Raw genomic sequence first — 51,936 nt, 5'->3', positions numbered from 1 at the left:
CGCCGGCCCTATCGGGCTCGGCGGCTGAATGTCTAAAGTTGAGTTAATTCGACCAAATTGGACGGACTTCAATTGATTCAGGGCTGTGCAGGGTGGAAGGCAAAAGCTATGCGGAAATCGCCGCCGAATTGGCTATCTCGCTTCGCACGGTGGAATTCGGAACAAGCTGAATTTCGGAATGGTGTTCGTGATCATATCCTTATGTTTCCAGAAGTTCTTTCAGGCGCCGATAATCCAGTTTGCCGTTGGGTAGTCGCGGTAGGGCATCCAGCGCCAGGTAACGGCTGGGTTGCATGTAGGGCGGTAACTGGCGCAGCAGGACCTTGCGGATTTCGCCGATGTCCATTTCGGGCTTCAGCACCACGGCCAAGGCGGGCCGTTGACCGGCCGTCGGATCGTCCACCCCTTGTACCGCGCAGTCGCGCACGCCGTCGATGGCATTAACCACCGCCTCGATTTCCGCCGGCTCGACCCGGTAACCGGAACATTTCAACATGCGCCCCAAGCGGCCGTGGAAAAGGTATTCGCCTTGCTCGAGGCTGACGCGGTCACCGGTGGCATACCAGCCTTGCGGATTTAAAAATGTCCGTAAAATTCCCGCCCGCCAATAACCGCTGGCCAAGCTTGGCCCGCGCACCCACAGCTCGCCGCTGTCGGCGTCAATATGCGTTTCGCAGCCGGCGGCGGGTCGGCCTATCGGGATGTTTTGATCGGCTTGCAAGCGTTCGCGGCGTACCGGCCAATAACAGCAAACGTTGGTTTCGGTGGGGCCGAAGAAATTATACAAGGCCGCGCGCGGCAAGGCGGCCGCCAGATCGATCAGGGCTGGAGTCGGAAACACTTCGCCGGCGAAAATCAGAAAACGCAAGGACGCCAGCGGCGTTTGGGCCAGATTGCCTTTGTAAGCCAGGAAGGCCAGCAAGGAAGGTACGGTATACCAGCCGCTGATGGCCTTTTCGCCGAGCCAGGCGCTAAGGCGGGCGGGGGCCAAGGTCAGTCTGGCGGGCACGAAATGCAGGCAGGCGCCGGCTCCCAGTACCGCGTATAGATCGAAGGTGGACAAGTCGAAGAACAGCGGGGAACTGCTGGCGATATGGTCTTGCGGTGTCAAGGCCAGCAGATCGGCGGCCCAGCCGGCAAAGGCCGCAATTGCGGTATGGCTCAAGGCCACGCCGCGCGGCTGCCCGGTGGAGCCGGAGGTGTACAGAATGGCCGCCAAGCCGGCGGTTGAAATCTCGACCGCCTCGGGCTGATTGTCGGGGCAGTCGGCAATGTCGAGCCATAAATCGGTATCCAGCCAGATTGGTGCCTCGCCCAGGCCCAATACCGCCTTGGCGTGGGCGTCGCCGACGATAAACAGCAGGCGCGAACTGGGGTTTTTCAAGTCCAGCGGAACATAACAGGCGCCGGCAAGCAGGGTGCCGAATACGGCAATGACCGCATCCATGCTCCTATCGATATGAATCGCCACCGGCTGTGCGGGCTGAATGCCGCGAGCCAACAAAGCCGCCGCCACCGCTTGCGCTCGCCGCAACAACTCGGCATAAGCGATCATCCTGTCGTCTTCCGCCAGCGCGGGCGCATCGGGCCTTAGCCGGCATTGCCGCATGAAGCCGTCCAGCAACATGCTTTATTCCGTTTCGCTTTCCAGCAATTCGTTGTCCATTTTCGCCATCAGGGCGTCCAGCCAGACTTTATCGACGGCCGGGGACAAATAATTGTAAGACAGGGTCAGGCTGCCGTTGACCTGTCCAACCAGCAAGGCCAGACCGGGCGGCAGCGTCATCCAGCACATCATGGACATATCGGTAACCGGAACGCCGAGAAAGCCGTTTTTTGCCCAGGCCAAATCGCCGACATCGGAAAACCACAGCGAACTCAACTCGCCGCCGCTGTGCTGTTTGCGCAGAAATTTGGCGTACTTGGCCGGTGGCAGCCATTGCCCCAGCCACATCAGCGGCAGGTAGGCGAAATCAAGCTCGTCCCGCACCACCCGTATATGCTGGGCCAGCAGGTGTTCGAACAGGGCTTTGCGGTCCCTGACCTTTTCCCGGGTGGCCTGGGCGAACAGACAGCCGACATGATTGCCGAAAACCGGCGTCGGCGCATTCTGCCGCCGCAGGTTGAAGGCGTAAGGTATGCAGTAACCGGCCTTGGCGGCGGGCGGTCCCAGGCTTTCCATGGCCCGCATTAAACAACCCAGATAATATAATGTACGGCCGGCCATGCCGGTGTGCTGTTGCGCCAGCTTGGCGATGCGTCGGGATTGTTCGGTATCGTAACGGCGTACTTGCAATGCCAGGGTTTGCGGGCCTTGTTCGGCCAGCGTGGGCAGACAACTATCCAGGCTGTTGGCTTGGTTGTTGTGGCGCTTGGCTTTCATCAGCAGCCAAAACTTTCTCCACGGGCTCCACTGCGCCAGCTTGGCTTCTATCAGCGAGGCCGACTCCTTGAAACTGTCCGGCCGTTCCGAACCCAAAAAATCCAGCAAAATTTTCGCGCCCCGCGCATCCAGCAAGGGATGGTTCCAGTTCAGCAGCAAAATACCGCCGCTGGCGCGGGCTATCCAATGCAGCGTCAAGGCACGGGTTTCCGGCCGATTGAAAATCCGCAACAGGATGCCTTGGGCCTCTGTGTCGTCATCGCCGGCGGATTCGCAGCGATGAAGCTCCAGCGGAATGGATTGGCCGGTCGGCTGCCAGGCGTGGCGCTTGCCCAGGCGCTCGATGCGGGCCGAGGCTATCGGGAAGCGTTCCACCAATAAGTCCAGGCGCTGTTGCAAGCGGTCACGGTCGGGTTCGGCGGATAAGTGCAGGGCAAAACCGCAGTAGCCGCCGGGCATGCCGGCGGCGCGGATTTCCTGGTCCAGAACGTAGGTGAAGTAGTCGGCCGGATTGAAAAAAATCGGTGCGAACCGGCTCATGCGTTTTGCGGTGCCTGTTTGATCCAGTTTTCCAGCGCATTCAGGCTCTGCACATTGTCGGGTTCGATTTCGGTGTCCGGCAGAATTACGCCGAATTCCTTCTCGGCGAACATGATCAAACGCATGATGCCCATGCTGTCCAGGCCGGCTTCCAGCAAGTCGTCGTCGTCGCCGAATGCAGCCGGATCCTCGTGATAAATCAGTTCGGAGAAAATAAACGCTTTGAGTTGTTCCTTCATGGGCTTGAATAGTCGATATGTAAAAGACGAGGAAGCCCGGGCCAAGGCCGGGGCGGATCGACGGGCGCGGGCAATTTTGGCACTCATTGCCCGCCAATCCAAGTGATTTTGCGCGCTAATCCGAATTTTGTGTAGAATCTCGGCTTTATAAAAGGAATGTAGAACGCTATGTCAGACGACTTGATCGGTCAATTGAAAACTCTGCTCATCGAAGGCTTGCGTCTGGAAGACATCGTTCCCGACGATCTTTCCGCCGATACGGCCTTGTTCGGCGGCGGCCTGGGTCTGGATTCCATTGATGCCCTGGAAATAGGCGTGATGCTGGACAGGCAATACGGTGTCAAAATCACTTCCGGCGACGAACGCAACACTCAAATTTTTGCTTCCCTGCGCGCACTGGCGGACTTCGTGGCTGAAAATCGCACCCGTTAAGCATGGGAACAGCACTCAAGGCGACGGGCATTACCGGTTTAATTCTCGGCTATCCCTTCCTCAGCGCTTATCTGGCCCGCCATGGCTTCGCCGGACTTATTTTGCTGCTGTTTGCCGCCCTGACCGTCTGGCGCGGCGTGCATATTCAAAAAGCCGGCTGGCGCTTTGCCGTTCTGGCCTTCGCCGCCGTGTTATTGGCGGGCGCCTATTTGTCCAATGTTTACGCGATCTGGCTGATTCCCGCCTTCGTCTACGCCTGGCTGGCCGCTTTATTTGGCCATACCTTGCGTTGCCCGCCCTCGATTTGCGAACGGCTGGTTCGGCTGCAGTTTCCGGAATTCAAACCCGGTATTGCCGAGTATTTGCGTGAAGTGACCTGGATCTGGACGCTGTTTTTTGCCGTCAATGTGCCGGTATGCGCCTTGCTGCCCTGGCTGGCCGGTCCGCAAATATGGTCGCTGTATACCGGTTTGCTGGTTTACCTGCTGATGGGGTTGCTGGTCACCGGCGAATGGCTGTACCGCCACCGGCGCTTCCCCGACCTGGAAATTCCACCCATGCTGGAAACCGCCCGCTATTTTGCGCTGCACGGCCACAAGGCCTTCAAGGACATCTGGTCGTGAAACGCTTTTGGGCCGTGTTACTGTTATGCCTCGCCTTGCCCTGCCCGGCCGACGATGGCGCGCTATCCGAAGTGCTGGGCAAACTGCGCCAAGTCGGACAGGCCAGCTTTCAGTACCACGAAATCCAAACGCTGGAGCTGGCCGCATCGCCCTGGCGTGCCAGCGGCATCATGCTGACCGATGAGGCCGGCAGTCTGGTCAAGCTGCAATTGCAACCCAGCCGCGTCATCATGGCGATCAGCGGCGACAGTTTGTACTACTGGGATGCCGCGCAAAACCGGCGCCACAGCATGCCTATCGCTTATGCCGACGAGACGGCGGCGCAAATCCTGATCTTTCGCGGCATTCTGCTAGGCCGCGCCGAAGAGCTGACGGCCGGCTACGATCTGGCGGCGGATGTCCGCAATCCCGACTGGTCCTTGCACATGCAACCCAAAAATGCCCAGGCCGGGGATAATACGCCGACTATCGACATCTCGGGCGACGCCGACCCGGACAAGAGACGGATTTTGCTCCGTCGGGCCGACGGCGAAACCACCGAATACCGCATCGAAAAAGTCGCCGCGCCACACGCCGAAAATTACAGCATCCCGCAATTGTTGCGGGAAGCCGGCGGAGAATAATGCGTGCGTTTCGCCTGGAGGAAACGCTGCTTTTTGCTGTTGCTGCCCGTGTTGCTGGCCGTTACGCTTTGGCAAATCCGCGTCGAGTCCGACCTTAACGCCTTTTTCACCCATACCAACGATGCCGATGCCGAACTGCTGTCCGGCCTGTTGCAATCCGGCGAACTGTCGCGCCGCTACCTGCTGGTGGTGGAAGAATCCGCCGCCAACGCCAGGGATGCGCCCAGCTTGGCGGCATTCAGCGCCAAGCTGATCCAACAGCTGGCGCAACTGGACCAGGTTGAGCAAGTCTGGCCGGCGGCACGGCCGCCGCGCGACTGGCTGGACGCCACCCAATTTTACGCCCCCTATCACGCCCGCATCTACAGCCTGAATCCCGCTCGGGACGCCGCCAGTTTATTCGATCCGCAAGCGTTGCCGGGCCGGGCCGATGGCTTGAGGCAGGCTCTGCTGTCGCCCCAGGGCGGCTTCGTCAAATCCATCGCCAAGCAGGACCCCTTGCTGCTGTCTCTGAACGGTTTCAAGACCCTGCAAGCCGGGTTTCAACAAACCAGGGACGATGGCGCCTTGATATTGCAAAGCCGACCGCCGGCGCTGGATTCCGCCGCCCATGCAAAACTGCGGGCCGCCATCGACGCCCGCTTCGACGACTTGAACCAAGCCGCCGGCCGGGCGTTCCGTTTGTCCATAGCCGGGGTGCCGGTGTTCAGCGTGGCGGCGCGCGACGAAATCAGCCGCGACGTCACGCTGGTTTCGACGGCCTCCAGCCTGTGCGTGGTGCTGGTGTTCTTGCTGTTGTTTCGCTCTTTCTCCGCCCTGCATTGGCTGCTGCTGCTGCAGGGCTGCGCCTTTTTGATCGGCATACTGGCCACCCAGCTGATTTTTGGGCAGGTACACAGCCTGACGCTGGCCCTGGGCGCCAGCCTGATCGGCATCTGCGTCGATTACCCCATACACGTCATGGCGCACAGCGCCAAACACCGCAGCAGTCCTTTGCACAATGCGCGCCTGTTATGGCCCAGCCTGTGGCTGGGCGGCCTGACCACGGTGATCGGTTATGCCGCCATGGGCTTTAGCGGTTTTCCGGGTTTCGAACAGATTGCCGTGTTCGCCTTGTTCAGCATCGCCGCTTCCTTGGGCTTGACCCGTTGGTTGCTGCCCGCCCTGTTGCGGCATGGGTCCTTGCACATTGCGGATTTGCCCGGCATTGCCGGCTGGGTGGCTTTTTGCGGCCGGCGCCGTAAAGCGTTGCTGAGCCTGATAGCCTGCGCCGCCGTGCTGGCGGTTTTTTCCCTGCCGCGACTGGGCTGGATGGACGACATGCAAAAACTGACCATGAACATGGATGCCATCAAACAACAGGACGCCACGGTGCGCGCGCATTTTTCCAGCATGGAACCGGGGCGCTTCGTGTTGATCCGGGCCGACGATTTCGAAACCGCCCTGCAACGCGCCGAAGCCGCCGAGCGGCGTTTGCAAGACTTGCAACGGGCCGGCGTCGTCAAAAGCTATCACGGCCTGTTTCCCTGGCTGGCATCCCAAGCTCTGCAAGCCGAAAATGCCCGCGTTTACAATGCCGCGCTGACAGCCGAATTTCAGGACGCCTGGCGCGCCGCTCTCGATCTGGCCGGACTGTCGGCGGACAAACTCGGTCGCTTGACGCCGGCCGGCAGCGGGGAACTGGCGCCCGAAGCGGTGCTGGAAACGCCGGTGCGCCATGTATTGTCCGGCCAGTTGCTGGCGGAACGACAAGGCGTGGCGCTGGCCCTGTGGTTGGGGGATCACGATCCGGCCGGACTGGCCGCCGGTTTGCAAGGCTTGGCCGGCACCCGCTACTTCAGCCAGCGCGAGCAGTTGAATCAGCTGGCCGGCCAATACCGGGACCGCTCGTTGCGGATGCTGGCAATCGGTATCGCCGTGATGGGTTTTTTGATCTGGCTGCAAATCCGGGGGCTGCGAAATACGCTGCTGACCCTGCTGCCGTCGCTGGCGGCGGTGCTTTTCATTTTCGCCAGTTGGGCCTTATTGGGCGAGGAATTGAGTTTCGTGCATGTCATCGGGCTTTTGTTGTCCATCTCCTTGTGCGTGGATTACGGCATCTTTTTCATCGAAAATCGCGGCGGGGATAGCGAGGTCACCTATCATGCCATCGCCGCATCGACGCTGACTACCCTGGCGTCTTTCGGCGCCCTGGGGCTGGGTAAAACCCCGACTCTGCCGATTCTATCCCTGTCGGTCAGTCTGGGCGTGGTGCTGGGGTTTTTGCTGTGTCCCCTGTTGATTCCCAAAACCGACCCCGCATGAAGCAACTGCCCTGCATCGCCCCCGCAAGTATCACCGGCTATCAATGCGTCAGCACGGCCGGAGACAGCTTGCATGAGTTACTCGCCGCCTTGCTCGCCAACCGCGCTTGCTTACGGCCATTGAGTTTATTTCCGCCGCCCTTTGCGACGGTAGTGGGCGAAGTGGTCTCCCGCCTGCCGGACATCGGGCCCAATCTGCAAAGTTATGCCTGCCGCAACGCCGGCTTGGCCTTGCATGCCTTGGGGCAAGACGGCATGCGCGCCGCCGTGGATGCCGCCACGGCCCGTTACGGCGCCGGGCGGGTGGGCGTGGTGCTTGGCACCAGCACCTCGGGTATTTACGAAACCGAAAATGCCTATCGCGTTCTGGCGGGCGCGGGCGCCATGCCGGACGATTTCAGTTTTCTCCACACCCACACCGCGCAGGCCAGCGCCGAATTTTTATGGCGGGAACTGGCCTTGCAAGGCCCCTGTTACGGCATTTCCACCGCCTGTTCCTCCAGCGCCAAGGCGCTGGGCGCGGCGCAACGCCTGCTGGCGGCCGATATCTGCGACGCGGTGCTGGTGGCCGGCGTGGACAGTCTGTGCCGCTTGACCTTGTTCGGCTTTAACAGTCTGCAACTGATCTCGCCGGAAGCTTGCCGACCGATGGATAGCGGCCGCCGCGGCATTAACATTGGCGAGGCTGCCGCCCTGTTGTTGTTGGAACGCCCCGATCCGGGCAATGCCGCATGCCCGCGTCTGCTGGCGGTGGGCGAAGCCTCGGACGCCCATCACATGAGTTCGCCGCATCCGGAGGGCCTGGGCGCGGCGGCGGCAATGACGCAAGCGCTGCAACTGGCCGGCCGCCGGCCGGAGCAGGTCGATTACATCAATCTGCACGCCACCGCCAGTCAGCTGAACGATTTGTCGGAAGCCAAGGCCGTGCACCGGGTGTTTCGCCGGCCGCCGCCCTGCGCCGGGGTAAAAGGCCTGCTGGGCCATACCTTGGGCGCGGCCGGGGCGGTCGAAGCGGTCGTCAGCCTGCTGGCGCTGGAACAAGGCTTTTTGCCAGGCAATTGCGGTTTGCGGCGGGTCGATCCACTGTGCGATCTGCCTATTGTCGCCGAACCGCGCCTGAACAGCCGGCCCCGCTTGATTTTGAGCAATGCCTTCGGCTTCGGCGGCAATAACGCCAGCGTGTTATTGGAGGCGGCTTGATGGATTGCATGAGTCTGCTGGGCTTCGGCGCCTGCGCCCCGGACGCCGGTTTTCGCGCCGGCCTGCCGTTTCCGGCCGACGACATAACTCGAGAAGCCATGCCGGCCATGCTACGCCGGCGCGCCAGCCGGTCCACGCAAATGGCCTTCAGCGCCGCCCTGCGGGCCTGCTCGCAAGCCGGGCGCTCGCCGGCCGGCTTGCCGGCGGTATTCGCCAGCGCGGCCGGCGAAATACAGATCACCGATCAGCTGTGCCTGGAACTGACTCGGGCGGAGCCCATGGTTTCGCCGGCCGCTTTTCATAATTCGGTGCAAAACACCGTGGCCGGTTATTGGAGTATCGCCCAACGATGCACCCAGCCGGCCACGGCGCTGGCGGCCGGAGACGACACTTTTGCGATGGGGCTGTTGGAAGCCTGGTGCCAACTGGCCTGCCTCGGCGGCGAACTGTTGCTGGTTTGCTATGACGAACGCTGGCCTGCCTATCTGGCGCCGGGCCGCGGCCAAGTCGAGTTTGCCAGCGCGCTGCTGCTGGCGGCCGGCGGCTGGCCGGATGCAGTCATGCAGCTTGGCCGGCCAGTTTACGCGACTTCGGCCGTCGACGAATTCTCTCCGCCGGCGGGCTCCGATCCGGTACTGGCGGTCTTGCCTTTGTTGGCGCGGGCGGCCGGCGGCGCTTCGGTGCAACCGAGTTTGCCCGTCGGGCGGAATTGGCTGGTCGATGTGCATAAGCGCTGAAAAAACTTTTACAATGCACTACCTTTGATCAACCTCAATTCGCATAAAAGGCGGTAACCGATGAAACAACTGAAATTGCTGGGCATTTCCATGGCATTGATTCTGGCGGCGGGCTGCGCCTCTACGCCGAAACCGGCGGCACAGACGGCGGCGGGCTCGACCCAAGTCGCCAAAGCCAGCCGCACCTCCGAGTCGGTTATCGAGGGTGATATCCCGGCTGGCAGCCCGTTCGCCAAAATCCAGATCGGCATGACCCAGGGGCAGGTACATGAAATCCTCGGCCAGCCCACCGATACCAAGGTCTACCAAACCGGCAAGGCTTGGATCCCGTTTTATTTCGGCCCGGACACCATGCGCACCGACGAGTTTTATAAAGGTGTCGGCTCGGTCACCTATGCCGGCGCCGGCGTCGGCGGCGTGCACTGGAAAGTGTTTCGCGCCGTTTACAATCCCGCCGAAGACGGCTTTGCCAACTAATCGACAGCCCATAGGTGTTATAGATGCCCGACAGCATGCAAAACGGTTTTGACTACGACGTAGTGGTAATCGGCGGCGGCCCGGCCGGCAGTACCGCCGCAACCTTGCTGGCCCAGCACGGCCGCAAGACCTTGCTGCTGGAGCGAGACAAACACCCGCGTTTCCATATCGGCGAATCCATGCTGCCGTTCAGCGAACCGGTGGTACAGCGTTTGGGCATAGACTGGAGCGTGGGCAATCAATTCAAAAGCGGCGCGGTGTTCATAGACGAGCGCACCGACCAGCGTATGTATTTTCCGCTCAGCGTCTATCGCAAAACCTATCAATTGGAGCGGGCGCCTTTCGATCAGTTATTGTTCGAAAACGCCGCCAAGCACGGCGCGGAAACCCGTCAGGAAGAAAAGGTGCTGGAAGTGGACTGCCGGGCCGATGGCGTGAATATCGTCTCCGACAAGGGCGGCTACCGCTGCCGCTATCTGGTGGACGCCAGCGGCCGCGCCGCCTTGCTGGGCAAACAACACAAGGGCATAGACAAGATAGAAAATCTGGGCAAATTTGCCGTCTTTACCCATTACGAAGATATACAACCCGGCGCGGAAGCCGACGAACTGTTCGAATCCGGCAGCATTTATGTACCGGTGGTGGATATCGGCTGGATCTGGATCATTCCTCTATCGGGCCGGCGCTTGAGCGTGGGCTTGGTGGTGCAAAAGGAACGGCCCAAGGATTGCCCGGTGGAAGAACTGCTGCAACGTTATCTGGCCGCTTCGCCGATCCTGAACCGCTTGTTGGCCGGCGCAAGGCAATCGGCGCCGGTACGGGTGGAAGCCGATTTCAGTTACAGCAACCGGCAGCGTTACGGCCTGCGCTACGCCTGCTGCGGTGACGCCGCCGGCTTTCTGGATCCGGTATTTTCCTCCGGCGTGTTCCTGGCCTTTACCAGCGCCGCCCGCATCGCCGACCGCATCCACCAGGGCTTGAGCGAAGGCCGCGAAGCCGATCCCTTACTGCATGCCGAAGACGACGAAGCCTATCTGCTGGGTTTCAACACCATGCGCCTGTTCGTCGAGCGCTTCTACCAATCCGGCATCGTGCACAATCTGTTTTTCGAAGCCGACCGCGATCCGGACTTGAAAGGCCAGATTGCCAGACTGCTGTCCGGCGATTTGTGGGTCGACGACAATGCCTTACAAAAAAGCCTGCTGGCGGGCCGCAAAATGGCCGGTTGATTATTTCGGCATTAGGCCCGCCACATGGGGAATGAAGGTTTTAGGGAATAATGGCCGAAATGAGCAACTTCGAATTCCTCAAAGAGCATGACCCCTTATTTTTGCAGCTCGCCTCGGCTGCCGAACGTGTTTTCGCCAGTGATCCCAACACTACGCTCATCAAATTACGCCAGCTGGGCGAGGCGCTTGCTCAAGACTTGGCGGCACGTTGCGGCATTCAATTCGACGACAAAACCAGCCAAGCCGATTTATTGTTCAAATTGAATCGAGAAATCCGATTCGATTCTAAGGTTGCTGATCTATTCCACACCTTACGCATAGAAGGTAATCGCGCAACACACCAGTTCAAAACCCAACACAAGGAAGCCTTGGACGGTTTACGTATCGCTCGTGCCTTGGCCGTCTGGTTTCATCAATCTTTTAGTAAGCAAGGCAGCGGTTTCAAACCTGGCCCTTTTATTCCGCCCACCGATCCCAGCCAAGAATTGCGCGAGTTGACGATTCAAATCGAACAACTCAAAGCCCAACTGCAAGACGCCAACCAGCAAGCCGAGTCGAATCAGCAGTTAGTCGATTTGATTGCCCGTGAAAAAGAACAGTACGCGGTTCTGGCTGAACAAATGGATGCCGAAGCCCGTATCTTCGAACAAATGGCTCAAGAGCAGGAGCAACGCTTACAGCAGGAGCGGCAAGCTTTCGAAGCGCGCTTGCAGGCCATGCAATCCGAATTGGAAAACCAAACTCAAGCCAGCCAACAAATCGAAGCGACCATTAAGCAGGCTGGGAGCGTTGAACCATCACTCAATGAAGAGCTCACCCGTATCCTCATCGATCAGCAATTGATCGCAGCCGGTTGGGAAGCCGATACCGAAGAACTGACTTACCAAAAAGGCGCTAGACCCGAAAAAGGCAAAAACAAAGCCATCGCCGAATGGCCCACTCAAGGCAAACAAAGCGCCGATTACATATTGTTTGCCGGACTAATCCCGATTGCCGTGGTCGAAGCCAAGCGAGAAAACATCAATGTAGCCGGAAAAATTTCACAAGCGGAACGTTATTCTCGCGGTTTTACGCCAACTGTCACAATGTTACCTGCGTGGCAGTTGCAAGGCCGCACCATTGCTTGGCCTGATCATAAAGACGGCCATTACCAGATTCCGTTCGTCTATTCCTGTAACGGCAGGCCGTTTGTCAAACAACTCGCCGAACAATCCGGCACCTGGTTCCGCGACGTGCGCGAGCCGTCCAATTTGGCTAAACCCTTACCCGATTTTCACAGTCCCGAAGGTCTGCTGGATAAGCTGCAACGCAGCAAGACCGCAGCCGAAGAAAAACTCAAGCAAGAAGGCTTTGCCTATTTGCGTTTGCGGGATTATCAGCAAAACGCGGTGCAAGCCGTCGAGTTGGTATTGGCAGCCAACCAAACCAATTGCCTGCTTGCTATGGCTACTGGAACCGGTAAAACCCGCACCATAATCGGTTTGATGTATCGTTTCTTGAAAGCCGAACGCTTTAAGCGCATTCTGTTCTTGGTTGATCGCACCGCGTTGGGTCAGCAAGCCATCGACTCGTTCAACGATGCGCCGCTGGAACAAAACCAGACGTTATCCAAAATCTATAACGTGGCCGAATTGGGTGACATGGCTGCTGAAGCGGAAACCCGCATTCAGGTTTCTACAGTACAGGCCATGGTCAAACGCATTTTCCAGTCCGACACGCCACCCTGTATTGATGCCTACGATTGCCTGATCGTCGATGAAGCCCACCGTGGTTATGCCTTGGATCAGGACATGACCGAAGGCGAAATGGCGATGCGCGATGTCGCGCAATATTTATCTAGTTATCGCCGCGTGTTGGATTATTTCGATGCAGTCAAAATCGGCCTGACCGCCACGCCCGCCAAACACACCACTGATATCTTCGGTAAACCGGTGTACTCCTATTCTTACCGCGAAGCTGTGGCCGACGACTGGCTGATCGACCATGAACCGCCGATTCGTTACGAAACCCTGCTGACGCAAAAAGGCATCCAATTCGCCAAGGGTAGTCAGGTGGATGTCATCAATACCCAAACTGGCGCAGTCGAGCTGGCCACCTTGGATGACGACATGAATTTCGATGTCGATGACTTTAACCGTCGCGTGATTAGTCCGTCATTCAATAAGATCATCTGCAAGGAATTGGTTAAGGAACTCGATCCGTTCGGCGACGAGAAAACCATGATTTTCTGCGCGTCGGATCGGCATGCTGATATGGTCAAGCGTATCCTCGATCGGCTGTATAAAAAAATGTACGGCGACGAATATAACGAAGCGGCGGTCAAGAAAATCACCGGTCAAAGCGATAAAGTCGGTCAGCTTATCCGCCAATACAAAAACGAGCGTTACCCCAGTATTGCCATCACCGTTGATTTGCTGACTACCGGCATCGACGTACCGAAAATTTGTCATCTGGTATTTTTCCGCCGCGTGCGTTCACGGATTCTGTACGAGCAAATGCTGGGCCGCGCCACCCGCCGTTGCGATGAAATCGGTAAAACCGTGTTCAAGATTTACGATCCGGTGGATATTTACGCCGCGCTAAAAGATGTCAGCGATATGAAACCGCTGGTCAAAGACCCCAACGTGTCGATCGAGCAATTGATTCAAGAACTCAACAATCCTGATAGTTTGACCGTTGCCGGAAGTAAACCGGACACCAGTCACGCCCATGATGTTTTGGATGCCTTAAGCCAACGCATCATGCGTATTTTGCGCAAAGCCAAAACCAAAGCCGCCACTAAACCGGCATTACAGCAAAAGCTCACCGAATTGGAAGGACTGTGGGGCGTCGCGCCGGAAAAACTGCATCAACATCTGCATCAACTCGGCCCGCAAAAAGCCATGCAGTTCATGCAAAGCAACGCGAATCTGATTAATCAATTGGAGCAGGTCAAAAAACTGTTGGGTTCCGAATACTACCCACTGATTGCCGAGCATGAAGACGAACTGAAAGTGCGCGAGCAAAGCTACGGTAAATACGACAAGCCAGCCGATTACCTGGAAAGTTTTAATGACTTCATCAAAAACCAAATCAACCAATCGGCAGCGTTGGCGGTCGTCGTCAATAAGCCCAAAGACCTGACGCGTGAACAGCTACGTGAAATCCGTTTATTGCTGGATCAAAACGGTTACAGCGAAGCCAAATTGCAAAGTGCCTGGCGCAATCAAACCAATCAGGACATCGCAGCCAGTATAATCGGCTATATACGCCGAGCTGCCATTGGCGAAGCGCTGATTCCGTTCGAACAAAGAGTTACTCAAGCCATGCAAAAAATCTACGGCTTGCATTCATGGACACAGGTGCAACGCAAATGGTTGGATCGGCTAGCTAAACAACTCAGCCACGAAGTGGTCATCGATCAGCAATTCGTCAACCGCGTATTTGCCAAAGACGGCGGAGCCAAGACCTTGAATAATGTGCTGGATCAGCAACTCGATAACGTCTTAGACACCCTGGCCGACTCCATCTGGTCAGCCGCATAAATAATCACTAAAACCTAATGAGCAATAACGAAATAGTCCAAAAACTTTGGAACCTGTGCGACGTGCTGCGCGATGACGGCATCAACTATTCGGATTACGTCACCGAACTGGTGTTGCTGCTGTTTATCAAAATGGAATACGAAAACACCGAAGCCGGTATCCTGCAAAAACACAAACTGCCAGAAGGCTGCCGCTGGCCGGATTTGACCAAGCTGTCCGGCTTGAACTTGCTCAACCATTACCGGCAATTGCTGTTGGACTTATCCAAAAGCGACGATCATTTGATCGCGGCCATCTATGCCGATGCGCAAACCCGTTTGCGCGAACCGCGCCATTTGGAACAACTGATCAAAAGTCTGGATGCCATCGACTGGTTTAGCGCCAAACGCGACGGCCTGGGCGATTTGTACGAAGGCCTATTGGAGAAAAACGCCAGCGAAACCAAATCCGGTGCCGGTCAATACTTTACCCCGCGTCCATTGATCGACAGCATCATCCGCTGTACCAAACCGCAAGCCGGTGAACTGATTCAAGACCCCGCCGCCGGTACCGCCGGATTCCTGATTGCCGCCGACGCCTATATCAAACAACAGACCGACGACCTGTACGATCTGGACGAAAAAGCCCAGCGCTACCAGCGCAATCAGGCCTTTGTCGGTATGGAACTGGTGCCCGGCACTCGCCGCCTGGCGCTGATGAATTGTTTGTTACACGGCATGGAAGGCGATGATGAAGGCGTAGTGCATCTGGGCAATACCTTGGGTCAACCTGGAACTCATTTACCCAAAGCAGATGTAATTTTAACTAATCCACCATTCGGCACCGCCAAAGGTGGCGAAGCCAGCGTCACCCGTGATGACTTCACTTACAAAACCAGTAATAAGCAATTGGTGTTTTTGCAGCATATTTACCGCAGCTTGAAACCAGGTGGCCGCGCCGCCGTGGTATTGCCGGATAACGTGTTGTTCGAGGCCGGTGTCGGCAGCGACATCCGCCGCGACCTGATGAACAAGTGCAATCTGCACACCATCCTGCGTTTACCGACTGGCATTTTTTACGCCCAAGGCGTTAAAACCAACGTGCTGTTTTTTACCAAAGGCACCGTCGCCAATCCACGGCAGGAAGAAAACTGCACCCAACAGGTGTGGGTCTATGATCTGCGCAGCAACATGCCCAGCTTCGGCAAACGCACGCCATTTGGCGAACAGCATTTAAAACCGTTTGAAGCCTGTTTTCATGCCGAAAACCGACAGGAAAGCGATGGCCAAATCTCCCTCGCCCTTGAGGGAGAGGGTCGTGGTGACGACTGCATGGATGCAGGAGGTAGAGCAACGTCGGGAACAGTTGCCGAGGGGGAAACGGAATCCCGCTGGCGTTGCTTCAGTCGCGACTGGATCAAAACCCAAAAGGGTGACTCACTGGACATTGCCTGGCTGAAAGATCAGGACAGTGTCGATGCCGCCAGCCTGTCGGAACCGGACGTATTGGCTGCCGAAGCGATGAGCGAATTGACTGAGGCTTTGCGGGAGTTGGATGGGTTGATGCAGGCGTTGGGCGCTAGTGATCAGGCGCAAATTCAAAAAGAGCTACTCGCAGAGGTATTAGGAATATCTGTAATGGATGCAGGTGTTTGATATGAACTTACCAGAAGGGTGGGCATTAAGCGAAATTGGTGAGCTTGGAGAAATTATTACTGGAAAAACGCCAAGTACAAAAGTCCCTGAGAATTTTGGCGGAAGTATTCCATTTATTAAGCCAGGTGACCTAGATCATGGCGGATATATACATTTTACTGCCGATACCTTAACGGAGTTAGGTTTGAAGTCCGTTCCTAAGTTACCCCCGCACTCTATTACGGTTACCTGCATTGGTAATTTAGGAAAAATTGGTATTACCACAACAGAATCAGCAACCAATCAGCAAATAAATTCAGTAGTTCCCAGTCGACATTTGAACTACAAATTTCTTTATCATTACCTGGCTACATTAAAGCCGTGGTTGGAACAAGAAGCGTCTGCTACAACAGTGGCCATTATAAACAAGGGAAAGTTTTCGAAAGCTCCAATCAAAGTAGCTCCGTTGGCCGAACAACACCAAATCGCCGCCAAACTGGACGAACTGCTGGCACAGGTAGACAGCATCAAAACCCGCCTCGACGCCATCCCCAACATCCTCAAACGTTTCCGCCAATCCGTGCTGGCTGCGGCGGTAAGTGGGAAGTTAACTGAGGATTGGAGAAATGATCATAGTGAATTCGGTGAATGGAAGGCCATAAATTTTGGAAATTTAATTCTTGATTCAGGAAACGGTATTTCAAAACGTAGCGGTAACCAAGGTCGAGACGTTACTGTGTTACGTTTAGCTGATTTTAAAAATGCCATGAGAGTTCATGGAAATGAAAGAAAGATAACCCTTACTGAAAAAGAAATTCAAAAATACCGGCTTGAGAATGGAGATTTGTTAGTAGTTAGGGTAAATGGAAGTGTGGAAATTGCAGGGCTTTTTATTGTTTATGATGGCAATGATACAGAGGCCTATTGCGATCATTTCATACGATTTTCTATTGACCACAACAAGGCTTTGTCAAAATTTATTACGTATATAACTAATGAAGGAGAAGGTCGAAAATATTTAAGAAATTCTCTTTCAACAAGCGCAGGTCAGAATACCATAAATCAGAAGTCCATTAATGCATTGCAATTCAGGCTTCCTTCTTTATTAGAACAAACCGAAATTGTCCACCGCGTCGAACAACTATTCACATACGCCGATCATATCGAACAACGTGTCAAAGACTCCCAGTCGCGCGTCAAGCACCTGACCCAATCCATTCTCGCCAAAGCCTTTCGCGGCGAACTCACCGCCGACTGGCGCTCGCAAAATCCCGACCTAATCAATGGTGAAAACGGTGCCGAAGCGTTGTTGGCTCGAATTCAAGCGGGACGTGTGAAGGAAAAGCCTAAGCCTAAGCTTAAGAAGAAACTAAAAGCATGATGCCAAACCCGGTGCGACTGTTTCACATTACTGCAATCGACAATCTGGCTGATATTTGTCGAAGCGGTGCGTTGTTGAGTAAGAACGCCGGAGCTTCTTTGGGGATCAATTACCAGAATATCGCTCATTCCGGCGCCCAATCGGCACGGTCCGGGCGCAATGTCATTGATCCCCCAGGCGGCAGTGTTCACGATTTTGTGCCGTTTTACTTCGCTCCGCGGTCTCCTATGTTGTTTAGCATCAATAGCGGTAATGTTGCAGGCTGCGATTTCAGGCAGGCGGATATATTGCATTTTGAAACCACAATTGATCGGGTTACCTCAACGAATCCCGATTTCGTTTTCTATGACCGCAATGCAACGTTGCGTTACAGCGAGGCATTTACCGACCTTTCTTTACTTCCAAGCAAGGTTGCGTGGGATCTGATCACCGAGTCGCCGCGACTGGATGGCTATTGCAAGTATTTTCATAACAATTTCAACAATGAAAGATACATTGATCGTATGGAGCGCCGTCAGGCGGAATTTCTGGTCAAACATCGTGTCGATTTACCTTCCATGACGCGTATAGGCGTTATTAATAGATCGAAAGCCGAATTGGTGCGTGAGATATTAGTAGAAACTGGTATAGACTTACCGGTAGAAGTAAAAACCGATTGGTATTTTTAGGACATTAAAAGATGAGTGTTAGCACCGTTCAAGGTGACTTATTAAAACAACTAGATGTAGATGCGATCGTCAACACCGTCAATTGCGTTGGCGTGATGGGCAAAGGCATTGCATTGCAATTCAAGAAAAAATGGCCGGACAATTTCAAGTTGTATGCAGAAGCGTGTAAAGCGGGTTTAGTTAAGCCAGGTCAAATGTTTATTTACGATGCCGGTTTGTTAGCAACACCTAAATTTATTATCAATTTTCCAACTAAAGACCACTGGCGGAGACGTTCGCATATTGAATTTATTCAAGACGGCCTCGTTGATTTGATTGCACAAATCGAAGCTCGGCAAATTACTTCGATTGCCATTCCGCCGCTAGGATGCGGGAACGGTGGTTTGAATTGGAGCGATGTAAAGCCGTTGATAGAAAAAGCGTTCGCCAAACTACCAGATGTCGACGTGCGGTTATTCGAGCCTGCCGGCTCGCCGAAAGCAATCGAGATGCAGGTCAATAGCGCCAGGCCCAAAATGACACCTGGTAGAGCCGCCATTCTGAAAGTGTTGGAAACCTATCGCGAACTGAATTACGGCTTGTCCAAAATCGAGGTGCAAAAGCTTGCCTATTTTTTACAGGAAGCGGGCGAAAATTTGCGTTTGCAGTTCGTTAAACATCATTACGGTCCTTATGCGGATGCTTTGCGCCATGCGTTAGATCGTATGGATGGCCATTTTATTCACGGTTTAGGCGATGGCGTCGTGGAAGCGGAAATTGCGCCTGATCAGGAGGCTTTGCAGGAAGCCGAGCGTTTTATCCATCAATCGCAACAGCGAACATTACTGGAACATATCGCCAAAGTTGATGAGCTGATTCAAGGCTTTCAATCACCTTACGGCATGGAGTTACTTTCTACCGTACACTGGGTGGCGACCCGGGAGCAAGCGGAGAGTCCCGAATCGGCTTTAGAGCTTATCCAAGTTTGGAATAGTCGTAAACGTCATCTAATGAAACCCGCCCACATCGAAGCTGCTTGGCAACAGTTAACCGAGCTTGGCTGGATCAAATTGCCAACGGATGAAGCTAGATCGCACTGAACACCGCATCATTCGATAGCAACGGGCAAAAAAATTTGCTTTTCGATTGCTGTATAAATATCCGTCGCCACACTTGGAGTTTTAATACCGACAATCAAAGCGTATCGCGCCGATTTTCCCCACCGCTCCAAATTCGCTCGCTCTTTCCACCAACCCAAAACCGGATAAACGGCAATATAGCCGCGCTCGGCTAGTTCTGCCGCTGTTCCAGTCCAGGTATCGGAATGTACCGAACCCAGACTGCGCAATTTTTCACCTAACAGCCATTGGCCGCTATCGGGCGTAGCGCCGTTGTAGGCATGTTCCTCGTCTCTGGCTTTTTGATTGATGCGTTGTTTAAAATCTGTAAGGGTCTCTAATGGACGACGCACGTCGAAGCGTAGACCATGCGATGCATAGCGATATTTATTGACCCAACCGCGCTCCCCTGGGTTGGGTTCGATGAAATACGACCAGGTCACTTTCATTTCGACTTGAGTTTTAGGCGGCAAGTCGCGAAGTACATCGGCAGGCCAAGGAAGCGTGTGCAAATTGATGTCGCGGGTTTTAACATTACTGCCTTTCTTGGTGTACGGATAAATCACGTCCTGAGCAATCAGGGTCAATTCGTTACGAGCACTCCAAAACAGGGCATCTTGATCCGGTACGCCGTAGCCGCAATAACGCATGAGTTGCTGGTATTTCGCCTGGCTGTTCAATGGCTCGAACACGGCTTTCATTGCTGGCGTCCATTTAGCCGAATGTATCAATAACGCCCTGATGGTTTCCGGCCAATAGTCTGGGTATAAGGCTTGTACTTTTGCCGCTAAATTTGCAGCCAAGGCTGTCGCAGCACTGGTATCGCCAAACGACACCAATTGCTTACCCAGCGCAAATTGATGGCCGGTGGTGAGCAATTGCAAAGCGTCGTCGATATAATCGGCTCCCTCATTTGCCGGATTCGTCGCCATGTTCCCGGCTTCCATGACAATGTCTGATTTGATTGGCCAGGTTTTCTGCCATGTCATAGATGTACAACTGGCTGGAGCCAATCCACCTGCGGGCGCTAATGGTATCCAATCTGGATTAGTTGCAGTATCCAGCCACACTTTTTCGGTATAGCCGCCTACCGTAAGCGCATTCCAAGATTGGCCTGGGTCGTGGACTTCATCGGTCAGGTTATTGTTTGGATATAGGTGTCTGTGTTGTGGATCAGTGTTGCCCGCCGACAAGATAACCAACCGCTGTTGCTCATCTTCCGCGCCTGAGGAAATGGCATCAATAGTCGCAGACCACGACGAGGGACGACCGCGATCTCTGTTGTCTGTGGTGGATACTGCCATGCAGAATAACCGTTGACGGTCTGCTTCAATTTCTACTCTGGCGATACTGTCGCGGGTGATAGCGCCGTATAGTTTTTTGTCAGTATGAAAATCAGGATTGGGCGTGATTTTGACTGATTCCAAGCGATGGGTAAGTTTTAGCGGCAGTGGATTAGCCACTGCCTCGGTTAAGTCGCCATAGATTGATACACCCGCCATATTGGTGCCATGGCCGTTTCGATCATCGGTACCCCAGCCGGGAATATAGGTATGCATATCGGTCATTTCGGCGACTGGCTGCAATAGCGGATGCTCATGATTGATACCGGTATCCAAAATACAAATCGTCGGCGCGTCATTGGGTGGCGGCGTCAAATTTTCTAAGGTTTGTTCGATCCAGGCACGCTGATCTTGACGACCCATGCCGGTGAAAAAATCGGCGGTATCCTTGGCTTTTCTAAGTTCGGCGATGGCGCCCAGCAGATGAATGGAATGGCTGATCTGTTCGCGGGTACCGAAAACCAGAATGATGGTTCTATCGAGAAAGCGGATCGATTCAGCGCTTACCCTGAGATTAAGATGCGGGGCATGCTCGCGAACAAAAGCTTCACAATCGAATTTTTCCGAATATCTTAGCCAAACTTCCCACCAGATTGCTTGCTCTGCATTGGGCAGCAATTCTCGCTCGTCAGTCCAAAGCGCATCGATTGCGGCAAGCTTGATCGCGCTAATGCTTTCAACCAAGTCTCTATTTTTGGGCTGGTTTTTATTCGTGTTTTCGTACTGATATTGGGTGATTTTGGTTAGAAAATGGGCAAGCTTGCCTTCCGGTACGAAAACGGTGGCGATGCTTTTACCATCAACAAGCTTAACGTTACAAAGTTCAATCCCACTAGGCTGAAATTACAGGCTGGCAAACTTGAGCTCGAAATCAGGTTCGCTTTCAAAGGCCAGATAAAGTCCATTACCGACATCCAAGCCGAATGCCTTTTGTTGTTCGATGATGCCAGCTTCCTGAGACTGGATATGCTGAACTTGCTCAATCAGTTGTTGAGAGTGTGCCTGACGATCTCTTGAAGGTGTTTTTAAGCCAGCGCCGCCCATTGCTTGTGTCGGTCTGGAGTAACTTTCGGTAGTTACCGAATCCTTTATCAGTAAATGCGGAAGGCGTTCCTTGCGTTGTTCGGACATTTATCGGCAGGTTTGTTTTTGTCGGACAAGTTGCCGTTCTTTGATCGAGTGCATGATATCGGCATGGGTAACGGCATCTTTGTTGTGAATGATCACGTCTTTAATCGCATCTTCACAGACGCGGTTAATGTCACCAAAACTCAATGTATTCGCTGCTTCTGCTGCTTTGACCCAAAGGATGCGAGTGGTTTTGAACGAGGCCAATTTGGATTTCAGGGCAGCGACGATCTCTTCCTTGGTTGGCAATTCATACTCGATCAGATCGTCAAAGCGGCGGAATAAAGCGTGATCCAGTAGCTCATGGTGATTGGTAGCAGCAATCAACAAGCTATCAGAGCTGTCCTGCTCGATCATTTGTAAGAAGCTATTTAATACACGGCGGATTTCCCCGACATCGTTGGAGCCGCCGCGTTGCGAGCCAATGCTGTCGAATTCGTCAAACAGGTAGACGCCACGAGTTTGCTCGATTGCGTCGAAGATCAGGCGTAATTTAGCTGCGGTCTCGCCCATGTATTTGGTCATCAGGCTTTCAAGTCTTACGATAAAGAGCGGTAAACCCAGTTCACCGGCCAGTACCGACGCTGTCATGGTTTTACCTGTCCCAGGTGGCCCGACCAACAACAGCTTTTTACGAGGAGCCAAGCCATGAGCACGCAAGCGCTGTACGTGTTTGTGTTCTTTGATTAGACGATCTAATTTTGTCTGAATGTTTTCAGAAAGCACCATGTCAGCCAATCGTAGCTGGGGATAGGAAACGTTCAGTAACTGGCTGAGTTCGCCTTTTGGTTTGGCTAACGGGATCGCCTTGGATTCAGCGAGTCGAGGTTTGCTCTTTGCGCTATCGATCAGATCGCGAATTTCTTTGGCTAGGCTGCCATGCCCCTTTTTGGCTTCTTGCGCCGCCATTTGCATGGCAACCGACAAAAACATAGCCTCGTCGCCATCGACGTGCGATTTAAGCAAGGCTTTGATTTGATTAGCGATGGCCATGGGAATAAAGCGTAGAGACTTTGCGAATTAATTTTGAAGCAGTGTAATCGATATTAATAGACAAGCAATACGTGATTTAGAGACGCTAATCCGAAGCATCTTGCTAATCACGTAAATATTAACTGGCTTGTCACATGAACGCGGGTCGCTGAGTTGCCGAGACCTTGCCAATAAAAAGGACCGTTTGTCTAGTATCAACCGTTACTCGCAATGAATACAAATTGTTGTGTTCGGCTGCAATTGTAGCCATACCTTCAGGTAATTCAATCAACATAACGCAAGAGCTTTTGTATCTTATTGATATAAAATAGAAAAATAGCATGCCGCAACGGCGTTAATCTGGATCGCATTTTGCTAGGCTTAGAATAAGGGCGCACAGCCCAAGCCCGCGAATTCGATGACAGGTGACTTATGAGCAAAATCGGCATTTTTTTCGGCACGGATACCGGCAGTACCCGCTTGGTGGCCAAGAAGATTTATAGTCTGTTGGGCGATGAATTGGCCGACAAGCCCAAAAACATCAACCGCACCAGTCCCGCCGAGTTTCTGCAATACGACGCCCTGATCCTGGGTACGCCCAGTTACGGAGTCGGCGATTTGCCGGGGCTGGCGGCGGGTTGCCAGGAAGCCAACTGGGCGGAGTTCGTGCCCTATCTGGACGATACCGACCTGAGCGGCAAACGGGTGGCCTTGTTCGGCCTGGGCCATCAGGAACGTTACGCCTCGCGCTTCGCCAGTTCCTTGATCAAGCTGTATCAGGTGTTTTACGGCAACGGCGCCAAAATGGTCGGCCGCTGGAGCACGGAGGGTTACCAATTCGAACATTCGGCTTCCATCATCGACAACCAGTTCGTCGGCTTGGTATTGGATCAACGCGGCCAGCCGCATTTGACCGACGAGCGGCTCAAGATCTGGCTGGCGCAAATCAAGCCGCAATTGTTGCCGGCCCTGGCAGAGGCGGCTTGAGCATGTTGCCCGCCGATTCCGAAGTCGATCTGACCCCGCTGGCGGACTGCGGTCGCTGCCAATTTCAAGTCAGTTTGCTGGCGACCGGCCATTGCAAACCCGGCGACCGTTGCGTGGCCGCCGACAGCGGTAGGCAGATCGACCGCTTTTTTAAAACCAACCCCGGCATCGCCCCAGAATTCAGCCAGGACCCGTTCTGGGAGCGCCGCGCCATCGCGGCCCGTTATTTACCGACCAATAAGCTGGAACCGCTGTTAAGCGATCCCGACGAAGCGGTGCGCCGGGTACTGGCCTACCGGGTGCCGCTGGAGTGGCTGGCCTTGTTGCGCAAGGACAGCGACCGCGAAGTCAGAATCACCGTCGCCGACCGCATGCCGGAACACGAACTGGAGCTGATGGCGGACGATCCGGACTATCTGGTAAGGGTCTATGTGGCCCGGCGCTTGCCGCGGGGCCGCTTGTTTCGCTTGGCGGCCGACCCGGATAGCGAAGTGCGGCGCATCGTCGCCACCCGCATTCCCCGCGTCAGCCTGGGCTTGATGGCGCATGACGCCGAAGTCGAGATTCGCCGCATCGTGGCCCAGCGTATGGAAGTCGATGATTTGGCCATGCTGAGTCAGGACCCGGACTGGACCGTGCGTTACGAAGTGGCCTTGCGCGCCGATGCCGACCTGCTGCGGCAAATGCTGGCCGACCCCGAGCCAGACGTCAACCAAACCGCCCGCCAACGCCTGGAAACTCTCAGCCAAACCTGTGCCCATGACGACTGAATTTATAGTCGGCCTTACCTACGCCGACCGTTTGAATCTGGCCACCCGAGCCCGCCACGACGCCATAAAAGCCCGCTTCAACTCCGAAGTGGCCGCGCTTACCTCCTTGATGGGTCCGATGAGCGACGGCCCTGAATGGCCGGCCGGCGCTGCCTGGCTGGCGGCACGGCACGAGCGTAACGCCTGCATTATCTCCGACGGCTTGTCCGACCCATGGGTCGAGCGCGACCGGCCGGAAACCGGTTTGGGTGTGGAGGTGTTTATCGAAACGCCGGATGCCGGTCTCGCCGCCGATGCGCCGTTGACCAAACTGGCCGATACCTGGTTGTTTCCGCTGGTCGCCGAGGTCAGCCACACTCTGGCCGGCTATGCCAAATTGTGCGAAAAGCTGTTGGCTGGCGAATTGCTTTCGCTGGAATTCAATATCGACCATATCAAGGACGGCCGCGGCCGGGTGGGTGCCTTGCTGAGTAAACCGCGGCAGGATACTTCCGGCCTGAGCATGCCCGGCGGCACGGTCAGTCTGATCGCCGCCACCGTGCTGACGGTGGCCGAATTGAAATTCCTGCGCGGCAAGGGGGCCGCCGGGCGCATGGAATTGGCGGACAAGCTTTACGCCGCCGGCGTCGGCCATTTATCCCTACTGCACCGGCCCTCGGTGATTTGAACGGGTCGGCCAAGATGAAATTATCCGAGGAAATTGCCGGCTGGTTTTCCGCTAACGGGTTCGACGCCCGCGCGCCGCTGACGGTCGACGGCCAAGGGCGGCATGCGCTGATCGTGGCCGCTCAGCAAGCCAGAGCGGACATGGTGGCTTATCTTTTGCGGATGGGCGCGGACTTAAGCGTGCTGGATCTTTACGGCAACAACGCCCTGTGGGCGGCCTGTTTCGCCGAATCCGACGCTTGCATGGCGTTACTGATAGAGGCCGGAATCGATATCGATTATCAAAATCCCAGCGGTGCCACGGCCTTGACTTATGCGTCTTCCAGCGGCAAGCACGCGGTGGTGGCCCAGTTGCTACTGGCCGGAGCCAATCCCTTGCTGACCACCCAGGACGATTTCAGCGCACTGGATTTGGCCGCCAACCGCGCCTGCCTGCAGCTGTTGCGTCAGGCTACCAAGGCATGTAGCTAATGGAGCTTCCGGCCCAGACTTGGTGTGTCTAATGGCTTATCCGAATTTTTTGCGCCGGACATTTTCCAGGCGCCTGCTCTTATAATCGAATATGCATGGGCTTATTCTATTAGCCTTTTCAAGGATGGCATGAACTCCTGGTGCGTCTTCAGGTAGTTATTGCGAGATGTCATATATTCTTGATAGGCATTCTGTATATTGTCTGAGGTCAAGCGGGAGCCGAATGCGAGTTTAGGGTTTTGTCCGAACATGGAATCTAACATTAATTCGCCATATTCATAATTAAAATGCTCGGGGTCTTGCCAATATACGGCACTTTGGTTTGTAATCTCTTCGGTAGTATATTGATTGAATTGATTAAAATCCCAAATCTGCACGTCGCCGCCAAGTTTTTCAACTTCCTGAACGATATAAATCAAGTTCGACCAATAGCGTTTATAGTTGCCGCACATTATTTGTATTTCTTGCCAAAGGGCGTGCGACGGATATATGTATATACGCAGTTTAATGTTTTTCGAATTGGTTTGTTTAACAACGTTTAAAAGTCCGCTAATGTCGATACCCGAATGCTCTGTCGGTATCCGCTCTGCAACAGCCGCATTGCCATCAAGCTTTATCAGATCATTTAAATCGCAGTTAGTACGCTTTTCATGGTTTCTATAAAACTCTCTAAATTGGTTGTCTATTCCCGCATGGCCGCGAATATAATAATACATACCGTCTTTTTTATGGCTTGGTCTGGCGTGCTGGGACAGCATGGTGCCTACCGAGGCGTCAATTGCCTTCATGGAAAAAAGCAGATTAAATTCCGAGAAATTTTCAATCTCCGGCAAAACGCCGATACAGTTGGACAACGGCAAGGCGTCGGGAGCAATACCGATTACCATGCGATTTACTTCGGCGACTTTTAATGCATAATCAATATAGCACTGCACGCGTTCCCAGCCGGCGCCCGCTATGCCGAAGTTATATCCCTTTAACTTTCCATTATCTGTAAAAGACGGGTTGGACGGGTCGAATCCTATCTCGGAATAGGAGCTGCCGAAAATAAGCGCGTTGGGCCTGCTTCTTGCGACCAGTTTGGGCTTGATATACCGCTCATACTTTCTAAATTTCGGCTTGACTTCGTTAAAGCCGGAAATCTCAAAATCCTGATAATACCAAAATGGGTCAACCAGCCTGTTAATGACGCCAACCACAAGCAAGACAAAAATGACAAAGCATAAAAGATAGGTGGTGTATTTTTGGTGAGTCATTTAAAACTGAAAATATATAAATTCGCTTAACTCGCCCAGGGAGAGTATTCCGGATGCGGCGAGTATTGAAAAAATAATTAGCCAAATGTAATTCGGCCGCCAGTGCCACCATCTGAAGTCCTCTTGGGCTTGCATATATAGGGCCGGGTTAAATCTTGAAAAAAACTCCTGGACATTCGGCAGGCACCAGGCGATGACAAAGCAAAGCAAAAGTCGTATTGGCAGCTTTCCTGAATTAAAAGTTGCCGTGTTTTCAAACCTGGCGCCCCTTGTTATCAGCCATTCTCTTGTCTGTCCAAGCTGTTCGCCCCATTTGACCGGGATTTGTAAACCGTGCATGCCCGTCATTCCCTCGAGCATAAGTTTGGCGGCCATGACATTGTCGGCTCTAAATATGGTCCAACCGACAACTACCGCGGAAAAAGTAACAAGCAAGGATATTTTGTCGTAAATAATATTATTAAATAAGAATGGCATTGGAAGTTTTGACCTGATATCCCTCCATAAATGGTTTATCAATAAGTAGCCGCCATGCAGTCCGCCCCAAAGGATAAAGGTCCAATTGGCACCGTGCCATATTCCGCCAACCAGCATGGTAAGAATTAAATTGAAATGTCTACGAAAGCGTCCTTTTCGATTTCCTCCCAAGGGTATGTAGATATAGTCCTTTAAAAACCGGGATAAGGTCATATGCCAGCGCCGCCAAAATTCTATAATGCTGGTGGCTTTATAGGGCGATGCAAAGTTAAGCGGTAACTTAATGCCAAATAGTAAAGAAAGGCCGATCGCCATTTCCGAATACGCGGAAAAATCAAAATATAATTGAAAAGTATAGGCCAATGCGCCGCCCCAGGCATCCAAAAATGAAACGGATTTGCCGCTTGCAACCTCATCGAAGACCGGTTTGACATAACCGGCCATATCGTCGGCAATAATCAGCTTTTTGAATAATCCCATAAAGAAAATAGATAAGCCTACGGACATGTTTCGCCAATTAGGCTTGTATATTTTAGGGTCGGCGAATTGTGTCATCATTTCCTTATGATGTAATATCGGTCCCGCGATCAAATGTGGAAAATAGGTTACAAATAAAGCATAATGGGATGCGTTAAATTCTTTCGCGGATTTTTGGTGAGTGTCAACAAGAAAGGCTATTTGGGTGAATGTAAAAAAAGAAATGCCTAGCGGCAATACAATATGAGAGTTTTGTATGTTAAAGTTAAATAATGTATTGAGATTGTCTATTATAAACTCCAAATACTTGTAATAAACCAATAAGATGACGTTGGCGCCCACCCCGAGCACGGTTAGATGTTTTGCTCGTTCCGCATTGGTTTTGTTTAATATTGCAATATGCTTTCCAACAATAAAGTTAAAAGTTATCGACGTTATTAGCAAAATCGAATATGCCGGATTCCATGTTGCGTAAAACACTAAAGAGGCGGCCGCCAGCCAGTAGAGGGCGTATCTATGGCTTTTAAGGGCGATAATAAAAAATAATGCCAGCGTGATGGGCAAAAAGGCAAAGACAAACAAATATGAGTTGAATAGCATTTTATAATGCCTTATTGGGTGTTGGCGGACTTATGAGACTGAAATTACGGGTGGACGGTGGCGAATGAAGATAATTTAATTTAATTCAACCCGAGCCGGGTTTTTGAAACAAATAATTGAGGCGGCAATTATTTGTATCCATTAGGCTCGCAATATGTTTTGGAGCGGCAAGCAATAATAAAAATCTAATTTGCATGCTTAAGCGGTTTTTATAGCATAAAACCACAAAAATGTGCCAAGTTATAAAGTCCCGGGCTTACATGCAAAGTGCGCCGCGTTAGTTCCGGGCAGTCTGAATCCAGGATCACCAACCCCATAAAATTCATCGCGCCCGAAAAACCACGCCGCGTTAAAATTCCATAACGCCGAGCCATTTGCCTTGGTCCGATTTCATCGTTTTTTACCGACATCATGCTCAATTTTAAAAACATCGCCATCCGCCGCGGCAGCCGCTTGCTGTTTAGCGAGGCTTCATTCACGATTCATAAGGGTCAGAAGATCGGCTTGACCGGGGCCAACGGTACCGGCAAGTCCAGTCTGTTTGCGATGCTGCGCGGCGAATTGCATGCCGACGAGGGCGAGTTTTCCATGCCGCCGAATCTGGAAGTGGCGCATGTGGCGCAGGAAACCCCGGCGCTGTCATGTTCGGCCATCGATTATGTTTTGGACGGCGATCGCGAGTTGCGGGCCTTGCAACAGCAATTACAGGCAGCAGAACAGGCCCACGACGGCATCAAGCTGGCCGAGCTGCACGCGGCGCTGGAGCATGCCGGCGGCTACACCGCACAGGCCCGCGCCTCGCGGCTGTTGAACGGCTTGGGCTTTAGCACCGAACAGGAAAGCCGGCCGGTCAGTTCGTTTTCCGGCGGCTGGCGCATGCGCTTGAATCTGGCTCAGGCCTTGATGTGCCGTTCCGATGTGTTATTGCTGGACGAACCCACCAACCATTTGGATTTGGATGCGGTGATTTATCTGCAGGACTGGCTGGTCAAATATCCCGGCACCCTGCTGTTGATTTCCCATGACCGCGATTTTCTGGATGCTATCACCGACCACATCGTGCACATCGAGCAGAATAGGGCCGAGATTTACACCGGTAATTATTCCGACTTCGAACGCATGCGCGCCGAAAAGCTGGCCCAGCAGCAAACCGCGTATGAAAAGCAGCAACGCGAAATTGCCCATATTCAAAGCTTTGTCGACCGCTTTAAGGCCCAGGCCACCAAGGCCCGCCAGGCGCAAAGCCGCATCAAGGCGCTGGAGCGGATGGAGTTGATTGCCCAGGCCCATGTGGATTCGCCGTTCGGTTTCAGTTTTCCGCCGCCGAAAAAAATGCCCAATCCCTTAATCAAACTGGAACAGGCCGACATCGGTTACGGCGACAAGGTGGTGGTGCATGAGGCCTCGTTGTCGATTTCTCCCGGCGACCGCATCGGTTTGCTGGGGCCGAACGGCGCCGGCAAGTCCAGCCTGATCAAGGTGTTATCCGGGCAAATGCCGGCATTGCGTGGTAAGTTAACCAACGCCCAGGATTTGCATATCGGCTATTTCGCCCAGCACCAGCTGGAACAGCTGCGGCTGGACCAATCGCCGTTGTGGCACTTGCAGCAGCTGGATAAGCAGGCGCTGGAACGGGATTTACGCAATTTTCTGGGCGGTTTTGATTTTCGCGGCGACAAGGTCAACGAGCCCATGGGGCCGTTTTCCGGCGGTGAAAAAGCCCGGCTGGTGCTGGCGATATTGGTGTATCAGAACCCCAACCTGCTGCTGCTGGACGAACCGACCAACCATCTGGACCTGGAAATGCGCCACGCCTTGAGCGTGGCCTTGCAGGAATACCAGGGCGCCATCGTGGTGGTGTCGCACGACAGGCATTTGCTGCGCTCCGTGACGGATCAGCTATTGTTGGTTGCCGAGGGCAGGGTGCGGCCGTTTGACGGCGATCTGGACGACTACAAGCAATGGTTGGCGGAACAAAAGAAAGCCGGCGAAGAAGCGGATAACCCGGCCGCAATCGGCAATAATGTCTCTCGCAAGGATCAGCGCAAGCAGGATGCCGAACGTCGCCAACGCCTGAAACCCTTGCTGGATGAAGTGAAAAAGGCCGAAGCGGCGGTGGAAAAATTCCACGGGGAGCAGCAGGAACTGGAACAACAATTGGCCGATCCCACGATTTATAACGACGAGAATAAGGACGCCTTGAAACAACTGTTGAGCAGGAAGGCCAGGGTCGATGACGCACTGGAGCAGGCGGAGCTCGACTGGATGACTGCCGAAGAAAACCTGTCCCAAGCGGAGTAATGCATGTATGAATTGAGCCTGTTGTTTTTCCAGATCGCCATTTTTCAAAAAGGCCCGCAAGATGTTCCGGCTTCGCCGCTGGTGCTGCGCCTGTTGTTGCCGGTGTATGTGGCGATCAATTATCTGATTTTGTTTTTAAACGGCACCCAGGCCACGGCTTTGTTGCAGATAGGCGTGGATTTCGGCCTGATCGTGCTGTTTTGTTGGCCCTTGTTGTACTCGTCCGGCAAAATAGCCCGTTTTCCGCAAACCTTGGCCGCCATGGTGGGCACCAGCGTGGTGCTGAGCTTCTTCGCCCTGCCGGCCATTGCTACCCTGAATGCGAATGCCAACGATCTGGCCTACTTCGCCATGTTGGCGCTGGTGTTGTGGCATTGGCTGGTTAGCGGGCATATCATGCGGCATGCGCTGGATCAGTCCCTGTTTTTCGGCCTGGGGCTGGCGCTTTTGTATATCATGCTGTCTTCCCAAATAATGGCGGCGCTGTTTCCCGAACTTACCGGCTCCACGCAATGAGGTTGCTATGAATCGCTATCAACATATTTTATTGGCCGTGGATTTTTCGGAGCACGGCAAACAGGTCTCGGACAAGGCACTGAATGTGGCCAAGCTGAATCAGGCGAAATTGAGTCTGGTGCATGTGGTGGAAAATCTGCCCATCACCGATGCGGCTTACGGGCCGATTCCGTTCGACGTCGACCTGACCCAGGAATGGCTGGAAGCTTCCAAGGAAAGGCTGGCCAAGCTGGGCGCCGACCTGGGCGTACCCGAACAACAACAATGGCTGGAAATGGGCAGCGCCAAGATGGAAATCGTCCGGGTGGCCGAGGATAACGGCGTGGATTTGATCGTGGTGGGTTCGCATGGCCGCCACGGTTTGGCCTTGTTGCTGGGCTCCACCGCCAACGGCGTGTTGCATCACGCCAAATGCGATGTACTGGCGGTGCGTCTGACCGATGATTGAATTGGTATTGGGCGGCGCTCGCTCGGGCAAGAGCCGCTACGCCGAGCGGCGGGCCATCGATTGCGGCTTGCCTGTGCTGTATCTGGCCACGGCGGAAGCCGGCGATGAGGAAATGCATGCCCGTATCGCCCATCACCGGCTAAGACGTCCGGCCGAATGGCAAACGCTGGAGGTGCCTGTCCAACTGGCCTCGGCCATTCAAACCCACGCCAAGCCCGACCGCTGCCTGCTGATCGATTGCCTGACCTTGTGGCTGAGCAATGTGTTGTTCGACCGCCACGGCAATATCCAGGAGCAGCTGTTTGCGGCCCAGCGTGCCGCCTTTCTGGCGGCGCTGAGGGATTGCAAGGGCCGGGTGATCATGGTTGGTAACGAAGTCGGGCTGGGCGTGGTGGCGGCCGATGCCATGACCCGCCGTTTCGTCGACGAAGCCGGGTTCCTGCATCAGGAACTGGCGCAAATCTGCGACCAAGTGGTGCTGGTCACGGCCGGTTTGCCGCAACGACTCAAATAAATGCAAAGGCTTTTTCTCCCCATTGCCCCGCCCGATGCGGGGTTTCATCGGCGAGCGCTGGACAGGCAAGCGCAACTCACCAAGCCGCCCGGTTCGCTGGGCATGCTGGAGAATCTGGCGGTTAGGCTGGCTGCCATGCAGCGGCGGGACGATCCGCGGCTGGAACGCATACACATCAGTATCTTTGCCGCCGACCACGGCATTGCCGCCGAAGGCGTGTCGGCATTTCCGCAAGCCGTGACAACGGAGATGGTGAAAAATTTCGCCGCCGGCGGCGCGGCGGCGAACGTGTTGGCCAGACGGATCGACGCCCGCTTTGAAGTGGTGGATGTCGGCTTGCTCAATCCGGTGGAACTACCCGGTGTGATCAGCCAGCGGGCCGGCGCCGGTACGGAAAATTTCAAAATCGGCCAGGCCATGACGTCGGCCCAACTCGACATTGCCCTGCGGGCGGGAATGGCCGCCGTCGACCGTGCGTTGGCTGGCCGGGCCGATATTTTTATCGGCGGCGAAATGGGCATAGCCAACACCTGCAGCGCCAGCGCCGTGGCGGCCGCCCTGCTGGCGCTGCCGGCCGAAGATATTACCGGCGCCGGCACCGGTCTGAACCGCGAACAAATCCTCCACAAGGCGGCGGTGATACGGCAGGCTTTGCACAGGCACCGCCAACAGCTGACCGCGCCGTTGGCGGTGTTGCAAAGGCTGGGAGGTTTCGAAATCGCCGCTCTGGCCGGAGCCTATATCGGTGCCGCCCAACAGGCACTGCCGGTCTTGGTGGACGGCTTTATCAGCAGCGTGGCTGCCCTGGTGGCCGTCGGGATCAATCCGGATTGCCAGGCCTGGTTTTTTTTCGGCCACCGTTCCGGGGAAAAAGGCCATGGGCGGGTGCTGGATGCGTTGGCGGCCGAACCTATTTTGCAGTTGGGCATGCGGCTGGGCGAAGCCAGCGGCGCGCTCATGGCGGTTCCCGTGCTGCAAACCGCCTGCCTGCTGCACAATGAAATGGCCACCTTTGCCCAGGCACGGGTGTCCGCCGGCCTCTAAAAAGCTTGAGTCCGATATTTACGCCGGCAATCAAGTCGTTTACATTGCCAAACGAGTCCGGCGGCCAAGCTACGAACATTTGGATTTCATTTGCCGGGTTTGGGTAGAATGCGCCTGGATTCGGCAGAAATGCCGCGGCTATTTCGGCACGGCCGGACGGCGATTTTAAATCCGATTTCGACTCCTTGAATAATAAAGCTTGTCCGGACTTAGCCGCCCGGATGACAGATAACAACAGGATAAGCAGGCATGCTAGGACATATAGAAAGTTACGACGAACGTTGCCAAACCGGGGTAGTGAAACACGACGGTAAATTTTACGAATTTCATATCGACCAGTGGACCGCCACGGAACCGCCCAAGCAAGGCGACGATGTGGATTTTGACCATGAACATGGCGAAGTCACTGAAATTGGTCCGGTCGGCGCCTATTTGCTCGACAGTCAGCCGGTCAAAAACCACATAGTGGCCGCGCTGTTGGGCATCGTGTTCGGCGCCATAGGCTTGCACCGTATTTACTTGGGTTTCTGGGGATTGGGTATCACCCAAATTCTGGTGACCTATTTGACCGGCGGTTTCGGCGTGGTGTGGGGCTTTATAGAAGGAGTTTTGATTTTTACCGGCCATATCAGCAAGGACGCCAAGGGCCGGCATTTGAAATAATTCCGATCGAGACGCCCGCGAGGCGGCATTCACCACTTAGCCAATTCAATTATTACAGCCATGGACTCTTTACTGATCGCCCTGCAATTTTTGACCCGAATCCCGGTCAATTACCAGCTTCCGGCCAACGATGCCGTGCTGGGCCGGTCGGTATTGTATTACCCCTTGGTGGGTTTTTTGATTGGTGTGTCGCTGAGTTTTCTGGCCCTGATCCTGTCGGGCGCGCCCGACATGGTGACCGCGGCCGTGGTATTGAGCGCCTGGGTTTTGCTGACCGGCGGTTTGCATCTGGACGGCTTGGCCGACTGCGCCGACGCCTGGGTTGGCGGTCTGGGCGACGAACAACGCAGCTTGCGGATCATGAAGGACCCGGCGGCCGGGCCGATCGCGGTGTTGGTGTTGTTGTTGGTCATGCTAGTGAAATTTACCGCGCTGTTCGTATTGATCCAGCAAAACGATTTGATCCCGTTAATGCTGGCCCCCTTGCTGGGACGCTGTGCAATTTTGTTGCTGATGCTTTCCATGCCGTACGTCAGTCCCGAAGGCATGGCGGAAAAGCTGTTGGCCAACCTGCCCTTTGGCGAAGCGCGCACGGTGGTGGTGATTTCATTGGCGTTTGCCGGCTTATTCATGGGTTGGGCCAATGTATTGCTGGCCTGCGGCCTGCTGCTCTGGGTGCGGTACGCCGCCCTGACCCGACTGGGCGGCGCCACCGGCGACGTTTACGGTGCGGCGGTGGAATTGATCGAGACCGCCGGATTGTTGGCCGTGATCCTGCTATGAACAGGCATCGCTTCAGTCCGGAGGAACGGTCCGGCGTTTACCGCGCCATCGCCGAACGCCGCGACATGCGGCATTTTTTGCCGGACCCGGTGGCGCCCGAATTACTGACGCGGATTCTGCGGGCCGCCCATCAAGCCGGCAGCGTCGGCTTGATGCAACCCTGGCGCTTCATCCGCATTACCGACTGTCAATTGCGCGGCCGGATTCATCAACTGGTGGAAAACGAACGCCGATTGACCGCCGAGGCTCTGCGGCAACGGCAGGACGAGTTCATGCGTTTGAAAGTGGAAGGCATCCGCGAATGCGGCGAATTGCTGGTGGTGGCGCTGCCCGATCAGCGCGAAAAACATATCTTTGGCCGCCGCACCCTGCCTGAAATGGATTTGGCCTCGGCCGCCTGCGCCATTCAAAACCTGTGGCTGGCGGCGCGCGCGGAAGGCCTGGGCATGGGCTGGGTATCCTTGTTCGATCCGGCCGAGCTGGCGGCATTATTGAACATGCCAGCCGGCAGCCGGCCCATCGCCATTTTATGCCTGGGCCACGTGGACGAGTTTTACCCCAAACCCATGCTGGAGCTGGAAAACTGGATTAGCCCGCAACCCTTGTCCGCCATGGTGTCGGAAAACGGCTGGGGCGTTTGATACCTAAAGCGCTGATGGTGCAGGGCACCACCTCCGACGCCGGCAAAAGCACGCTGGTAACCGCCCTGTGTCGGCATTATCGACGCCAGGGCGCGCGGGTGGCGCCCTTCAAGCCGCAAAACATGGCGCTCAACAGCGCGGTGACGGTCGACGGCGGCGAAATAGGCCGGGCTCAGGCGGTACAGGCCGCCGCCTGCGGCTTGCCTGCCCATAGCGACATGAATCCGGTGCTATTGAAACCCACCACGGATACCCGCGCCCAGGTCATCATTCACGGCCGGGTTCTGCAAAATCAGTCCGCCGGCGAGTACCACGATTATAAACAAGTCGCCAAACGGGCGGTGCTGGAATCCTGGCAACGCCTGACCGGGCAATACCAAACCGTGGTGGTCGAGGGTGCCGGCAGTCCGGCGGAAATCAACTTGCGGTCCGGCGATATCGCCAACATGGGTTTCGCCGAAGCCGTCAACTGCCCGGTGATATTGATTGCCGACATCGATCGCGGCGGCGTATTCGCGCATATCGTCGGCACCTTGGCCCTGCTGTCGGCATCCGAGCAAAATCGGGTCATCGGCTTCGTGATCAACCGCTTCAGGGGCGATATCGCTTTGCTGCAAGCCGGCCTGGACTGGCTGGAAGCCGAAACAGGCAAACCGGTGCTGGCGGTGTTGCCCTATTTGCACGACTTGTATCTGGAAGCGGAAGACGCCCTGTCCAGCCGGCATGCCCTTAACGAGGACGGGCAACCGTTTACCGTGGTGGTGCCGCACCTGCCCGGTTTCAGCAATCACACGGATTTCGACCCGCTGCAACTGCATCCCGGCGTGCTGGTGCGGTTCGAGAGGCGTCCCGATGCGCTACGGGGAGCGGATTTAATCGTGTTGCCCGGCAGCAAATCGGTGCACCGCGACTTGGCCCGCCTCAGGCAGCAGGGCTGGGAGGATTTTATCCGCAGGCATTTGCGCTACGGCGGCAAGTTGCTGGGCATTTGCGGCGGTTTTCAGATGTTGGGCCAAGCCATCCACGACCCGCTCGGTTTGGAAGGCGAGGCCGGCAGCGCGGCTGGCTTGGGCTTGCTGGACATGGAAACCACCTTGCGCGCGCAGAAATGCCTGCGCCGGGTCGACGGCGTGTTCGCCGAACAGGCCGTAGCGGTTGCCGGCTATGAAATTCATATGGGGACCAGCGGCGGTCCGGCGCTGAGACGGCCCTTGTTCACACTGGACGGCATCGATGACGGGGCCGTCTCGGCGGACGGTCAAATTGCCGGCAGTTATCTGCACGGACTGTTCGATCTGCCGGAAGCCTGCAATGCCCTGCTGGCCTGGGCCGGCTATCAACAACGGCGGGCAGTGGATTTCAATGCCATGCGCGAAGCCGGCATTGACCGGATCGCGGACAGTTGGGCCGCGCATTGCGATGAGGCCAAACTCGAGAAGGCGTTGGCGCGGTTTTATGCCGACTGTTGCTGACGGCCGCGGCGTGGAAGGTCCGCTAACGCTGATGAAGGTCGGGTTTCGCCCCGGCAAACGAAAGGCCGTCTGGCGGGAGGAAGCGTAGTCGCGATAATGGTCTGGCAAATTGCCACCAAGCCTCGCCGCCAGCATGACTTTCAGAGTATCAAATATCTCGTCCTTGACAAGGCGGGCGCTCGTCGGGCGATGCGGAATCACGCCAATTCCGGCAAGAATTTCATGCCGATATCCTCATTCGATTTCCGCCGGATGCTCGACATCCTCGGAGAGTATGCCCTGATCCAGCAAATCCGGATAAATCCGGTAACAATTGCGGCCGGCGCGCTTGGCTTGGTACATGGCTTGATCGGCGTGACGCAACAGCGTATAGGGAGCCACGTCGTCCAGCGGGTAGAGGGTAACCCCGCAACTGGCGCCTATCCAGATCGGATGCGCGGTCAAGGTAAACGGCTCGGCCAGGGCGGCGTGTATTCTATCCAGAGTATCCTCGCATTGCCGACGAGAGTGTAAATCCTGCAACAACAGGGCGAACTCGTCGCCGCCTAGCCGGCACACCGTATCGCACTCGCGCAGATTGCTTTTGATACGCTTGGCCACTTCAATCAACAGTTCATCTCCGACGGCATGGCCGAAGGTATCGTTTACCGGTTTGAAGCCGTCCAGGTCCAGATAGCATATCGCCAGTAAGCCGCCGGAACGTTTGGTGTGGGCGATGGCCTGATTGAAGCGGTCCGAGAACAGGGTCCGATTCGGCAGACCGGTTAATGGGTCGAAGTGTGCCATGTGTTCCAGCAATTCCTGTTGCTGCTTTCTCTCGGTGATATCCGAAAACAGGCCGATATAGTTGATGACCGCGCCGCTTTCGTCTCGCAGGGCGGAGATGGTCAACAGTTGCGCGTAGACTTCGTCATTTTTATGTCGATTCCAGATTTCCCCCCGCCAATGCCCGGTGTGCGCCAATTCCTCCCACATGGCGCTATAAAATTCGGCGGTCTGCCTGGCGGATTTCAGCAGACTGGGTTTCTTGCCGATTAATTCGTCGCGGCTGTACCCGGTCAACTCGGTAAAAGCCGCATTGATATCCAGGATAACCGCCTCGGCATCGGTAATCATGATGCCTTCGTGGGCGTCGGAGAATACCCGGGCCGATAATTTGAGCTTTTCCTCGGCGCGCTTGCGTTCGCTGATGTCCTGCACGATGCCCAGCATGCGCACAGGTTTGCCGTTATCATCGCGTTCCACCTGCCCGATCGAGCGCATCCAGCACTGATTGCCGCTGACCTTGATGCGGTATTCCACATCGTATTTGGCGCCGTATTTAAGGTGTTTGCGCAAGGCGTCGACCACTAGCGGTCTATCCTGTTTGTAGATGGTGGCTAGAAAATGCGCCCATTTCGGTTTTTCGGCTTTGGGAAAGCCCAGGCCGTTGGTGACGATCTCGGACCAGATTTGCCGGTTGTTTACCAAATCGAATTCCCAGGTGGCTACTCCACCGTAGCATTGGCTGACCCGCAAACGTTCTTCGCTGGATTTTAAGGCCAGTTCGTCCTGCTTTCGCCGACTGATGTCCTGCAGAAGCACCACGAAACGATTGCGTCCGGCTCGATAACCGTCGACCGCCAACCAGCGCTGTGTAGTCTGGCAATGTATTTCGAAATGAGCGGGTTCGTGCCGGGATTCAATCGCGACAAACTGCCTGAGGCATTCGCCGAACAGGGGTGACGCCAAGCGACTGGCGCGTTGGCCCGTGTATTGAGCGGCCTTGATGCCCATGATGGCTTCGAAGGCGGGGTTTATCATGACATAACGGAAATCCACGATACGTCCGCTGGTATCGCGTAGCGTCTCGTGCAGCGCAAAACCCAGCGACATATTGCGATATAACATGGCAAGATCGGCTTCGCTACGGCGGCGGGCCCTGATTTCCCGGCGCAATCTGAATACCCAGTAACTGAAAACGAGCAAGATCAGCAGGCTTATGCCGGCGTATTTTCGCAGGGTTTCCATGCCGATGCCAGAACTGATCGTTAACCCCAGCCAGCGGTTGATAAGACTTTCCCGTTGAATTGGCGGAATGGAGGCTAGCGCTTTTTGCAGAATGCCAGACAACTCGGGGTGAGCCTTACCGACGGCAAACTGCAGCTGATTTTGATAGCCGCTTTGGCCGGCAAAACGCAGGCCGACAAATCCCTGCTGCCTGATGACAAAACTGGCGGAAGCGGCGTCGCCGATGTAGGCATCCACCGCGCCACGCTCAAGCAATGCCAACGCCTCTGCCACGGAATCAGTGGCAATGGTGTTGATAGCGGGATATTGAGCGCTCAACAGTTCCTGGATGAAATATCCCTTTACCACTGAAACCGTCCGGCCGGCCAGCAAATGCAAGGAACCGACGTAACCTAGCCTGTCGTCGCCGATGATGATGGCGGGCGCGCCGACATAGGGTGGACTAAAATCCAGGTATTGCCGTCGCTGCGGCGTTTCCGATATGGCGGCTATCATATCCAGTTCGCCCCGCTCTGCAAGCGCCAGAATTTGCTCTCGGGACTTGTCCCCGACAAGTTCGAATTTTACGCCCAGTTTTTTCTCGATTAGCCCCAGCAGTTCGGCCACCATGCCGACGTAATTACCATGCCCGTCTATCCATTCGTAAGGCGGGAAATCACGGTCTATGCCCAGCCGAATATTGGGGTGGCGGCTCAACCAGTTTTGCTCCGGTATCGATAAATCGATGCTTGGGCCGTTGCTGTAAATAAAGCCCGCCAATTGCTCATCCGATAATGTGGGAGCCAGTTTCAGGTTGGCATAGGTTTCCGCAACCCGGCGCAGGCGCTTGGCATCGATTTGTCCCAACGGCACCATGTCCGGCATGATCAGCTTGCGGGTTTCCGCGGCTTCGAAACGCAATTGTTCCTCTGTCAGGCGGCTATGATACTGATCAATTATCAGCCGGATGATTTCGTCGGGATGATCCAACGCGTATTGCCAGCCTTTCAGCGAAGCGCGTCTGAATCGATCCGCTCGGCCGGGGTGTTGCAGCAGTTCTCTTTGGCTGGTAAACAGCAAGTCGCCGTAAAAATCGATGCCGTAGCTTTGCGGGTTGATGATGTTGACGTCTATGCCGTGTTGTTGAAACTGCAGCGGCTTGTCGGTTATGTAGCCCGACATCGCATCCACCTTGTCTTGCATCAGGTCTTCAATGTCGAATGTCTCGGCAACCAATATGTAACGGTTTTCATCCAGGCCGGCTTCCGCCAGCAGGGCGCGAACAGGTGCATTATTTTCGCCGACGGCATCGTACATGATCCGTTTGCCGGCCATTTCATAGGGGCTGATGATGCCGGAGGACTGTTTGCTGAATAACACTAGGGCATCGTGTTGAAAAACCGCCGCCAATGCTACCAGGGCTTCTCCCTTGGCGTAATGCGCAATGATGCCGGAATCTCCCACGCCGTATTCGATTTTATGGTCCAGAATTAGGCGGATGTAATCCTGGTCGGGGCGGCGTTCATGTATTTCCACATCCAGGCCTTCCGCGGCGTAATAACCTTGCGCCTTGGCCGCGTAATAACCGGCAAACTGAAATTGATGAAAATATTTGAGCTGCAGATTTACGCGCTCGAGGGCTTGGTCGTTGGCTTTAGCCGCCGGCAGGAGGGGAACGGACAATAATGAGAGCGCCGTCAGAAAAAAACAGAGTTTGTTGGTCATCAATGCCCGTCGAATATTGCATATTCAGGTTGGCTTCATCGACATGCATTTTACAGACAACTGGCGCGGGTGTCGGGGACGATTTCAGTTGAATGAAAATGGCGTCCGACCGATCGAAAGGGGCAATCAGTCGGCGTTAACCGCGGCAGTGGTAAACAGGGACTGAAATCTGTTTTTGCCGGTATTGGATTTGCGCTGTTGTGCGTGAGCCAGGGCCAGCTTGGCTTCATTTTGCAACTGTGTATCGGCGAAAACCTGTTGCGTTCTGACTGGGGCTTGGCTGGCTTTATGGAAAAACGCTTCCGCCTCCGCCGCCCTATCCTGGCGCAGCAGGAAATCGGCATAAAAATAGTTGGCGTCTATGCCGTTCGGATTGATTTGTAGGCTGGCTTTCAGCAGTTGTTCCGCCATCTCGTCGTCGCCGAACGAAACCGGCCAGCCCGGCACCATATAATATAAAGTTCCCAAGGTGACATAGGCGGCTCCATCCAGGGCATTCGGGTCGATGCGGATGGCTTGCTCCAGTAGTCTTTTGGCTTTTTCCAGGGTGGAAAGCGCCGTCAACGACGATTCAAAAGCGGCATTGGTGGACATGATGGTGGCTTGCCAAATTTTGGGTTCGGCGGCGTTGGGATAGCGATGCACCAGTTCCTTGGCTTTTTCCAACAGCTCAGGGTAAGCCTGTCTTTGTTGCGCCTCATCGTTTTGATAATACGCGGCCGCCCAGGCGCTTTCCAGATGGGCGATAGACGTATTCATATCCGACGCCAGCAAGCGCGCGCTAAAAAGTAACAAAAAAACAACAACAGTGGCTCTATTCATACATAAAATATAGAGCATTGTTGCTTGCTTTTCAATATGCGTCTTAAATTATTGTTATTTATTCCAATTCTTATAGGGGTTTTGGCCGAGATTGTTGTTGTAGTAGCGCAAATCATCCGTCACTTCCGCGCCGAGCCAAGCCGGTTTTGCAAAGGATTCGCCAATTTGCGACAACTCCACTTCGGCGACAATCAAGCCGGCGTTATCTCCCATAAATTCGTCGATTTCCCAAACGTGTCCCCGGTAATGTACGAAATGGCGCATTTTTTCGATCAGCGGTTTTCGGCACAAATCGTCCAGGATGGTATTGGCGTCGCTTAACGGGATTTCGTACTCGAACTCCTGTCTGGACGTGCCCACTGTGGCGCTTTTGATGTTCAGCCAGGCATGGCTGTCGGAAATACGCACCCGCACCGAATTCAACGCACTGCCGCCGAGATAGCCTTGTTTATAATGCACGCTATGCTCGACTTCGTCGCGCCAGCTGTTGTTAGTCAGCAGGAACTTATGCTCCACCTCTAAAGCCATGGGTTTTTCTCCGTTTGGTAGTGATTTTGGACAATTCCTGATTATCGCCCGACAAACATGACGACTGCACCCATTTCGCAAGTTCATTGCACAAAAATCGGCTGGGCGTAACCATGTTTTGGCTTCACCATTCGCCCTGTCAAATCGGCGCTGGTTGTTGGCGGCAACTAGCTTGCGGCTTTATTTGCAGCGCCACTCCGCATGCAAGTGGAATCGTATCGAATATCTGTTGTGGGAAAGGAATATGAATGACCGCGCTTGTATACGCTTATGCTGAGCGAGTGATCAGATTGTTAGTGAAATTGGAGGTAAATTATGGCTGAAATATACATTAACTTTTCCTGCGACCTGACAGTCCCTGGCTCGGGCTTGATGTTTTTGACTCCATTGAGATATAATTGAAAGCGGTTCTCAATACGACAAATGATATTCCAAAAATCATACTTATCCTTACATTAATCCGCACAATCCAGCTCGGAACTGCATGCTGTTTAACTCTGTAATTTTCATTTTCTTATATTTGCCCATAATAGTTTCCGGCTTTTATCTTATTGGCAAGTACAGCCATAAAATGGCTATTTCGTGGCTGGCAATTGCGTCTCTTTTTTTCTATGGCTGGTGGGATGCGCATTTCGTCGGCTTGTTGCTGGGTTCAATCGCATTTAATTATGTCGCCGGCAGCTCTATAGCCAGAAATTACCGGAATAAAAATCGGGCAAAATGGCTGACTATATTTGCCGTATCCATGAATTTGCTATTATTGGGGTATTTTAAATACGCCAACTTCTTTCTGGAAAACCTAGGTAATATTTTGGGCTGGCAGTATTCCTTGAGCGAAATAATACTGCCACTGGGCATCTCATTTTTTACCTTTACTCAAATTGCTTTCCTATTGGACGCCTACCAGAATAAAGTAAAAGAATACAGCTTTATTCACTACACGTTATTCGTGACGTATTTCCCGCATCTCATTGCCGGCCCCATCCTGCATCACAAGGAAATGATGTCTCAGTTCGATCAAGAGCATGTTTGCAAGATCGATTGGTCCAATATGGCGGTGGGTTTAAGCATTTTCGTGTTGGGTCTGGCCAAGAAGGAGTTGCTGGCCGACGAATTGGCGGAATATGCCATGCCGTTTTTTGACGGCGTCAAGGCTGGCGTCCAACCCATGTTGATAGACGCCTGGATAGGCGCCCTTGCTTATACCTTCCAATTGTATTTTGACTTTTCGGGCTATTGCGACATGGCGATAGGTTTGTCGCTGCTTTTCAACGTCCGCATGCCGCTGAATTTCAACTCGCCTTATAAAGCCACCAGCATAATTGACTTCTGGCGCAGATGGCATATGACGTTATCGCGCTTCTTACGCGATTATTTATATATCCCGTTGGGAGGCAGTCGCTGTGGAGCCTTTCAACAATTTAGAAACCTGATGATCACCATGCTTCTGGGAGGGCTCTGGCACGGCGCGGGCTGGACTTTCATTTTTTGGGGTGGCCTGCACGGGTTTTATTTGGTGACGAACCACGCTTGGCGAAGCGTAAAACAAAAACTAAATTGGAGCGATGGCGGCGGATTTGGGAATTTTTTTGCTTGGCTGTTAACATTTCTATCCGTGCTTGTCAGTTGGGTGTTTTTTCGCGCCGACAGCATGTCATCAGCATTCAACGTTCTTCGCGGTTTGATAGGCATGAACGGAATTTCACTGTCGGCAAAAACCCTGGACTCCAAATTCGGCCAATTTTTACATGCACATTATGACTGGATCGTGTTTAACAAGGATCACGTCATGACAAAACCCATTCATGTCATCGAACTGGTCTTGGTATGTTTAATTGTTTGGTTTCTACCCAATGTCACGCAATTTGCGGGAAGAGTCAAGCCGGTTATCGACGCATACGAGTCATACGGTAACCAGCGGCAGTGGCTGTTCTGGCGACCTTCCTGGATATATTTACTGGCATTGATGATTATCTTTCTTAGCGCAGTCGACAACATTTACAAACCCTCGCCATTTCTTTACTTTCAGTTCTGAGTTGGTGTCGGTGAAATTAAGCCGCAAATGATCAAGCATCCTTTTATTATAAGCACCAAAACATATAGCCAGATTCTCATCGGCTTTTGTGTCCTGATAACCATTGTTTTTTGGGGCATGTCCATCTACCTTGACCCCATAGAGGGCGACTTGACAAGAATTGGCGGGCTCTCCGAGAACAGTTTCGGCTGGACAAAGAGCCAGCCTGCCCTGGCAGCTGAGTTGTTGAATAACTCCCCTCTGGCGGATGCAGATGTGGCGGTGATAGGGGATTCATTTTCCGCCACTTTCGTCTGGCAAACCAGGCTGGTGCAGGCGGGATACAAAGTCAATACCGCCTATAATGTTGACGTACCCTGGTGTAGCGATTTGGGAGATTTATTGCGTCAATCGGGTTTTACTGGAAAATATGTCGTCATTGAAGCCGTCGAGCGCTTGTTTCAGCATAATCTGAATAATCAATGCCAAAAAAGCCCGACATACAAAACTTTGAATATTGGTTTATCGGCTGTACCGCCCGTTAACAGGGAAATAAAACATTCGCTTCTGGATTCGGGAACGAATTTTGGCGTGGGTTGGAATCTGAAAGCCTTTTTTTATGACCTTTTTCTTTACGCGAAGTCGAAAAGCCCAACACCGGAGCTGATTTCCATAGACAAAGTAAGACTATATAATTTGGGCGACTGCCGGTTATTCAGTAACAAACTTTGCCAACTCGGCCTATTTTGGAGCGAGGACTTTGCAACGGAATCATTCAGATCATTGGACAGAGTTTTGGAAATCAATAAAAACTTTGAAAAAAACGGCATACAAGCAATCTGGGTGGTGGTTCCCGATAAATCCACTGTGTATATGGATTATGGCGCCTTCCGCAAGAATCCGTATGTCAACATCTGGAATGAACTCGGTAAACACCCGGAATTGAATGCTCTGAATTATGCCGAAATGTTTAAGCGGCAAGCCCAAATTACCCAGGATTTTTACTTGCCTAACAATTCTCACGTTGGTACGGTGGGATATCTGTTTCTCGGCGACACAATTTTGAAAACATTGCAGCATTTGTCGGATCCGAGACCATAACTTGGCCAAAAATGGTTGTTGCATACAGCTTTGGCTGCTGAAATCGAGCGCGAGCGCTGACATTCCGGATTTTTCCGCCATCCTCCAAAACAGCTTGGTATTTACATGCATATCCACGCGCTGGCTTTCAAAGACAGCTCTCCGCTTTGTCCGGCGAACCAAATCGCACCCAGGTCTGAAATCGACTTCTAATACCCTTCAGCGGAAGGAGATTTATAACTTTAAATTTTTATAGGCCTGCTGTTTCAGAGTCATCCGCGCTTAAGGAAAAAAACTGATAACCAGTAGAATCGGCAAGATATCGCCACACCGCTTAATTCTTTATTATAATGCTGGGTTATTAGTGTTATGGTCTTAGCCCCAGGCGCTAACTCATGCTGTTCATTCACTCTGGAGAATAAAGATGACTTTCGAATTACCCGCATTACCCTACGCAAATGACGCATTGGCACCGCACATTTCCGCCGAAACCATCGAGTACCACTACGGCAAACATCACCAAACCTATGTCACCAACCTGAACAATCTGGTTCCCGGCACCGAGTTTGAAGGCCTGTCTCTGGAAGATATCGTGAAAAAATCCTCCGGCGGTATTTTCAACAATGCCGCGCAAGTTTGGAACCATACGTTCTACTGGAACTGCCTGTCTCCGAACGGCGGCGGCGCGCCTACCGGCGGATTGGCCAACGCTATCGAAAGAACTTTCGGTTCATTCGACGAATTCAAGGAAGCATTCAGCAAATGCGCGGTGACCACGTTCGGCTCCGGCTGGGCATGGCTGGTGAAAAATGCCAATGGCACCCTGGAACTGGTCAGTACCAGCAATGCGGGTTGTCCATTGACCGCCGGCCAAACCCCTATTTTGACTTGCGACGTTTGGGAACACGCCTATTACATTGATTTCCGCAACGCGCGTCCGAAATATCTGGAAGCTTTTTGGTCCCTGGTTAACTGGGAGTTTGCCAGCGCGAACTACGAAGCCTGATAAATTATAAAATTTTAATGGGCCGGCATGATGCATGTCATGCCGGCCTTTTTTTATCTCTGATTATTGGGGGGCTATAAGCATTTAAGCGTCGACACTGTTTGAATGCCTGCTTACCCGATTTCGGCCGGCCAGTTTGGCTTGGTACATGGCCTTGTCGGCGGCAACCAACAGGGAGACGAAATTCAGACCAGCGTGGGTAGAATCGGCAATACCGATACTGACCGTGCTGCGCAGCATCTCACCGCAATATTCGATTTCACTGCCGGCAAAGACTTGTCTTAAACGCTCCGCCAAGGTCCAGGCATCGCGCTCTACACTGGCGGGTAACAAAATACAAAACTCTTCTCCGCCGTAACGGGCCAGATAATCGCCGGTACGAATGGATTTTTGCGCGACCGCGGTCAAGTGTCTAAGAACCTCATCGCCCACCATATGCCCATAACGGTCATTGATGGTCTTGAAGTGGTCCACATCTATCATCATGACCGCAAGGGTTTCACCGCTACGAACGTACCGGGCCAGCAGTCGGCTAGCTTCCAGTTCCAGGCTGCGCCTGTTCATCACCCCGGTCAGGGCATCGGTTGATGCCAGTCGCTGATGATCCGCGCTCAAACGGTAATTCAACATCAACACAAAGCCGAAAACTATCGCCATTTGCGCCATGCCGCCGATGAAAAAAGAGATGGGATTAAGCGGGATTTGCGTATAAAGCCCGTAAGTATTGTCGGGTGACAAAAAAATCACCACCGCCCTGAACAGGAACATAGCCGCAAGCACCGAGAAAGAGGCTCCGGTGAACCAATAGGCGGTCCGCAAGGGTTGCTCCATTCTAATGAATAGCTCGTGAGCGCAGATTGCGTTGATCAGAAAAAACAGCAATGAATTGGCTATCACCCGCGCATGGATATCGGGGTGCAAGACCACGAACCAACTATTGACCGCAAACGCCGCCCCGGCCACCAGCCAAGGAAGGTAAGCATTGCAGTACCCGGTCTTGAAAAGCCGAGTGCCGTAATATTGAAAACCGGTTCCCGCTAGCGCCAACGTGGCGCCCAAAACCAAAATCCACGGATTAGCCGGAGGGCCCAACTGTGTGTATGAAAACGCCAAGCCCAGTCCAAGCAATAAACTGCCTGTCGCCCATTGCCGAACGCCGCGGATACTGCCCGCATGTAAACCGGCGAGCGCCAGTAAGCCGGAAAATAGCAGGCTCAGCGCCGCTATCATCACCATCATTGTGCGGAGGTCGAGATTCATGGGTTGGAAATTAACGGGCGGGAATGTAAGGGTGGGCTTGGTTTGCCTAGTAATTCTACGCCTTATCAGACGCATGACCGGAAATTTCAGAGTCGATTAGTGCGGCAAACAACAATTAAAACCCTATACGCAACCCGCCAGCCAACTGCATTGCTTAACCATAACAAGCGGTATGACGATTTTGCCGGGCAAGTTCAACGATTTCGGCCGTCGGCAGGGTGAGGATATGTTCGGCGAAACGACTAGCCTGCCGCAGATTGTATTCGGCGGGTTCGCTTAAGCCCTCGCCCAATTCGAATGATTTAGCCTTGACACTCAGCAAAAACCCGGGAGGGGCGCGCCGACCCGTCACGCTTTCAAAAACCTGCAACAATGCCGCCGGACTCATGGCGTGACTGGTGTAACTGTTGTCCCGACAAGGTGTCAACTTACTGAAGCCGAACGGACTGTCGCCGCTGGCCGCCGCATCGACAAATATAACCAATTCCCGCTCCTGCAAATCCAGTGCATGCTCGATCTGCAGTTGAAAGTCGTTCAGCAACTCCACGCGGTTCAAATTCGCCTGTTGCTCCAGGTGAATCAGCAACAACGGGCCGACGGCATCGTCGCCGCGGCTCAGGTTGCCGTAACCGAACACCAGGATGGGTTTGTTCATGCCGGCGGCTTAATGTTCGAAACTGCCGTCACTGTGCCGCACCAGGCGCCCTATCATGTCGCCTTGGGCATCGAGCAATTCCAGTTGCAGCGGCATTTTACCCACCGCGTGCGTGGCGCAGGACAGACAAGGGTCGTAAGCCCGAATCGCCACTTCCAGATTGTTCAGCAGCGGCTCGGTCAATTCCCGGCCGGATAGATATTCCGCCGCCACTTGCCGCACCGATTCGTTCATGCCCATGTTGTTGCTGGTGGTCGATACGATCAGGTTGGCCTTGGTGACGATGTCGTTTTCGTCGACCTGGTAATGATGAAACAGTGTACCGCGCGGCGCTTCGATGACACCTATGCCCTCGTAGCGTTTTTCGCCCTTGGCTATCAGATCGCTGCTCATCACATCCGGATCGTGCAGCAGGGTATTGATGCTTTCGGCGCAATGCAGTAATTCGATCAGGCGAGCCCAATGGAAGGCCAGCGTACTGTGTACCATGACTTCCGGGCTGTGTTGTTTAAAGTCCACGCGGGCGGCTTCCGCCAACGGCGTATCGATAAAGTCGCAGTTGTTCACCCGCGCCAAGGGGCCGACACGATACCAACCGTCCGCCTTGCCGATGGACGTCAGGTAGGGGAATTTCATGTAGCTCCAGGAACGCACTTCTTCGCGGATCAAATCGGTATAGTTGCAATAATCGAAGTGATCGACAATGGTTTCGCCCTTATCGTTTTTGGCCCGGATGCCGCCGTGATACAGTTCCAGCGCGCCGTTGGGCTTGACCAAACCGAGATAATTGCTGCGTATGGTGGCGAAATCGTCGTAATACGGTAGATTAGCGGTGTGGACTTTTTTGATCAAGGCCACCGAAGCGTCGGCCCAGGCGATAATTTGCTCGATGTCCCGCAACAGGTAATCGCGTTCCTCCTTGCTCAAGGCTTTATTCATGCCGCCGGCAACCGCACCGGTACCGTGCACCCGCTTACCGGACACCATGCGGATCACTTCCTGGCCGTATTTGCGCAACTTGACGCCTTGCAGTCCTATGTCCGGATAGTCGCCCAATACGGCGATGATGTTGCGTTTGCCGATATCGCTTTCGAAACCGAACAGTAAGTCAGGGCTGGACAGATGGAAAAAGTGCAGCGCATGCGATTGCAGCACTTGGCCGAAATGCAGCAAGCGGCGCAGTTTGTCGGCCGCGGGCGGCAGGTTGGCGGGATCGACGCCGACCAATTGATCGATGGCCTTGGCGGCGGCCAGATGGTGGCTGACCGGGCAAATGCCGCACAAACGCTGTACCAGTACCGGCAATTCCCAGTAGGGTCGGCCCTGAATGAACTTCTCGAAGCCGCGAAATTCGACGATATGCAGGCGAGCCTGTTGCACTTTGTCGTTTTCGTCCAGCAATAAGGTGACCTTGCCGTGGCCTTCGACGCGGGAGACAGGATCGACAACCACGCGTTTCAGGTTGGCGGGGTTTTGGGCGGTTTCCAGATGTTCGTACATAACGGTTCCTTATCAGTCGTAATGGACTAATTCATAAGGCAAAGCCGGTTGACGGCCTTCCAGCAGCGCGGTCAGAAAACTCCAGAATACGTCGGCGGAAGGCGGACAACCCGGCAGGAAATAATCGACTTTGACGACTTCGTGAATGGGGCGCACCTTGTCTAGCAGCAACGGCAGTTCAGGGTCGCTGGGAATCTGGGCGTTCTCGACCCCGATGCCGTCGCGGTAGGCTTCCAGCAAACAATCTTCCAAGGCAATATGGTTGCGCATGGCCGGAAGTCCGCCGTTGATGGCGCAGGCGCCCACGGCAACCAGAATTTTACAATTCTTGCGAAATTCGCGCAGCACGTGCACGTTTTCGGAATTACACACCCCGCCTTCGATCAGGCCGATGTCGCACGGGCCGCAATGTTCTATGTCGGTAATGGGCGAGCGATCGAATTCGGCTACCTCGGCCAGCGTCACTAGTCGTTCATCCAGATCCAGGAATGACATGTGGCAGCCGAAGCAGCCGGCCAGCGAGGTCGTGGCAACTTTAATCTTGGCCATGAGCATTCTCCTGGGCTAATGCCACTTCGCTGATGTGCTTTTGGTCGTAAATGCGCTGGCCTATGGGTACTTGGTAACCGGTGCGCTTGATCAATATGGCGCCGGTCGGGCAGATGTGGGCCGCGCAATCTTCGATGCTCATGTTGCTGTCCTTCAATTGCCCGCTGGGCGAATTGACGATCAAACGTTTGTTGATGCCGCGGCCGGCGATACCGAACACGTTTTTGCCGTCTTTTTCCTTGCTGGCGCGCACGCAAAGGTTGCAGAAAATGCAGCGGTTGTGGTCGATCAGAATATCCGGATGTGAAGCGTCCATTTCCCGGCGCGGATAAAAATGCGGGTAGTGGTTGTCCAGCATGTTCAAGTGATAAGCCACGCCCTGCAATTGGCAATTGCCGGATTTTTCGCAGGAGGGACACATATGATTGCCTTCCACGAACAACATCTGAGTGATGCGGCGTCGGTCCTGTTCCAACTCATCGCTATTGTTGATGACGGTTTGTCCGTCCGTGGCCGGAAAGGTGCAGGCCGAGCAATTACGGCCGTTGACCTTGACCGTGCATAGTTTGCAGCTGCCGTGCGGCGTATAGCCGGGCCGGTGGCACAAATGCGGGATATACACCCCGGCCGCCGTGGCGGCTTCGATGATGGTTTGGCCGTCCTCGAACGGTATGCTTTGACCGTCTATGTCGATAGTGCCTGTCATGTCATTCCTCCACTTGCGATAAGTGCGCGCCGGCGTCGTTGCGTCGCGCCATGCGCCGGGCGATTTCCAGTGCGCCGTCCAAATCGAAACCGGGCTCGTAGCTGATATTTTTCAAGCGATTTTGATACAGATCCGGATAACGCTGCAAGGTGGTCAGAATCGGATTGGCGGCGGTCTGCCCCAGACCGCAATGGCTGTAGTTTTTGACCAGTTGACACAAGCTTTCCAGTTCCGCGACATCGCCGGCCGAGCCGTGACCATCGATGATTTTATCCAACTGCTTTTTCAACAGCGAGGTGCCGACCCGGCAGGGTGTGCAGAATCCGCAGCTTTCGTGCGCAAAAAAGTGGGTGAAATTTTGCGCGATGTCCAACACGTTGCGGCTGTTGTTGAAGACGATGAACGAGCCGCCGGTGGCCAAATCTTCGAAAGCGAGTTGGCGCTTGAATTCCTGGTTGGAAATAAAAGTGCCGGAAGGGCCGCCGATTTGCACGCCCAGTACATCCGTGGCACCGCAGTCGTGCAGGATTTGTTCGATGGCGATACCGAACGGGTATTCGTAAATACCGGGACGGGCGCAGTCTCCGCAGATACTTAAAATCTTGCTGCCGGCAGATTTTTCGGTGCCGAAGCCGGCAAACCAGTCGCCGCCCAACACGGCGATTTTGGCGGCGGCCAGAAAGGTTTCCACGTTATTGACGATGGTGGGTTGGTTCAAATAACCGCTAGTGACCGGATAAGGCGGGCGATTGCGCGGAATGCCGGGTTTGCCTTCCAGGGATTCGATCAGAGCCGATTCCTCACCGCAGATATAGGCGCCGGCGCCCAGGCAAATTTCGATATCGAATTCCAGCCCGCGGCCCAGAATATTGTCGCCCAACAGCCCCGTGGCGCGGCGCTGTTCGAGAACGGCTTGCAATTTGTCGTACAGATGCAGATATTCGCCGCGCAGATATAAAAAACCTTGTTTGGCGCCGATGATGGCGGCTGCCAGCGTCATGCCTTCGAAAACCTGGTCGGCATGCATGTTTAGCAACACCCTATCCTTAAATGTACCGGGTTCGCCTTCGTCGGCGTTGCACACCACATAATGCCTTTCCGCCGATTCTTCCGCGCAAAAACGCCATTTTGCGGCGGTTTTAAAGCCCGCTCCGCCCCTGCCCCGCAGACCCGAGCGATCCAATTCCGCCAGCGTGGCCTCAAGGCCCCGGTCAAGGGCGGCTTGAATGGCGGCTCCTTTTTCAATGGGCGCGTTGAGCAACAAGCCTGCCTTGTGTAAATTGTCTTCGACGGCAAACAAATAAGCCGGCCAATCGGAAATATCGCGCTGCTGTTCGATCAAGGCGGCAATTTCGTCGATTCTGGGCCGGTCCAGGCGGGTTAGCGGCAAGCCGTTGACCAATCCCGCCGGACCTTGATCGCACATGCCGGTACAGGAAGTGTTGTTCAGGCTGACCAAACCATCGGCGCGTACTTCGCCGACGTCGACTTTCAGCATGCTGGA

The 51,936-nt window shown here is 54.2% G+C and carries 47 protein-coding genes (1 of these 47 cut by a window edge); 30 read left to right on the top strand and 17 right to left on the bottom strand.

From position 1 onward, the window contains the following. The first annotated feature begins 92 nt into the window (after window positions 1–92). Complete coding sequence (locus tag NP590_RS08895; protein ID WP_256602000.1) at window positions 93–170, top strand: sigma factor-like helix-turn-helix DNA-binding protein; 78 nt, start codon at window positions 93–95, stop codon at window positions 168–170. 29 nt (window positions 171–199) lie between these two features. On the opposite strand, the gene NP590_RS08890 is transcribed toward NP590_RS08895, so the two are convergent. The 3 genes from NP590_RS08890 to NP590_RS08880 are packed head-to-tail and all read right to left on the bottom strand — an operon-like array spanning window position 200 to window position 3,162. Next, complete coding sequence (locus tag NP590_RS08890; protein WP_256601997.1) at window positions 200–1,627, bottom strand: AMP-binding protein; 1,428 nt, start codon at window positions 1,625–1,627, stop codon at window positions 200–202. A gap of 3 nt (window positions 1,628–1,630) precedes the next feature. Then, on the bottom strand, window positions 1,631–2,923 hold the full coding sequence (locus NP590_RS08885) for a hypothetical protein (RefSeq protein WP_256601996.1): 1,293 nt from the start codon (window positions 2,921–2,923) through the stop codon (window positions 1,631–1,633). After that, on the bottom strand, window positions 2,920–3,162 hold the full coding sequence (locus NP590_RS08880; RefSeq protein ID WP_256601995.1) for an acyl carrier protein: 243 nt from the start codon (window positions 3,160–3,162) through the stop codon (window positions 2,920–2,922). The genes NP590_RS08885 and NP590_RS08880 overlap by 4 nt, the downstream gene beginning before the upstream one ends. Before the next feature lie 168 nt (window positions 3,163–3,330). Here NP590_RS08880 and NP590_RS08875 point away from each other — a divergent pair, with 168 nt between their 5' ends. Genes NP590_RS08875 through darG form a run of 13 tightly spaced genes read left to right on the top strand, consistent with a single transcriptional unit; the run spans window position 3,331 to window position 19,051 of the window. Further along, window positions 3,331–3,594: a phosphopantetheine-binding protein gene (locus NP590_RS08875; RefSeq protein ID WP_256601994.1), complete on the top strand. Its 264-nt coding sequence runs from the start codon at window positions 3,331–3,333 to the stop codon at window positions 3,592–3,594. 2 nt (window positions 3,595–3,596) lie between these two features. Further along, window positions 3,597–4,217, top strand: coding sequence for a COG4648 family protein (locus NP590_RS08870; RefSeq protein WP_256601993.1), 621 nt, complete (start codon window positions 3,597–3,599; stop codon window positions 4,215–4,217). After that, window positions 4,214–4,840: a LolA family protein gene (locus NP590_RS08865; RefSeq protein WP_256601992.1), complete on the top strand. Its 627-nt coding sequence runs from the start codon at window positions 4,214–4,216 to the stop codon at window positions 4,838–4,840. The genes NP590_RS08870 and NP590_RS08865 overlap by 4 nt, the downstream gene beginning before the upstream one ends. Window positions 4,841–4,843: 3 nt before the next feature. Next, window positions 4,844–7,144: an MMPL family transporter gene (locus NP590_RS08860; protein WP_256601991.1), complete on the top strand. Its 2,301-nt coding sequence runs from the start codon at window positions 4,844–4,846 to the stop codon at window positions 7,142–7,144. Beyond that, window positions 7,141–8,343, top strand: a complete 1,203-nt coding sequence (locus NP590_RS08855) for a beta-ketoacyl-ACP synthase (protein WP_256601990.1) — start codon at window positions 7,141–7,143, stop codon at window positions 8,341–8,343. The genes NP590_RS08860 and NP590_RS08855 overlap by 4 nt, the downstream gene beginning before the upstream one ends. Further along, window positions 8,343–9,080, top strand: a complete 738-nt coding sequence (locus NP590_RS08850) for a beta-ketoacyl synthase chain length factor (RefSeq protein ID WP_256601989.1) — start codon at window positions 8,343–8,345, stop codon at window positions 9,078–9,080. Before NP590_RS08855 ends, NP590_RS08850 begins: the two co-directional genes overlap by 1 nt. 60 nt (window positions 9,081–9,140) lie before the next feature. Continuing rightward, window positions 9,141–9,557, top strand: a complete 417-nt coding sequence (locus NP590_RS08845; protein WP_256601988.1) for an outer membrane protein assembly factor BamE — start codon at window positions 9,141–9,143, stop codon at window positions 9,555–9,557. A 23-nt stretch (window positions 9,558–9,580) separates the two neighbouring features. Then, the gene (locus tag NP590_RS08840; protein ID WP_256601987.1) at window positions 9,581–10,786 is read left to right on the top strand and encodes an NAD(P)/FAD-dependent oxidoreductase; all 1,206 of its coding nucleotides are present in this window, start codon (window positions 9,581–9,583) and stop codon (window positions 10,784–10,786) included. A gap of 50 nt (window positions 10,787–10,836) precedes the next feature. After that, window positions 10,837–14,310, top strand: coding sequence for a type I restriction-modification system endonuclease (hsdR, locus tag NP590_RS08835; RefSeq protein ID WP_256601986.1), 3,474 nt, complete (start codon window positions 10,837–10,839; stop codon window positions 14,308–14,310). A gap of 17 nt (window positions 14,311–14,327) precedes the next feature. Next, window positions 14,328–15,944: a class I SAM-dependent DNA methyltransferase gene (locus NP590_RS08830; protein ID WP_256601985.1), complete on the top strand. Its 1,617-nt coding sequence runs from the start codon at window positions 14,328–14,330 to the stop codon at window positions 15,942–15,944. A 1-nt stretch (window position 15,945) separates the two neighbouring features. Then, the gene (locus tag NP590_RS08825) at window positions 15,946–17,304 is read left to right on the top strand and encodes a restriction endonuclease subunit S (protein ID WP_256601984.1); all 1,359 of its coding nucleotides are present in this window, start codon (window positions 15,946–15,948) and stop codon (window positions 17,302–17,304) included. Beyond that, window positions 17,301–17,972, top strand: a complete 672-nt coding sequence (gene darT / locus NP590_RS08820; RefSeq protein ID WP_256601983.1) for a type II toxin-antitoxin system toxin DNA ADP-ribosyl transferase DarT — start codon at window positions 17,301–17,303, stop codon at window positions 17,970–17,972. The genes NP590_RS08825 and darT overlap by 4 nt, the downstream gene beginning before the upstream one ends. Window positions 17,973–17,983: 11 nt before the next feature. Next, on the top strand, window positions 17,984–19,051 hold the full coding sequence (darG, locus tag NP590_RS08815; RefSeq protein ID WP_256601980.1) for a type II toxin-antitoxin system antitoxin DNA ADP-ribosyl glycohydrolase DarG: 1,068 nt from the start codon (window positions 17,984–17,986) through the stop codon (window positions 19,049–19,051). Between the two features lie 8 nt (window positions 19,052–19,059). On the opposite strand, the gene NP590_RS08810 is transcribed toward darG, so the two are convergent. The 3 genes from NP590_RS08810 to NP590_RS08800 form a co-directional block, all read right to left on the bottom strand. Next, window positions 19,060–21,096: a S8 family peptidase gene (locus tag NP590_RS08810; RefSeq protein WP_256601978.1), complete on the bottom strand. Its 2,037-nt coding sequence runs from the start codon at window positions 21,094–21,096 to the stop codon at window positions 19,060–19,062. A 159-nt stretch (window positions 21,097–21,255) separates the two neighbouring features. Further along, a complete protein-coding gene (locus tag NP590_RS08805) occupies window positions 21,256–21,543 on the bottom strand; it encodes a hypothetical protein (RefSeq protein WP_256601977.1) in 288 nt (95 codons plus the stop codon). Beyond that, window positions 21,544–22,533, bottom strand: a complete 990-nt coding sequence (locus NP590_RS08800; protein WP_256601976.1) for an AAA family ATPase — start codon at window positions 22,531–22,533, stop codon at window positions 21,544–21,546. A 411-nt stretch (window positions 22,534–22,944) separates the two neighbouring features. Here NP590_RS08800 and NP590_RS08795 point away from each other — a divergent pair, with 411 nt between their 5' ends. From NP590_RS08795 to NP590_RS08780, 4 genes are read left to right on the top strand one after another with little or no spacing between them, the layout of a single operon-like run. Continuing rightward, a complete protein-coding gene (locus tag NP590_RS08795; protein ID WP_256601975.1) occupies window positions 22,945–23,499 on the top strand; it encodes a flavodoxin in 555 nt (184 codons plus the stop codon). Window positions 23,500–23,501: 2 nt separating this feature from the next. Further along, entirely contained in the window at window positions 23,502–24,269 is a 768-nt protein-coding gene (locus NP590_RS08790) for a 4Fe4S-binding leucine-rich repeat protein (protein ID WP_256601974.1), read from the top strand. Further along, window positions 24,259–24,936, top strand: a complete 678-nt coding sequence (locus NP590_RS08785) for a hypothetical protein (protein WP_256601973.1) — start codon at window positions 24,259–24,261, stop codon at window positions 24,934–24,936. Before NP590_RS08790 ends, NP590_RS08785 begins: the two co-directional genes overlap by 11 nt. Window positions 24,937–24,950: 14 nt before the next feature. Continuing rightward, window positions 24,951–25,406 carry an ankyrin repeat domain-containing protein gene (locus NP590_RS08780; RefSeq protein WP_256601972.1) on the top strand — a complete coding sequence of 152 codons (456 nt, stop codon included), beginning with the start codon at window positions 24,951–24,953 and terminating at the stop codon, window positions 25,404–25,406. 101 nt (window positions 25,407–25,507) lie between these two features. On the opposite strand, the gene NP590_RS08775 is transcribed toward NP590_RS08780, so the two are convergent. Further along, complete coding sequence (locus NP590_RS08775; RefSeq protein ID WP_256601971.1) at window positions 25,508–26,662, bottom strand: hypothetical protein; 1,155 nt, start codon at window positions 26,660–26,662, stop codon at window positions 25,508–25,510. Then, window positions 26,663–28,216, bottom strand: coding sequence for an MBOAT family O-acyltransferase (locus NP590_RS08770; protein WP_256601970.1), 1,554 nt, complete (start codon window positions 28,214–28,216; stop codon window positions 26,663–26,665). A 411-nt stretch (window positions 28,217–28,627) separates the two neighbouring features. Between NP590_RS08770 and NP590_RS08765 the strand changes: the two genes are divergently transcribed. From NP590_RS08765 to NP590_RS08725, 9 genes are all read left to right on the top strand, one after another. Then, complete coding sequence (locus NP590_RS08765; RefSeq protein ID WP_256601969.1) at window positions 28,628–30,517, top strand: ATP-binding cassette domain-containing protein; 1,890 nt, start codon at window positions 28,628–28,630, stop codon at window positions 30,515–30,517. 3 nt (window positions 30,518–30,520) lie between these two features. Then, window positions 30,521–31,033 carry a hypothetical protein gene (locus tag NP590_RS08760; RefSeq protein WP_256601968.1) on the top strand — a complete coding sequence of 171 codons (513 nt, stop codon included), beginning with the start codon at window positions 30,521–30,523 and terminating at the stop codon, window positions 31,031–31,033. A 7-nt stretch (window positions 31,034–31,040) separates the two neighbouring features. Then, window positions 31,041–31,481, top strand: a complete 441-nt coding sequence (locus tag NP590_RS08755; RefSeq protein WP_256601967.1) for a universal stress protein — start codon at window positions 31,041–31,043, stop codon at window positions 31,479–31,481. Continuing rightward, on the top strand, window positions 31,474–31,995 hold the full coding sequence (gene cobU, locus NP590_RS08750; protein ID WP_256601966.1) for a bifunctional adenosylcobinamide kinase/adenosylcobinamide-phosphate guanylyltransferase: 522 nt from the start codon (window positions 31,474–31,476) through the stop codon (window positions 31,993–31,995). The genes NP590_RS08755 and cobU overlap by 8 nt, the downstream gene beginning before the upstream one ends. Beyond that, window positions 31,996–33,039 (top strand): nicotinate-nucleotide--dimethylbenzimidazole phosphoribosyltransferase, encoded by a 1,044-nt coding sequence (gene cobT / locus NP590_RS08745; protein WP_256601965.1) that lies wholly within the window; start codon window positions 31,996–31,998, stop codon window positions 33,037–33,039. It abuts the gene before it with no gap. 249 nt (window positions 33,040–33,288) lie between these two features. Next, window positions 33,289–33,702, top strand: coding sequence for a TM2 domain-containing protein (locus NP590_RS08740; RefSeq protein ID WP_256601964.1), 414 nt, complete (start codon window positions 33,289–33,291; stop codon window positions 33,700–33,702). 60 nt (window positions 33,703–33,762) lie between these two features. Further along, window positions 33,763–34,485 carry an adenosylcobinamide-GDP ribazoletransferase gene (locus NP590_RS08735; RefSeq protein WP_256601963.1) on the top strand — a complete coding sequence of 241 codons (723 nt, stop codon included), beginning with the start codon at window positions 33,763–33,765 and terminating at the stop codon, window positions 34,483–34,485. Continuing rightward, window positions 34,482–35,126 (top strand): 5,6-dimethylbenzimidazole synthase, encoded by a 645-nt coding sequence (gene bluB / locus NP590_RS08730; protein ID WP_256601962.1) that lies wholly within the window; start codon window positions 34,482–34,484, stop codon window positions 35,124–35,126. The genes NP590_RS08735 and bluB overlap by 4 nt, the downstream gene beginning before the upstream one ends. Beyond that, on the top strand, window positions 35,123–36,598 hold the full coding sequence (locus NP590_RS08725; RefSeq protein ID WP_256601960.1) for a cobyric acid synthase: 1,476 nt from the start codon (window positions 35,123–35,125) through the stop codon (window positions 36,596–36,598). The genes bluB and NP590_RS08725 overlap by 4 nt, the downstream gene beginning before the upstream one ends. A gap of 234 nt (window positions 36,599–36,832) precedes the next feature. Here the strand turns inward: NP590_RS08725 and NP590_RS08720 are convergent, their stop codons facing one another. From NP590_RS08720 to NP590_RS08710, 3 genes are all read right to left on the bottom strand, one after another. Further along, window positions 36,833–40,312: an ABC transporter substrate-binding protein gene (locus NP590_RS08720; protein WP_256601959.1), complete on the bottom strand. Its 3,480-nt coding sequence runs from the start codon at window positions 40,310–40,312 to the stop codon at window positions 36,833–36,835. A 126-nt stretch (window positions 40,313–40,438) separates the two neighbouring features. Then, window positions 40,439–41,071 carry a tetratricopeptide repeat protein gene (locus NP590_RS08715; RefSeq protein ID WP_256601958.1) on the bottom strand — a complete coding sequence of 211 codons (633 nt, stop codon included), beginning with the start codon at window positions 41,069–41,071 and terminating at the stop codon, window positions 40,439–40,441. A 117-nt stretch (window positions 41,072–41,188) separates the two neighbouring features. Beyond that, entirely contained in the window at window positions 41,189–41,662 is a 474-nt protein-coding gene (locus tag NP590_RS08710; RefSeq protein WP_256601957.1) for a CYTH domain-containing protein, read from the bottom strand. Between the two features lie 571 nt (window positions 41,663–42,233). Here NP590_RS08710 and NP590_RS08705 point away from each other — a divergent pair. The 3 genes from NP590_RS08705 (at window position 42,234) to sodB (ending at window position 45,762) form a co-directional block, all read left to right on the top strand. Further along, window positions 42,234–43,697 carry an MBOAT family O-acyltransferase gene (locus NP590_RS08705; protein ID WP_371927283.1) on the top strand — a complete coding sequence of 488 codons (1,464 nt, stop codon included), beginning with the start codon at window positions 42,234–42,236 and terminating at the stop codon, window positions 43,695–43,697. A 27-nt stretch (window positions 43,698–43,724) separates the two neighbouring features. Beyond that, window positions 43,725–44,777, top strand: a complete 1,053-nt coding sequence (locus NP590_RS08700; protein WP_256601954.1) for a hypothetical protein — start codon at window positions 43,725–43,727, stop codon at window positions 44,775–44,777. Between the two features lie 403 nt (window positions 44,778–45,180). Further along, window positions 45,181–45,762 (top strand): superoxide dismutase [Fe], encoded by a 582-nt coding sequence (gene sodB / locus NP590_RS08695; RefSeq protein WP_256601953.1) that lies wholly within the window; start codon window positions 45,181–45,183, stop codon window positions 45,760–45,762. A gap of 84 nt (window positions 45,763–45,846) precedes the next feature. Here sodB and NP590_RS08690 read toward each other — a convergent pair whose 3' ends face one another. The 6 genes from NP590_RS08690 to NP590_RS08665 form a co-directional block, all read right to left on the bottom strand. After that, the gene (locus NP590_RS08690) at window positions 45,847–47,022 is read right to left on the bottom strand and encodes a GGDEF domain-containing protein (RefSeq protein WP_256601951.1); all 1,176 of its coding nucleotides are present in this window, start codon (window positions 47,020–47,022) and stop codon (window positions 45,847–45,849) included. 154 nt (window positions 47,023–47,176) lie between these two features. Further along, window positions 47,177–47,677 carry a hydrogenase maturation protease gene (locus NP590_RS08685; protein ID WP_256601949.1) on the bottom strand — a complete coding sequence of 167 codons (501 nt, stop codon included), beginning with the start codon at window positions 47,675–47,677 and terminating at the stop codon, window positions 47,177–47,179. 9 nt (window positions 47,678–47,686) lie between these two features. Then, complete coding sequence (locus NP590_RS08680) at window positions 47,687–49,177, bottom strand: Ni/Fe hydrogenase subunit alpha (protein WP_256601948.1); 1,491 nt, start codon at window positions 49,175–49,177, stop codon at window positions 47,687–47,689. Between the two features lie 12 nt (window positions 49,178–49,189). Next, window positions 49,190–49,726 (bottom strand): NADH-quinone oxidoreductase subunit B family protein, encoded by a 537-nt coding sequence (locus tag NP590_RS08675; protein ID WP_371927282.1) that lies wholly within the window; start codon window positions 49,724–49,726, stop codon window positions 49,190–49,192. Next, window positions 49,713–50,432 carry a 2Fe-2S iron-sulfur cluster-binding protein gene (locus NP590_RS08670; RefSeq protein WP_256601946.1) on the bottom strand — a complete coding sequence of 240 codons (720 nt, stop codon included), beginning with the start codon at window positions 50,430–50,432 and terminating at the stop codon, window positions 49,713–49,715. Before NP590_RS08670 ends, NP590_RS08675 begins: the two co-directional genes overlap by 14 nt. A gap of 1 nt (window position 50,433) precedes the next feature. Further along, window positions 50,434–51,936 carry the 3' portion of an NAD(P)H-dependent oxidoreductase subunit E gene (locus tag NP590_RS08665; protein WP_256601945.1) on the bottom strand. It continues 276 nt past the right edge of the window, so 1,503 of the gene's 1,779 nt are visible here — the last part of the coding sequence; its start codon lies beyond the right edge, outside the window; the stop codon is at window positions 50,434–50,436.

Origin of the sequence: Methylomonas subterranea (assembly GCF_024505185.1) — a bacterium.
Taxonomy (GTDB): Bacteria; Pseudomonadota; Gammaproteobacteria; order Methylococcales; family Methylomonadaceae; genus Methylomonas; species Methylomonas subterranea.
The sequence above is the reverse complement of the archived record's forward strand: the minus strand, read 5'-3'. Positions and strand labels throughout refer to the sequence as shown.

Coding starts and splice junctions, on each gene's coding strand:
- NP590_RS08795 (WP_256601975.1), top strand. CDS start 22,945: ATGAGCAAAATCGGCATTTTTTTCGGCACGGATACCGGCAGTACCCGC.
- bluB (WP_256601962.1), top strand. CDS start 34,482: ATGAACAGGCATCGCTTCAGTCCGGAGGAACGGTCCGGCGTTTACCGC.
- NP590_RS08765 (WP_256601969.1), top strand. CDS start 28,628: ATGCTCAATTTTAAAAACATCGCCATCCGCCGCGGCAGCCGCTTGCTG.
- hsdR (WP_256601986.1), top strand. CDS start 10,837: ATGGCCGAAATGAGCAACTTCGAATTCCTCAAAGAGCATGACCCCTTA.
- NP590_RS08855 (WP_256601990.1), top strand. CDS start 7,141: ATGAAGCAACTGCCCTGCATCGCCCCCGCAAGTATCACCGGCTATCAA.
- NP590_RS08890 (WP_256601997.1), bottom strand. CDS start 1,627: ATGTTGCTGGACGGCTTCATGCGGCAATGCCGGCTAAGGCCCGATGCG.
- NP590_RS08715 (WP_256601958.1), bottom strand. CDS start 41,071: ATGAATACGTCTATCGCCCATCTGGAAAGCGCCTGGGCGGCCGCGTAT.
- NP590_RS08670 (WP_256601946.1), bottom strand. CDS start 50,432: ATGACAGGCACTATCGACATAGACGGTCAAAGCATACCGTTCGAGGAC.
- NP590_RS08740 (WP_256601964.1), top strand. CDS start 33,289: ATGCTAGGACATATAGAAAGTTACGACGAACGTTGCCAAACCGGGGTA.
- NP590_RS08685 (WP_256601949.1), bottom strand. CDS start 47,677: ATGAACAAACCCATCCTGGTGTTCGGTTACGGCAACCTGAGCCGCGGC.
- NP590_RS08885 (WP_256601996.1), bottom strand. CDS start 2,923: ATGAGCCGGTTCGCACCGATTTTTTTCAATCCGGCCGACTACTTCACC.
- NP590_RS08675 (WP_371927282.1), bottom strand. CDS start 49,726: ATGGCCAAGATTAAAGTTGCCACGACCTCGCTGGCCGGCTGCTTCGGC.
- sodB (WP_256601953.1), top strand. CDS start 45,181: ATGACTTTCGAATTACCCGCATTACCCTACGCAAATGACGCATTGGCA.
- cobU (WP_256601966.1), top strand. CDS start 31,474: ATGATTGAATTGGTATTGGGCGGCGCTCGCTCGGGCAAGAGCCGCTAC.
- NP590_RS08680 (WP_256601948.1), bottom strand. CDS start 49,177: ATGTACGAACATCTGGAAACCGCCCAAAACCCCGCCAACCTGAAACGC.
- NP590_RS08735 (WP_256601963.1), top strand. CDS start 33,763: ATGGACTCTTTACTGATCGCCCTGCAATTTTTGACCCGAATCCCGGTC.
- NP590_RS08800 (WP_256601976.1), bottom strand. CDS start 22,533: ATGGCCATCGCTAATCAAATCAAAGCCTTGCTTAAATCGCACGTCGAT.
- darT (WP_256601983.1), top strand. CDS start 17,301: ATGATGCCAAACCCGGTGCGACTGTTTCACATTACTGCAATCGACAAT.
- NP590_RS08785 (WP_256601973.1), top strand. CDS start 24,259: ATGACGACTGAATTTATAGTCGGCCTTACCTACGCCGACCGTTTGAAT.
- NP590_RS08830 (WP_256601985.1), top strand. CDS start 14,328: ATGAGCAATAACGAAATAGTCCAAAAACTTTGGAACCTGTGCGACGTG.
- darG (WP_256601980.1), top strand. CDS start 17,984: ATGAGTGTTAGCACCGTTCAAGGTGACTTATTAAAACAACTAGATGTA.
- NP590_RS08690 (WP_256601951.1), bottom strand. CDS start 47,022: ATGAATCTCGACCTCCGCACAATGATGGTGATGATAGCGGCGCTGAGC.
- NP590_RS08850 (WP_256601989.1), top strand. CDS start 8,343: ATGGATTGCATGAGTCTGCTGGGCTTCGGCGCCTGCGCCCCGGACGCC.
- cobT (WP_256601965.1), top strand. CDS start 31,996: ATGCAAAGGCTTTTTCTCCCCATTGCCCCGCCCGATGCGGGGTTTCAT.
- NP590_RS08775 (WP_256601971.1), bottom strand. CDS start 26,662: ATGACTCACCAAAAATACACCACCTATCTTTTATGCTTTGTCATTTTT.
- NP590_RS08770 (WP_256601970.1), bottom strand. CDS start 28,216: ATGCTATTCAACTCATATTTGTTTGTCTTTGCCTTTTTGCCCATCACG.
- NP590_RS08700 (WP_256601954.1), top strand. CDS start 43,725: ATGATCAAGCATCCTTTTATTATAAGCACCAAAACATATAGCCAGATT.
- NP590_RS08760 (WP_256601968.1), top strand. CDS start 30,521: ATGTATGAATTGAGCCTGTTGTTTTTCCAGATCGCCATTTTTCAAAAA.
- NP590_RS08825 (WP_256601984.1), top strand. CDS start 15,946: ATGAACTTACCAGAAGGGTGGGCATTAAGCGAAATTGGTGAGCTTGGA.
- NP590_RS08755 (WP_256601967.1), top strand. CDS start 31,041: ATGAATCGCTATCAACATATTTTATTGGCCGTGGATTTTTCGGAGCAC.
- NP590_RS08790 (WP_256601974.1), top strand. CDS start 23,502: ATGTTGCCCGCCGATTCCGAAGTCGATCTGACCCCGCTGGCGGACTGC.
- NP590_RS08870 (WP_256601993.1), top strand. CDS start 3,597: ATGGGAACAGCACTCAAGGCGACGGGCATTACCGGTTTAATTCTCGGC.
- NP590_RS08705 (WP_371927283.1), top strand. CDS start 42,234: ATGGCTATTTCGTGGCTGGCAATTGCGTCTCTTTTTTTCTATGGCTGG.
- NP590_RS08840 (WP_256601987.1), top strand. CDS start 9,581: ATGCCCGACAGCATGCAAAACGGTTTTGACTACGACGTAGTGGTAATC.
- NP590_RS08710 (WP_256601957.1), bottom strand. CDS start 41,662: ATGGCTTTAGAGGTGGAGCATAAGTTCCTGCTGACTAACAACAGCTGG.
- NP590_RS08875 (WP_256601994.1), top strand. CDS start 3,331: ATGTCAGACGACTTGATCGGTCAATTGAAAACTCTGCTCATCGAAGGC.
- NP590_RS08845 (WP_256601988.1), top strand. CDS start 9,141: ATGAAACAACTGAAATTGCTGGGCATTTCCATGGCATTGATTCTGGCG.
- NP590_RS08805 (WP_256601977.1), bottom strand. CDS start 21,543: ATGTCCGAACAACGCAAGGAACGCCTTCCGCATTTACTGATAAAGGAT.
- NP590_RS08880 (WP_256601995.1), bottom strand. CDS start 3,162: ATGAAGGAACAACTCAAAGCGTTTATTTTCTCCGAACTGATTTATCAC.
- NP590_RS08720 (WP_256601959.1), bottom strand. CDS start 40,312: ATGACCAACAAACTCTGTTTTTTTCTGACGGCGCTCTCATTATTGTCC.
- NP590_RS08780 (WP_256601972.1), top strand. CDS start 24,951: ATGAAATTATCCGAGGAAATTGCCGGCTGGTTTTCCGCTAACGGGTTC.